Consider the following 57,671-nt stretch of genomic DNA (forward strand, 5'->3'; position numbering starts at 1 on the left):
GACCCGCAGGCATACATTAAGAACTGGTGCTGTTCTGCCAACTGATTATCTGGAAAAAACAGGCTTGTTTTTAGTGAAGATCTGGAACAAGTGGCTTGTGTTTCAGTGCACTGTAAACTGGTCACGCGCGCGACTCAGTTAGGCGCTTATTCTGGTGGAGGGCAGGGGGGAGTCAAGTCGAATCTTTTCAGTGGTTGAGTGTCTGATTTTGTGAGGCCGGCAGGAGAGGCAGGGGGATTAATCAAAGAAAGCTCCCGATCATCATAAAGATCATCGGGAGCTTACCAGGAGCAGCAGGAACAAAGCTCACTTTTTATTCAACACCAACGTAGAGGGCTGGAGTTTTCATGAATACGTTCATCGTCGATTTGCTGCTGAACAGATACAGGCGACCTTTGTACCAGGAGGCGAAGTCCAGGGTACCTTCTTTGTCATCCTGTTGATCAACCAGCGTGACGATATCACTTCCGCCGGCAGCCGGTGCGTATTTCGCTGGCTCGCGGTCAAATTTCAATTTGTTTTCCAGTGAGGCAAACTGATAGTTCATCGATTTGTAGGAAGAACTGAATTCCGGTCGGGCGTCGACCAGCAGTCGATTGTCTCGCAGAGCGACCGGGCAGAAGCCTTTCAGCCCTTTGATATTTCCCCGGCTGGCAATCAGAGCCAGTTTCTTCTCAATCGAACTTTCGTGCTCACTTGCGGCAACCTGTTTTTGCGGTGCAGGAGCCGGGGTGTCCAGTTTCTGTTCGGGTTGAGCCTGGAAGGGGTTGTCTTCCAGTGGTTTTTCGACTGTTTTTTCTACAATTTTCTCGCTGGGTTGTTCAGCCGGTTTTTCAGTCTCCGCGAGTTTCTCGGCAGGCATTTCTGTTTTCTCTGCCACTTTTTCGACGGGTACTGCAAACGGATTCTCTTCCGTTGCCACCTTTTTGACAGCTGGCTGCGGTTCGAATGGATTGAATTCTTTCGCCGGTTTTTCCTGAGCAACCTGGGGAGTTTTCTCCTGGGCTGGTGTTTCAGGTTCGGCTGGTTTTTCAGCGGTTTTCTTCAGACCATTTTCTTCCAGAGCCAGGCCACTGAAGGGAGTGCTGGCCGCTTTTTCATCCACTTTGGGTTTTTTCAAGCCGTCGGCTTCTTCTTCAGACATTTCCGGAAACAGGTCTTTGAATTCGTCTTCCGGATTGACGGCCACTTTTGCCGCTTCAGGTTCTGTCGATTTTTCGACGATCACGGGCATTTCCGCAGCCGCTTCTTTCGCCCGTTTTTCGGCAGCGATTCTCTGGTCTTCCAGTCGTTCTTCTGCTTCTTCCCGGAGTTCTTCGAGCTCATCTTCATCCAGTTCTCCCACAGCGGGCGTCATGGTTTTGACGACGGACTCGGGAGTGGCAGTTGGTTGTTCTGGCCCGGCTACCAACGGTTGGGTCTCTGGTGCAGGAGCAGGAGGAAACGCTGGTGTAACGGGTTGTTCTGCTGATTCCGTTACCGGAGTTTCGACGGGTGCTTTTTTGGCAATCTGATTTGACTTAGGCAGCCGTTTCGGAGTTTTCCTGGTTTTGGATGGCAGGAACATTTCGTACCATTTTTTCTTGTTTTCCGATTCTTGTGCCACGTTTTGCTGTGGTGCAACGATTACGTTTTGTGGTGCTGCCTGCTGAGGAACAGGAGTGGCCTTGGCTGTGGCTGCAGGAGTCTGCCGGGCAGCGGGATTGGTGTTAACAGTACCCCGTCCGCTACCGGCATTGCCAGCTGTTTTAGGGAGTGCCTGCATTGACATGGGAGGCATCTGCCGGCCATCGCGGCGGTATAATGCTTCCAACTGCCGTTGAATTTCACTCTGTCCCGGTTTTGCTTCGGACAGAGGAACCGCAGTTTTGTACTGAGGGTCTGTCGATTGAGCGCCACCTTTTACAATCACCTGGCGTTTCTGTTCCGGTTCGCTGCTCTTTTTCTGAAAGAGTGCTTTCGGATTCAGAGTGAAACCGGCCTGCTGTATCTGGGCTGGCTGTTGTTCTGTCTGAGGAAAACGGACACGTGGCAGAGTAGGATTGCGACGTGCTGAATGCATTTCACGTTGAATGGCATTCTTCAATGTACTTTGCGGGTTCCGCACTGTCTTGGTACTTGAACGTGGTTTTGAATTGAATTCAACGGAAGTGTCCTCCGCAGAAAGATAATTCAAATTCGTAAGCACTAAGCCAGAAATTGCGCTAAATAAGATAACGCGAGCGGAGAAGCGAGTTCCTGCTTTCATCTCCTGAAATCTCCTGGTTCCTGAGCCTTGAGTTCTGTGGAAAAGTGGTTTCACAACAGTACTCAAAAAAGTTGCCGAGTGAATGATTTCTCGAATCGACGAGACTTCATTAATCGGGATATTGCTTTCAATTGGTTGGTTCCACATAATCGACACAATCATGCAGACTAGCCCTGCTGGGAATTCTATCGTCGTTAATCTGCTCCGGTTTTGATGCCTATGTCGATTGTAGAACTAGAATCTGGCGGGATCTTTGTAGCGACCCGAATGACCGTTTTTATCGACAATCTCGCCGCAGGGTCGCCATCGGCTGCAAATTTGCTATCTTTACATTGATGGGCGAATGGTTCATCAGGCAGTTCGTTCAACAAGTTATTGAAGTGTGGTAGCGGTTTCTGGATTCGAAACGGCGGAATTAAAAGGAGTTACAACGATGCAAGAACAACAGGCAGTACCAGAGAAGTCCGGTGAAAAAGCGAGTGAAAACCGTCCTTCAGCACCACAGGCAAGACGCTGGTTTACTCGCGGTCTGGTGTTGTTGTTGGTGGTATCCGTGCTGTTGAATCTGGGGTTTTATGCCTGGTATCAGGAGTACTTCACAGTGGGAGGTGGTCCCACAGAGCAGTTTGAGACCGGCGATCAGTTTGCGTTAGACAAGATCGCGATCATTTCGATTTCGGGTACGATCATGCCTCCTTTTACCGAACGGATTCTGGAATCGATCAAAGCAGCGCATAAAGACGATCGGGTCAGAGGAATTCTGCTGGAAATCGACAGTCCCGGCGGCCTGGTTGCAGACAGTCATCAGATTTATCATCGCCTGGTCGAACTACGTAAAACGAAACCCATCGTGGTTTCGATGAAACGGATGGCTGCTTCCGGTGGCTATTATGTTGCCATGGCAGCCGGTGAAGAAGGAGTGATCTTTGCAGAGCCAACCACCTGGACCGGTTCACTGGGCGTAATTATTCCCCGCTTTGACATGAGTGGTCTGGCAGAGAAAGTGGGTGTGGTTTCTGATCCTTTGAAAACGGGGGAGTTTAAGGATGCTCTCAATCCTTTTCGAGAGATGTCCCAACGGGAACGGGATATCTGGGACCATATCCTGGATGAATCGTATCAGCGATTTTTGAACATCATCACGGACAACCGTAAAGATCTTGATTATGAACAGGTTAAGAAACTGGCCACAGGGCAGATTTATCCGGCAACCGACGCCAAAGAGAACGGTTTGATTGATGAAATCGGTTACCAGGAAGATGCGCTGGCCCGATTACAGGAAATCACAAAACTCAAAAAAGCGCGTGTGATAAGATACAGACATCCTGCTACACTGGCTGATATACTGCTAGGCTCAGCAGAAGCCAGTCAGGTGGAGAATCGAAAGCAGGCGCTGCTGGATTCCACGGTCCCCCGCGCCATGTATTTTTCTTCCTGGCTGGGGGATCTGCCCGGGTTACAGTAGTCTGTGTCTGAGTCCACAAAGATATTTCAGAAATCAAGCTTCTATGTTTGCACAACAAGAATCCATTCCTGTTAACCAGGATCCGCTCCTGAATGACCCGACTTTGTACCAGGGACCTTCACTACTCTGGTCATTGCTGGAGAGCGGAGTTACTTTTCTGTATCTGCTGTTCTGGATCTGGATGCTCGTCGATTGTCTCAGGAAGGATCCAGACCGATTTTTATGGTTCTGGGTGATCCTGGTCTTTCAGCCATTCGGGGCGCTGATCTATTTCTTCATCCGCTGGCTGCCTACGAACCAGTTTCAGCTGCCGGAATTTGCCAGACCTCTGCTGCGCCAGCGTCGATTAAACGAACTGGAAACCGCAGCGATGCAGATCGGCAATGCTTACCAGTTTGTGCGCTGGGGTGATGCATTGAAAGATGCCGGCGTTTTTCAGAAAAGTCTGGCCGCCTACCAGCAGGCATTGGCTAAAGAGCCCGATAACCTGCAGGCGCTGTGGGGCGCAGCGCAAATGAAGATGAAGTTCAAAGATTTTCAGGAAGCACAATTGTTTTGCCGGAAAGTACTCGCCATTGATCCGGAATATAAGTTTGGTGATGTTTCGCTGATGTATTGTAAAACACTCTGCGAACTGGATACGCCAGAAAAGGCACGAGAGCAATTAATGACTCATACGCAGCGGTGGCGGCAACCGGAGGCGTTGTATCTGCTGGCGTCTCTGGAAGCAGAAGCAGGAGACCACCCGACGGCCCGGAAGACACTGCAGTCGATGCTGCTGGACATCAATGGCAGTCCTCGTGGAATCGCACGCAAGTTCGTTCGCTGGAAAAGTAAAGCGAAACGGCTGCTGAAAAAACTCCCGAAAGCATAGCGCGAATCGAATGTTTCCTCTTTCTTCCATCACGGTTGACTGGATTTATGAAAATTCTTTGCATGGAACTGCATGATTTTCAAGCCATCTTTTTCGTAGATCTTCACTGCGCTGTGCGGGACACCGGGGACGATAAGTTTCTCGAATGGAATCTTCAGTGATTTCAGATAATCCATATACGCAAGATTGTTCTGATAATTGAAGCCTTTAGTGCCAACATGAATCAGGATCGGCAGCTCCGGTTCCGGTTGCCGGGCGTACTTCCGTGCCAGGTCGTAGGTGTTGTCACCTTTCGCAAATACCAGGCCCGGCCTTTCCTGGCCGTTCTCTTCCGAGATTCGTTTTTCGGTCGAATGACCGGCACCACCGGGGGCTGCAGAACAGAAGAGCTGCGGATGTTTGAACATGATTCTGGTTGTGCCTCGACCTCCCTGTGAAAATCCTTCAATGCCTCGGCCTTTACGATCCGCGATAGTGCGATAAGTGGCGTCAATGTGGGGAATCAACTCTTTCACAAAGATGTCTTCTCCCATCGCATTTTTTTGGTCGGCCATATTGTAGTGACTGACGGGGCCGCCGTTAACGAAAACATAGATCATCGGCGCCACTTCACCATTAGAAATATGCTCATGCATCTGCTGCGCCAGACGAACACTTTTGGTTTCGCTGCCAGGTCGACCGCCGTGCAGATAGTAGACTACCGGAAAACGTTTCTGCTCATTTCCTGCAGCGTTGTACTGGGGTGGCAGATAGATGCAGTAACCGACGTCAACATTCATGGAAGGGCTGTGAAATGTCGCATGTTGCACTCCCGGAATTTTCAGCTTGAGTTCATTCACCCATTGAAACGGTTTCTGCTTTTTCTTCGGCTTTTGTGCTGACGCAGAACTGTGAAGCAACAGAATTGTGATCGCGATCGTAACGGCGAGGATTGATTTAAGCTGAAAGCGCTGAAGTTGCATGATAGAGTCTCGTATTCTGAGGGACGCTTTATTTAACATAGCTCATGGCGGCACAGAAGGGAGCCGCAACGGTTTCCGTTTTGCGGCCGATATAATCGATGCTGACTACCTTCTTGTCCGGGTGGGGATTTTTCCAGGTCGTCATATAAAGACGCACGCGACAGTCATATCGCCCTGCGGACTTGTTATCATTTTCCCAGACGACCTTGCTGCCTGATGGTGCTTTTTCATCTTTGCGGAACCACCAGTCGCGTACATCTTCACCGTAGACAATGGGGATTTCTGTTTTGCTTTTGTCGTCGTAGTGGATTACATATTCTCCCACCCGGGTCCCATCTTGAACATGAGTCTTTGAGCCTGGCAGACTGGGGCCCCCTCCGAAAGCGGTACCCTGAATGATATACAACTCTGATAATTTGTGATTGACTTCAATTTTGAGGACCTTATCAGGGCATTCTTGTTTCTTGAGACTGCCAAGCTGAATAATTCCTGTGCCGAGCTCAAACTCGACATCGCCAAAATTATATGTGCCGGGGGGCAGGCTTGGATTGTCGTACTCGGCTAATTTCTTCTGCATTGTTTGTGTGAAATATCCGGAAAGATCTACCGGAGTAAATTCTTTCTTATCTGTCGTTTCATCCTCAGCGTACGCGGCAGAAAAAGAGAGCATACAACAGATCAGGCTTAGAAAGATTCGACGGTTCATGGACAGGTCTCCATTCGCTTACCAGGAAGTACGCTGGATTAAAGGGCAGCTGTGTGTGAAAGCAATGCTTTGTGAATTGTAGATTAGTTTAAAAATCTCGTCCTTGAGATTGAATCAAGGATAGAAATGATTGTATCCAGGGCGGCACAGTGTGTCTAAGAGAAACATGTTAATTCATAACAGCTTCTACTTGTCTGAAAATCAAGGGGAGTCTTTGCAGTCGGAATTCCGATCCGAATTTCTGGCTAAATGATTCCATGCAGCGGGCCGCCAGGGGCGCCCAGCTGATCGACACGGCGGGTGATCTCCGGGTTTTCAATTAATGGAGGGGCGTGCCAGGGTTTGATTCGGGCGTCGATGACCAGGGCACCACGACAGCCCCAATGCTTGTTTTCGGTAAAAGCGTCGATGCCATCAATGTCGCTGGCGGGATTGGAACGTGTGAAGACCGTCCATAAAAAATTGTTGAGGCTGGCAGCGGCAAATTCACTGTCATCGACGAGCACAATCAGCGGGAACTGATTCAGGGAGTGGCTGGAAGGTAGTTCTGCTGAGAATCGGCGCAGGTCCTGATTCTGGTCCTGGTAAGCGGGCGCTTTGACAGCTACGATTCCTGGTAGACAAAGTCGGGGATGTGAGAAACCATCGGGCAGAGAACAGTCTGCTGGAATCTCTGTCAGTAGTTTTCGTTTCACAGGACCGGCCGCCGCCATGACGACTTTTGAGCCGGAGTTGAATCCGGTTCCTGAATAATCCAGGGTGTCGATGGTCGTGCAGGTCTGAAAATGCAGATCGCGCTTCCAGTCAATCCGTTCGAGCAGATGAGACAGAAAATGCTCAATTTCTTCTGCATCCAGGTCGGGACGATCTTCCCGGGCCACGATCATCAGGTACTTCGCCAGGCTTAATTGCCCCTGTCCGAGAATCGCATTGGCGTTCGTCAGAATTTCCTGAGGCTTTCGCTCCTGATCGTAGGGTGTATAGCGTTCGCTGCCAATCGCCAGGAGCAGTGGATGCACGCCTGCCGCATCGACGGCATTGACCTGGTGTACGCCGGGAATGACCGCAGGAATTGCGGGACCGGTAATTTCATGAATAATGGCACCAAAGGCGGTGTCTTCCTGTGGAGGTCTGCCGACAACGGTGAAAGGCCAGATGGCATCGTTGCGATGATAGACGGCTTCCACATTCATCACCGGAAACGGATGTGCCAGGCTATAGTAACCCAGGTGATCACCGAAGGGGCCTTCCGGTAAGAGATTCTCAGGATCGATCCAGCCGGTAATACAGAAGTCGGCGTCTGCATAAATCGGCAGACCGTTTTTGTTCTTCACCATTCTGATGGCGCGTTTGCTTAATGCACCGGCGAAGGTCAGTTCGGAAAGCCCCTCCGGCAAAGGCATCACGGCTGAAAGCGTCATGGCAGGACTTCCGCCGACAAAAATGTTGACTTTGAGCGGCTCACCTTTTTCAATCGCTTCCGCATGATGCACGCCGATACTGCGATGAATCTGATAGTGCATGCCGAGCTGCTGGTCGGATTGATAATCGTTTCCCCCCAGTTGAATACGATACATTCCCAGGTTGGAATTCATCAGTCCGCCCCGTTTGGGGGATTCTGTATAAACCTGCGGCAGCGTGACAAAGGGGCCGCCGTCATCAGGCCAGCTTTTGAGTTGAGGCAGATCGCTGATACGAATCTGGTTCTCCATCACAGGCCCGGTCCGGCGTGCGCGGGGCAGCATGTGGAGCAGGGAAAAGGGGACACTTTTATATCGGAAGGGATGTTTCCAGAACTGGGAGGGATCGACTTTGAGTTCGACCAGATGGTTGACGGCCTGCAGGGCATCTCGAAAAATAAAACGCGTGCGTTCCATGGTGCCAAACAGATTGCTGACCATGGGAAAACGGCAGTCTTTCACATTGGCGAAGTAGACTGCCGGTCCACCCGCCTGGTAGACGCGACGCTGGATTTCTGCCGCTTCGAGATTCGCATCGATTTCCTGCTCGATTCGAATTAACTGGCCTGTTTGTTCCAGGTCGTTCACACATGCACGCAATCCACGGTATCCCATCGGGGCACGGTTCCATTAATCTAAAATTCATAGTTGATCAGTTGAGATTTGCCGGCTGAAGCGTAACGCTTGCGGGAGAATTATAGCACGTTACGATGAATCTGGTACCACTCCGATGTCTGGTTTCTATTTTCATTCCCGCTTTCATTCTCTATGATGCGCCGCATAACGCTCATTCACTTTTCTTCTCGTTCAGCAGCTCTTTTAGAAATCAGTTTCATGGAAGTTTGGATCAATGGCTTGATTTTGATCATGTTATCGATTGGTCATGCAGAGCTCTGGATCACATTTATTAACCGTACACATGCTCTCCCGGTTCACGAGCCTTTGCTCAAAAAAACAAGGCACGTGACTTACTTCATGATTCTGGCATTTCCGCTATTTCTGTTTGTGATGGTGGGCCTGAACTCTCCCGGTGTGTTGCGCGGTGGCGAGTGGAGTCAGCTTTCCTTCTGGTGGAAGCCAGTGTTTCTGATTTGTACTCTCGGTTTTATCGGATTACTTATTTCGGGTTTTAGACATCTGTTCTACCGTGCCCCCCGACAGCAAACAGAGAGCCATTCAGAAATCATAAACGTTCGTGAGCGGCTGGGGCAGACACTGATCGGAGACGGACCCTATCACTTTCTCGCTGGTCTGCCCTTGAATGAAATCTTCAGTGTCGAATTTACTCGTAAAACTTTTGTGATCGATCGACTGCCGGCAGCGTGGGACGGGCTGACGATCCTGCATTTGAGCGACCTGCATTTCTCGGGAACGCTGACGCGGGACTATTTTCGTGAACTGTGTCGGATTGCTCAGGAATCCCAGCCAGATCTGATCATTTTCTCAGGTGATCTCGTCGATGAGATGCATTGTCTGGACTGGCTGGACGAAACGCTGGGACAGCTGCAGGCTCCTCTGGGACGATATTTTATCCTGGGGAATCATGACTGGAATCAACTGAGTGAGCAGATACGAACGTCGCTGACTCGCCTGGGATGGATTGATATTTCTTCGCTCACATTGCGACTGGAACACGCCGGTCATTCGATGTTGCTGGCAGGAACGGAAGTCCCGTGGATGGGGCAGCATCCTGAGTTACCTGCCCAGGAGGGAGATGAATCAGCGGATTTCCTGCTGCTTGTCAGCCACACACCAGATAACTTCTTCTGGTCCTGTAAACAGGGATATGATCTGGTACTTGCCGGACATACACATGGCGGACAGATCAGACTGCCTTTGATCGGGCCGATCTTAGCTCCCAGTTTGCATGGGACCCGCTATACCAGCGGTACATTCTACCGGAAATCGACGTTGATGCATGTCAGCAGAGGGATATCAGCGATTCATCCTCTGAGATGGCGGTGTCGACCGGAATTCAGTCTGTTAACACTGCGGACGGGCAGATAATCCGAGTTCAGCGCTGTACAGGCTGTGCAGCGGATGCCTGCCGGACCGACCCGTTTTCGGAAATATGAAATTCTGCCCAGATCGGGAGATGATCAGAAACCGTGAGTGCTTCTTTCTCTGAAAGTTTGAAGCGGGTCCGAAAATCATAAACGCCCGTCCGGCCTGTAAATTCCTGAGAACGACGACGACTGAATAGAATGTTATCGTACTGTTTTGATTTTCTGGTGTTGGTAGGTGTTTTCGAAACGGTCCACATGATGTCCGAAACCTGCCCCAGTTCACCCAGGTGTTGATCGTCGACATTCAGGTCACCCAGCAGAATGACGTCATCTTCCTGGCTGCCATCATTGGCGACGACCCGGTAAACGTCGTCCAGAACATTCAGTTCCTGGTCCGTTTCATCCGGATCGGTATGGATATTGATCAGAGAAAATGTAAAAGGATTGCCGCTGGAGGGGCTGAGTGTCTGGAAATGAGCAACATAAGGCGGACGATGTAATTTGTCGTATTTATCAATGACCGTGTAAGTCCATTTTTCGTTGACGGTGATACGGGCTGTATTATAGAAGTAAGCGTACTGTTCCTTGCTGGCCGTGCGACCCTGGCGTGGCCCGACCAGACAGCCGTACTGCTGCTCTCCGGCATTGAGAATCTTCAGAAAGTCATCCAGAAACGATTGATCTAACGCACGGATTTCCTGGATTGCGACCACATCAAACTGCTGAATGATACGGGCCAGGATCTGGGGGACTTCCGGTTTCTGCATCTTGCTCTGACCGAAAACCTGAATGTTAAAAGTGGCGATACGAATGGTTTCATCCGAGCGGGGCAGATCAATCTCAGTTGCATCCCAGTCCGAGGGAGTCGACGGGGAGACCGTCGATGAGATGATATCGGTGACCCAGCGCGTGACCTGTTTCGGTTTGACGCCGAAATGGAACATACCTCCACCCATCAAGCCGATGAGCAGCAGCGTCAGTCCGCGCAATTTCCAAGATTTGACGAGAGACGTTTTCTTTTTGGGTTTTTCAGCCATAGTACCATCCGTGGTAATGCGTATGACGGGAGTATCGAGAGAATCAGGGAGGGGAGAAGTCAGGAAGGGTTGAGAGTTGAGAGGGGCATAATCTAGCAGATTTCAGAATCAGCGCGTAGAGCAATTTTCAATCGGATCAGCAGGAAGAATTGCCTCCGCTTGCTGTGGGTTCTCTGATGCGGTAGGCTTGTTTTTAGTTTGAGATGCCGTTTATGTGTTACGCTGTATCTCTTAGAATAACAATAGTTTACATAATAGGGTTGCAGACCTTGTCGCGTCGTTTGACCATTGTAGTTCCTTCTCTCAGCCTGGGCGGTGCCGAGGGAGTTGCAGCGATGATGGCGAATCATTGGGCAAAACAGACGCATGAAGTGACCCTGATCACTCTGGATTCCGCGGAAGCCGATACCTTTTCGCTGGAGGAAAGCGTACACCGAATCGCACTGGATCTCATGCAGGATTCGGAAAATCTGTTCCAGGCCATCTCCAATAACAGGTTGAGAATTAATTATCTGCAGGCAGCGATTGCCCGTTCAAATCCAGATATTGTGATCAGTCTGACGGACCGGATGAATGTATTGACGCTGTTGGCGACCGGAAAGATGCGCTGTCCTGTCATCATCTCAGAACGCTCAGACCCGCGCCATCATTCGATCGGCAGGCTCTGGTCGTTCCTGCGAAAACGAACTTATCCGCGTGCAAGTGCCCTGGTTGTTCAAACTCAGGGAGTGGCTGATTTCTGCAGACAGTGGTTGAAATCGACTCACATCGAAGTGATTCCGAATGCGGTGCCAATAGCCCGTTCTGGGGAAGTCCCTGCTGTTTCGCCCGAAATGCTTGCAGCACGAACTCCTTCAAAAATCATTCTTGGTTTGGGGCGTCTCTCCTACGAGAAAGGTTTTGATCGTCTCCTGGATGCATTCGCTACCATCGCAGCAGAGTTTCCGGAGTGGCAGTTGCGAATTCTGGGAGAAGGTTCTTTGCGTGAGTCACTTCAGGAGCAAATCCGCAAACTGGGATTGCAGGAACAGGTTGAGTTAGCGGGCTGGACGTCCGAACCGGAGTTGCAGCTGGACCAGGGAGCCATCTTCGTATTGCCTTCCCGGTATGAAGGTTTTCCTAATGCACTGCTGCAGGCGATGTCCCGTGGTCTGGCATGTGTGAGTTTTGATTGCGAGAGTGGGCCGGCTGAGATCATTCGACCAGAATTGGATGGTCTGTTGGTTCCTGCGGGTAACAATTCAGGACTTGCGCAGGAGTTAAAACGCCTGATGGGGGATGCAGCACTTCGACATCGCCTGGCTGTTGAGGCGCTGCAGGTAACAGAACGTTTTTCTGTTGAGGAATACTTTCTGCATTGGGAGCAACTGATCGATCAGGCCATTTCCGAAAGTAAAATATGATGCAACAGTATGTAATACTCCACCACGACCATCCCCAAGTGCACTGGGATTTAATGTTGGAAGAGGATGGGGTTCTCAAGACCTGGAGACTTCCGGTACCGCCCGAGATCGATCCTGCTTCCGATGAAACGTCACTGGATCTAACTGCCGAGTCGCTGCCCGACCATCGGCTGGTTTACCTGGAGTATGAAGGACCTGTGAGTGGAGAGCGGGGCACCGTGACGCGTTGGGACCGGGGATCGTTCACGCTCCTGGAAAAAAAAGAAGGTTTATACGTGGCGTTGCTGACTGGTGAAGAACTTGCCGGACGTGTTACGTTGAAGAAGACCGATCAGGAAAACCAGTGGGACCTGAACTACACGCCTTTTTTCTGATCACGAACGGTTACCACACAGGGCCTTACTGTGAGTCTGATTCGGATTTACCTGCGATCCGAAAGAGGCCGGTGTCCACGGATAAAGCTGTCAGCTCGGGCAGTTCCGGTTTGCGACGATCCAGATAGACGATCAAGGCGTCATTCCCATTCATCTGTCCCCACTCGATGAACCAGCCTTCTTTGCGTGCCATTCGGATTAGATCGGTCAGGGTTTCGTCTAGAGGAATAGGCAGCAGACCGGCACGCGCCTGTTCCAGTTCCAGTACCAGACGATTCTCTTTCATCAACCAGGGTTTGAATCTGAGACTGATGATACCCGACCATTTAGATAGAGTCAGATGAAAGCCCAGTTCGACCTGATTCTTTTCAAACCGGATGCGCGGGTCGGTCACACCATCGGGAACCCATTCGTTATATTTCTGATGGAGTTCTTCAGCCAGCCAGGCATTGACCTGCTGTTCGCTGAACTCCTGTGACCAGAGGGGCTCTTGATTGCGAACATCGTTCACAACCTGCATGGAACGCTGGACAAACTCCTTGGCTTCCTCCTGCCGCACTTCCGGTACTGCCTGTTCCTGCAGCGCTTCCTGATAAAAATCAGGGACCTGAGCAGAGGACCAATACAGCCCCCCGGTCATCCCCCCCAGGAGTAGCAGCACTAATAAAAAGAACAGCAGGAAACGTTTCATGCAGGAATGCTAGGTGGCGTCGTGGAAAGCGTCAAGACCGGTACCAGTGGCCGGAGAAAGCTCAGAAAACGTGAAAATGCACTAAGTTGTATCTCTAAATATACTTGTCGGATGGGTGGTGGTCTTTTATGATCAGTCGTCTGAATCGTATCTACCGTGAGACGCTTGGCTACCCGGAGTGTTTTCCACGACTTGCTTACACCCTGATCGCTTTCCCTGCGAATGATAAGAGTCTATTTATGAGTACTGTTCGAACGCGTTTTGCCCCCAGTCCCACAGGCTATATGCACATTGGAGGCATGCGGACCGCGCTCTTCAACTGGCTCTGGGCAAGGCACAATGGGGGGCAGTTTATTCTTCGGATTGATGATACTGACCAGGAACGTAACCTGTCTGAGGCACTGGGTCCCATTCTGCAGGCCTTCAAATGGCTGGGGCTCGACTGGGATGAAGGTCCTGAGGTCGGCGGCGAACATGGACCCTATTTTCAGTCCGAACGAAATGAACTGTATCGGGCCGCGGTAGACCAGTTGCTGGCATCCGGGAAAGCGTACCGGGATTATGATACCCCCGAGCAGATTCAAGCCGATCGCGAAGCAGCAAGTCAGGAAAAGAAAAACTACCTGAATATTCGTCGCTCCCTGGAACTGACTGAGAGCGAACAGGAACAATATGCAGCGGAAGGGCGTCCGTCGGTAGTTCGTTTGCTGGTCCCCCGAGATCAGAAAATTCAGATTGATGATGCCGTGCGGGGCCACGTGGAATTCGATGCCGGACTGATGCCTGATCCGGTGATCCTCCGCGGGAATGGAACGCCGCTGTACAACCTGGCGACAGTCATCGATGATGCCCAGATGCAGATTTCGCATGTCATTCGAGCAGAAGAGCATCTTTCCAATACTCCGGTACAGGTACTGATTTATCAGGCGCTGGGATATGAACTACCTCAATTCGCACACATTCCGTTTGTAGCAGCGCCAGGTGGAAAAGAAAAACTGAGCAAGCGAAAGCTGGATAAATATCGTAAAAGCCCGCAGTTCAAGAAAATGTTCGATAAGGCGGAAGCCGTCTTCCCGCGGATTGGCCTGGAGAACGCCGGCGGCCTCGATCCGGTCATGGTCGAATATTACGAAAAGATCGGCTACCTGCCCGAAGCTATCCTCAATTCTCTGGCCCGACTGGGCTGGTCATTGGATGATAAGACAGAATTTATGTCATTGGATACGATTGTCGAGAACTTTACTCTCGACCGGATTGTCAAAGCTGCTGCAGGCCTTGACCCTGATAAATTGCTCAACTTTCAGTCACATTGGATGAACCAGCTCTCTCTGGAGGAAAAGATGGCACTTTGCAGCCCGTTTCTGGAGAAAGCGGGTCTGGTGGCAGATGCCAGTCAGCCCGAAACCAAAGAGCGAATCAGTCGCGTGATTGTCGGCATGGAAGACCGGTTGAAAGTCGCCAGCGATATTCTGGAGTTCGACGAATTTTTTGTAGCCGACGATCAACTGGAATACGATGACAAAGCCTTTAAAAAGCGGATCCAGAAACCTGAAAATGCAGTCGCTCTGTTGGAAAAATTTAAGGATCAGCTGACTCAGGCGGATGATTTCTCTGCGACAGCCCTCGATCAGTTACTGCATGATTTTGTGGAAGCCGAAGGAATTGGTATGGGGCAGATCATTCATGCCCTCAGAGTTGCTGTCAGCGGCAAAGGAAACGGGATCGGGATGTTTGATTGCCTGTCGATTCTGGGAAAAGAGAGTTGTGTCAGGCGGATCGATCGGGCAATCAGTCAGGCTTAGAACGCCTGATCCAAACTGAAAATACCAAACAGGCGTGGCCTGACATTGAGAAATTCCATTAAGGAGTAAGGGATGTCAACTCCCGAAGAAAAAACGTCAACCGATTTCATTCGTACGATCATTCAGGAAGATAACCGCACGGGCAAACATGATGGCCGTGTGATGACACGTTTCCCCCCTGAGCCCAACGGATATCTGCACATCGGCCATGCCAAGTCGATCTGTCTGAACTTTGGGATCGCCAATGAAAATCCGGGAGGGCTTTGTAACTTGCGGTTCGACGATACGAATCCTGAGAAAGAAGATGTCGAATACGTTGACTCCATCAAAGAGGACGTACGCTGGCTCGGCTTCGACTGGGAAGATCGGGAATATTTTGCCTCCGATTATTTTGATCAACTATTTGAACACGCCGTGACACTGATCAAAAAGGGGAAAGCCTACGCCTGTGATCTGCCTGCAGACAAGATGCGCGAGTACCGGGGAACCGCGACCGAACCTGGTAAACCCAGTCCGGGAAGATCACGTTCTGTCGAAGAAAACCTGGATCTGTTCGAACGCATGAAGAATGGCGAATTCAAAGAAGGGGAATACGTTCTGAGAGCGAAGATTGATCTGGCCTCTCCGAATTTCCACATGCGTGATCCTGTTATCTATCGCGTCAGACATGTGCACCACCACCGGACGGGAGATAAATGGTGCATTTATCCCATGTACGATTACACGCATTGTATTTCCGATTCGATTGAAAAGGTGACCCATTCCATCTGTACGCTGGAGTTTGAAGATCATCGTCCGCTCTACGACTGGATTCTGGAAGAACTGGAAATCTTTCATCCTCAGCAGATCGAATTTGCGCGGCTCAACATGACTTATACCGTGATGAGCAAACGCAAACTACTGGAACTCGTAAAAGGTGATTTTGTTTCCGGCTGGGATGATCCTCGTATGCCCACGATTTGCGGGATGCGGCGGCGTGGAGTGACTCCCGAGTCACTGCGGGCATTCTGTAAAACCATCGGTGTTACTAAATTTAACTCGATGACAGATAAAGTAGTCCTGGAGAACTGCATCCGCGATCACTTAAATCAGACTGCCCCCCGTGTGATGGGAGTCCTGAATCCGCTTCGCGTGGTGATCGACAATTATCCTGAAGACACAGCAGAAGAACTTGATGCCGTCAATAATCCCAATGACGAATCAGCGGGAACTCGTAAGGTGCCATTCTCCAAGGTGATTTACATCGAAAAAGAAGACTTCATGGAAGATCCTCCGAAGAAGTTCTTCCGTTTGTCGCCCGGCAAGGAAGTTCGACTGCGGTATGCCTACTTCGTGACGTGTGTCGATGTAGTCAAAGACGAAAATGGAGAAGTCGTTGAACTGCATTGCACGTATGATCCGGAAACGAGGGGGGGAGATGCTCCCGATGGTCGCAAAGTCAAAGCAACTCTGCACTGGGTTTCAGCAGCGCACGCACTGGATGCAGAAGTCAGACTGTACGATCACCTGTTTAGCACACCTGATCCGGATGATGTTCCCGAGGACGTCGATTACAAAACCAATCTGAATCCCCATTCGCTGCAGGTCTTGAGTGGGTGCAAATTAGAACCCAGTCTGAAAGAAGCTGAGCCGGGAAGTCGGTTCCAGTTTGAAAGACTGGGCTACTTCTGCGTTGATACTCGCGAATCCACTCCCGGAAAGCCGGTTTTTAACCGTACGGTGACTTTGCGTGATACCTGGGCCCGACTGGAAAAACAGCAGCAAAACCAGCCGAAAGGCAAATAGGACGGCGCAAAAAAAACACTCGTCGAACTGAGGTTCGACGAGTGAGCCCATGCACTTCAAAGTGCTCATGTTTTAACTTTGAGTTATGGTGTTCTTTGTGCTACGGAAATCTCGCTGTTCATCGAGACCGGAGCTGACTGTTCAGAGCGGGGAACCCGACGGGTCCAGCCACTGGCACGAACGATTGATGGCAGTGGTCGTTCTGTTGTATCAGGTTCATAACCGGCACGACGTGTGGGAGGGAATGCCGGTGCCGTTGATTCCTGAGGAACATCATACGAGGAACGTCGGAAAGACGAATCATCATCCAGGCTCGACCGACGAGGATCGGTGGCAGGATCGCGTTTGTATGGTTCCCCGTTTGCATCAAACGAGTCATCGTATTTTTTCTTGTTCAGAGCTGATCGTTGACGGACGGGCTGTGGTGCTTCTGCTGAAATGTAAGGTTCAGGTGAAGGCAGCAGAGCGGTTGTCGTACCATTGAATCCACCATTGGAGGGATACACGTAAGCAGTCCGAGTCGTGGGAATCGATCGCATGACGGTAACCGGTTTCATTGCGGTCACAGTGGTTTTGACATAGCGTGTTGAATTCACGGCAACCTTACGTGTTGTGGTGTAAGGCACCATTTTCGCGACGTTGTATGTGACCTTTCGAGACTGCTGTACGGCAACCTGTCGTGTGACAGGTACGTTTTGCACAACAACGTTAGGCACATAATGTCGGGTGGTTTTGTACTGTGGTGTAAATGCCATTCGCATGGAGTACCCGGTACGATTCATCCAGCCCATTAAATTCGGGCGGTTATCGTAGTTACAGGGAGTGGTACGAGGGATGCACTGACGTTGGGTGACCCAGCGTCCCATGTCCTTCTGCACCTGGCGGCACTCGGTGACATTCTGGTAGGTGGTGCAGGGAACATCAACAGTTCTCGGCTCCATCACCTGACGATAGGCAGTCACCTGCTGATCGACGTATTTGGTTTCAACGACCGGTTTCATCACAGTCTGCTGAACAGGCCGATACTCTGTGACGGGAACCTGACGATAGGTTGTCTGGGTTACCGGAATCGGACACTGGACCACAGGTTGTGGACAACAGTTTTGCACGACCGGCGGTGGTGCACAGGAATTACAGTTGTTAAAGGGCAGCCACTGAGCCTGGGCAGTACCTGCAGCCAATGAAAAACATGTAATCCCCACTACGGGAATTGAACGAATGACGCTTTTTAACATGAGCATGTCCTACAAAGAGAGTCTTTGAGAGGGGGTATTTGATGGAGTTAATGTGAAGTGTGCAACATCTGGCAGCTAAGGCTTGCCGCCGAACCATTGCGATGGGGCAGGTTTTTTATGAAATATTGAAATTTGGGTCAAGTGGGATTCCACAAAATGCCGATACCCGTGTTTTTGAATGATGGGTTGTTAGGCCTAATCGTCTGCTTTCAATAGAGTTACGAGATTTTGTACTTTTTATGAGATTGGTCGATCCCCAAAAATTTAAAGCAGGATCAGCAGGATTAACTGAGAATGTTGATCTCTGCGATACCAGTTTGCCGATGAAATCCTTGTGATCGGGCAATTTACGTACGTCAACCGGGGAGATTCCTTCCTGATGACATCAAATATTTATATGATCAATGCTGTATTAAAGTTTTGGTTTTAATGGACTTACACCTTTAATACAGACAAGATTCATGTTGCCGGCAATACGGAGATTGCTGTAAACTCACAAGTTCGAAATACGCGAAATGCTCTCATAGACTCGATCCCTTCACTTCTGCCCGGTTGTTTAGATCGAAAGAGAGATCGACTTAAGTAACACACGGAAGTGTTCTGTGGATAATCTCTCCCCCGACAATCAGGAACGGTCTTTCCTCAGCGAGACTCTGGCTGCGATGACACAGTTTGTGATCACGCATTCCAGATTCAGTCTGGCCTTTGCGCTAATCGTCTCGATTGGCTGCGTGTTGCTGACCGTATTCCGACTCGAATTCAAAACAGATCGCGCTGATTTAATCGATCCGACGGCAGCCTTTCATAAGAAATGGATCAACTACACCGAAAGCTTTGGCAGTTCGTCTGATCTCGTGTGTGTGGTCGAAGCGGATTCACCTGAATCCATCAAGTATGTATTACGAACACTGGGACAGCGCATTGAAAAGCATCCTGAGCTGTTCGAAAATCCGTTGTATCAGATAAATCCTGGTGATTTACCCTCCAAAGGGCTTCAGTATTTAACGCCGCGCCAGTTACAGGCGGGACTGAATCGACTTGATGAATACGGGCCGATTTACCGCAATGGACGCTGGGATCTGACTCAGGTCGATTTGCTCTATGATCGTCTGCGATATCAGATTCAGTCACGCTCAGCCAGTTATCGTGGTGCTGATACAGACCAGTATCTGGAACCCCTGTTTCAACATGCCGCCACACTATCCAGTAGTATGGCGCGGTTTCTGGCAGATCAAAACGATTTTCGTTCTCCATGGCCTTCCATTGTTCCCGTGAACGAACGCATGCGCGAACGCTCTCGTGAAGTGATTTACCTGCTCAATGAAAACGGTACGATGGGCTTTCTGAAAGTCTTTCCCGTTCATCAGGAAGATGGTTTTGACGGTGCGACCAAAGCCATTGAAAAGATGCGTGGCATCATTGGTGAGGTGGTCGCTGAAAATCCGGAAGCCAAAATCAGTCTGACCGGCATCCCGGTTCTTGAAAATGATGAGATGCGTAAGTCGAAAGCGGATATGATTAACGCTTCGATCATTTCCTGCTTTGGGGTAGGACTGTTGCTGTTTGTTGGATTTCGCGGTTTTCGTCATCCCTTATTGGCATTGTTGATGCTGGCGGCGGGGATGGCCTGGGCCTTTGGTTATACCACACTCACGATTGGTCATCTGAATATTCTCTCGATCTCGTTTGCCGTCATATTAATCGGCCTCGGAATCGATTTTGGAATTCATTACCTGGCAAAATACATTGAACTGAGACAGGATGGGGAAGATCTCGAACCGGCACTGCTGCTGACCTCCCGGACGGTGGGTACCGGCATCGTGACTGCTGCGATCACAACGGCACTTGCTTTTTATTGTGCCGGTTTGACACCATTTCTGGGGATCGCCGAACTGGGCTTTATAGGCGGTGGTGGAATTCTGCTGTGTGCGGTCGCCACATTCATTGTTTTGCCCGCGCTGCTTTCACGGGCCGACAAAGGCGTGGAAGTCAAACAGATGCCGACCCCCTTTCAGGGTAAATGGCTGCAGAAATTAATCATCCGCTTCCCACGATCTGTCGCGATTACCTCTCTGGCGATCGTGGCTTTCTGTGCCAGTCAGATGGTTCACAAGACGGATAGTGGCTGGAGTTCCAAAGTCGTTTATGATTACAACCTGCTGAATCTGCAGGCTTCCGGACTGGAATCGGTAGAAATTCAGAAACGCATTTTTAATGATGCCCAGAATTCACTGTTATTCGCGGTTTCTGTAGCTGACAGTCCTGAAGAAGCGCGAGAGTTGCGTAAAAAATTCGAAGCCCTGCCTGCCGTTCACCATGTGGAAGAACTGGCCTCGCGCGTTCCCGCTCATCCTTCACAGGAAACCAATCTGCTCGTACAGTCCTACCGAGCGCAGTTGACACATTTACCTCGTGAAGTCCCACAGGTCAATCGTCTGAATCCCTCAACCATTGGACGCAAGCTGGAACAATTTTATATTCTGTTGTCGCGCTATAACCATCCGACAGCCCAGGCGACTGCCCGGATGCTCGATCAGTTTCTCAATCGTTTTGAATCGATGACTTTAACACAGCAGTCCCGGTTCCTGGACGAATTCCAGTATCGAACGACGGCTTCACTACTGGGGCAGTTCCAGGCTTTACGCGGCGCATCAGATTCGACTCCCGTGCGTTTTTCGGACCTTCCCCGTTCTTTGACTTCACGCTTTGTCAGTGCAGAGGGAAAATGGTTGATTCAGGTCTATCCCCGCAATCATATCTGGGAGATCGAACCTCTGGAAGAATTTGTGAAAGAGGTCCGTTCGGTTGATCCCGATGTGACCGGCACACCTTTACAGAATTACGAAGCAGCCCAGCAGATCAAGTTGAGTTACAAGACCGCTTCTATATATGCCTTAGCTGTGATCTGTATCGTCCTGTTAATCGATTATTTGAGCCGCAGTCATGCAGTGATGGCATTGGTCCCCGCGGTGATTCTGGCGGTTTGTACCTGGTTTATTCTGTTTAATCGAGGGACACCCATCAGTATTGAAGCAGCGATCGGCATGTTTCTTATTATGAGTTTTGGAGTATCCTTTGTTTTAGATCGAGGGAGTGTCTGTCACGCATTACTTACCATGCTGCCGCCTGTGGTAGGGGGGATTGTCATGTTTGGAATCCTGGCGATGACTTCAATCGATCTGAATCCTGCGAATCTGATTGTGTTGCCTTTGATCCTAGGAATTGGCGTCGATGACGGCGTACACGTGGTGCATGATTTCCGTATGAAAAAGGGTCCCTACAAGACTTCGCCCAGCACCATCAACGCGATTGTGATGACATCGCTGACCTCCATGATTGGTTTCGGCAGTATGATGGTTGCCACACATCGTGGACTCTACAGCGTGGGGCTGGTTCTGGTAATTGGTGTCGCCTGCTGCCTGTTTATCTCACTGGTGACTCTACCGGCGCTGCTGACCTGGATCTCCAATCGTCAGGAATCGGCTGATTCGGTCAGCATGGATGATGAAAACGGCTCTCAGCGGAATCGTAAGAAGAAGCGTCAAAATCAAGAGCGGATGGAAGCCGCTGCCTGATGCCGCTCACATGATCCAACCGCCGCCCAGTACGCGGTCTCCATCGTAAAGAACCACTGCCTGACCGGGGGCAACGCCGTATTCCGGATCGTCGAAGGTGACACGGAAGCGGTCTTCGTCCAGAATTTCGACTAGACAATCCGCTTCCTTATGCTGATATCGTATCTGGGCCTGGCATCGGATTTCTGAGCCAGGGTCATCAATCAACCAGTTACAGCGATTCGCTTCCAGAGAGTTGCGCGCCAGCTCGTCTCGGGTTCCAATCACCACGCGATTCGCTTCTGGCTCGATTTTGATCACGAAGCGGGGCGTACCAAAGGCAACTCCCAGACGCTTACGCTGACCGATCGTATAATTCTCATAGCCGGTATGTTGTCCCACGACGTTGCCGCTGGTATCAACCATTTCACCTGCTGTTTCCTGTGGGCCCCGGTAGCGATTCAGAAAACCAAAATAGTCGTTATCGGGAATGAAACAGATCTCCTGACTGTCTGGTTTGTTGGCCGTTCGCAGCCCGGCTTCACCGGCCATCTCCCGGATTTCGGGCTTCACGAATCCACCCACGGGGAAGATGATTTTGTCGAGCAAGCCACGATTGATTCCGAACAGCACGTATGACTGATCCTTCGATCGATCGAGACCACGAATCAAAGCTGGCTGGATTTCCCCTGGTACCGACGTCAATTGAGCATAGTGGCCTGTTGAAATATATGAGGCTCCCACCTGTTCTGCAAATTCCCAGAGCTTACCGAACTTCAGCCAGTTATTGCACATCACACAGGGGTTAGGAGTACGCCCTGCCAGGTATTCATCGGCGAAGTAGTCTTTGATTCGTCCAAAAGCGTCCTTAAAGTTCAAGGCATGGAAGGGGATATCCAGCATGTCGGCCACGCGGCGGGCATCTGCAGCATCACTGGCCGAGCAGCAGCCTTGCTTGTGAGCTTTGAGATTCAATACCGGCAGACTTTGTTTGTCTTCCGTTGCGCAAGCAGTCTCTTCAGTCGCGCCGGACCGCATAAACAGTCCGATGACTTCATAACCCTGTTCCAGTAATAAATGAGCGGCTGCGGAACTGTCCACACCACCACTCATTGCCAGGACAACACGCTGAGACATATCAAAATAACTCGATGTAAGATACAGGAAATCACGGGAAACTCAGTCCCCATTATAGGCGGCTTCCGTAATGATCACAGTTAAGCAGGCCGCGGAAACCTGCGAATTCGAATGAAATCGGGCTTTTTCGGCTCGTAGGAGAACCTTAGAACGTATCACATTTAACCATAGCGTCTGTCAAGCTAATCTACTCGGTCCAAATGGATCTGGAGACACTACGGTAAAACTGCATACAGTCTAGTGCTTTGTCAAGCTGGAAATTGAGGGTTAGGTGTGTTGTTTACGTGCTCCGTTGTCGCACTTTCTTGATATCTCTCAACCCAAAATTTAAAAATGACACTCCACTAATTTGCTTCCAGGTCGAGATGTTGTGCTTCCGGAATCTGACGCTGGATTTCCGCTTCGATTTTATCAATTTCGTCTGCCAGCATCGTCAATACATCTTCTGTATAAGTCAGACAAAACAATTCGAAATCCTGTTCGCTTTTGATTTCCGGATAAGCGGCCAGTGCTTTCTTCTTGAGACGTTTTGACAGTTCGCGGGAATTAAAGCTGAGGTCCGCTTTGATGCGATAATTATCAATGGACAGGATACGTGAACGAAGATCGATGACTTCATCCACGAGTGGGTTGTTATTCAATATGCGTACGACCTGTTCCCTGGTTCGAGGAGGAATGCTGGGCCCGACCAGCAATTCCTGATTGCGAATAATCAGCCAGACTGCGATTCCCCCCAGCAGCACACCAATCCCAATGGAACCAATGGCATCCCAGTAATGATGCCCTGTAATCTGGGTCAGTATGATCGCTATCAATGCGATGATGACACCCACACAGGCGGCACCGTCTTCCAAGATGACGGCTACAGCAGCCGGGTCTGCTTCTTTACGCAGATATTGATGGAACGGCCGACCTTCCCGGGCTGCGTTTTTCCATTCCCCTTTAAGTGCCAGGAAAAAGACGATGCCATCAATAACCAGGGCGAAGAGTAGGGCGGCGATGGCCCATTTCATTTCTCCCAATACCAACTCCGGTGGATGAAACAGGGACTGCACGCCATGATAAATGGTAACACCACAACCCAGAAAGAAAATACCGACTGCTGAAATGAGCGCCCAGACATACCGTTCGCCCGCATAGCCGTATTCAAACCGTTTGTCTGGCACCTGGTCCGCGCGCACCAGGCCAATCAGCAACAGTACCTGATTTAGAAAATCAGCGACTGAGTGAATTGTTTCGGACAGCATGGCACCGGAGCCTGTGATCAAAAATGTTGCTCCCTTGACAACCGTGATTACGGCATTACCGATCAAGGCGGCAATCACTGCGAACCGGGAATTGCTTTGCGCCATTCTTTGCTGCTCCACTTCAGGTGAGAAAACTCCATCGGGTAATATTCCTGATTAAAATAGCACAACAGAAATGAGAGTTCCATTCAAATATTCGCTCTTATAGGGATCGATATTACTTTTGTTATCTGAGATTCCAGATCGCAAATGGAAATATCGGACATTAAATTCTCAGTCTACTAACCAGGCGCAGGCAATCAGATCATTGATTCACTCTTTCTGAGAGTGATCGGTAAAAATACACAGGATCGAGATCGACAGGCAGTCCCGAGACACCTCCATCACCTGTTTCCACGATTTTGTATGTACCGTCCGTTAGTGCAGCAACATCAATCGTAATAAAGGAAGATTTAAACTGACGTGCGATATTTTCCCATTTCTTGAGTTCGCTTTGCGGTAAAGAGTAATTCTCCAGAGGAAAGACGATGATCTTTCCATTCCAGAAGAAGAGTCGTGTTTCTTCCACAAGAGGCATGCCACGCATGTCATTTCCATGGGTGATGAGAGGCATGAACTCTCGCAATACTATACCGCGGTTGAATAGATTCCCTCGTTCTTCCCGGAAGACCTTGTAAATTTCTTTAAATCGCTTTTCATCTGTACCGGCAGGAATAAAGCAGCCGTCATTCCAGCGATTTTTAGCTGACTTTACCCAGTCTTTGATCATGACATCGGAACCAGAGAAATCTGAATAGAGTCCCCATGCTGATTCAATATCATCGCCTGAAATCCAGGTGGTACGGGCAGTCTCGTGTCTGATGAGTGGATATGCCAGAGGGAGATAGTGCGCTTCTTCATAGGCTTCGGGAGATGTAACCAGTTCATATCCCCTTGTTCGTACAGCCTCGTAGAGCTTTGCATAGGTTTCTCCCGGCAGCATCCAGCCCCTCAAGATGAGCTTTTGTAAATACGTTGACACAGGTAAACCCTGTATTGCAATTGTAGATTCACCCTGTTCAATCGCATCATGATCATAAAAGACCGTTTTCCATCCGGCTGTCAGTGCCGCTTCATGTTCTTCTGAGAATGCCGAGTCAATTTCATTACGAGAGAACGCTTCATGGGGAAAGAGGATCAGATTGGACATGCTGCAATGGTCCTTATTCAACTTTGTAGTTGATCATGGGAGCATAGATATTCCTGGGGTTACAATGATATCGGAAATGAGACGGATTGATATCACTTCGGATTGTGACACGAAACAACTCAAACGTGTTCGATTTCTGTGTACAAAAAAAAGCCCTTTGAGCTGATACTCAAAGGGCTTTAAAAAAGTGTGATGCTATTTATTTGGCAGTACTGGCCTGAGCATTGTTGAACTGCTTGGCGAATTCAATTTCCGCCTGCCAGCGTTTGACTTCATTCTGAGCGGCGGCCAGTGCTGCTGCAGCCGCGTTGGCAGCATTTTGTGAAGCCGTTGCTTTATCAGTCGCTGGTTTCAGTGTCTTCTGAATTGCCACGATTTTGGCTTTGGCAGCATTCAATGCATCTGTTGTCTGCTTGATCTGGGGCGTGTATTGAGCAATCTTCTGCTGATTGTCTTTGACTGCCGCCTGATGGGCTGCCAGGGTTTTCTGTTCTGCAGCTTTAGCCGCTTCACGTTTATCTACAGCCGCTTTCAGTTTTGCAGCAGCTTCTGCCAGTTCTTTATCACCAGCGACCTGTTTGCTGATCGCTTCTGCTTTCGCATAAGCTTCTTTGATCGCGGGTAGTGGAGTATCAATTGCCTTGATCTGGTTTGTGGAATTCGTTACCCCTGACTGAGCTGTTGCTAATGCTTTTTGTGCGGTTGCCAGATTCGCATTCAGTCCATTCAAACCGTTTTGCAGATCAGTCTGCTGCTTCTGTGTGGCTGCGATGTCAGCGTTAATTTTAGCTACCGCTGCCTGATCTGCCTGAGCAGCGGCCAGTAATTTCTGATGATTAGCCTGACTGGTCTGTACGCCTGCAGTCGCAGTGGTCAGACGCGCTGACAGAGGTACCGGGTTGGCTGAGAGCTCACCTGCTTCTTTCCCGTCGGCTGCATTCCAGACTTTAATCTTGCCGGTCCAGTCACTCGCAATCACACGATTGGTTTCATCACAGATCGTGACACTGACTGCAATATCTCCAAAAGCGGGAGCAGCAATCAGCTGTTTTCCTGCCTGGTCCCAGACCTTCGTAACACGGTCACGACCACAGGTTACCAGACGACCATCGCGTGCAAATTCGACGCTCGATGTTCCGCCACCATGGGCATTCCAGGATTTGATATTCGAACCATTTTGAACCTCCCAGAGTTTAACAGACTGATCTTCACTACTGGTCGCGACCAGGTTAGAGTCAGCCCGCCAGGTGATTCCCGTGATGCCTCCCTTGTGACCTTTGAGAGTCAGATACTCATTGCCGGAAGCGGCTTCCCAGACAAAGGCACCGCCATTTCGATCGCCGGAACAGAGCAGAACGGAGTCGGGACTGAAGGCCAGAGAAGTCATCCAGTCGGTATGTTTACGAATTTCATAAGCGAGTTCGCCGTTACTGGTCGAGTAGACGCGAATTACTTTACTGGGACTACCCAGTGCAATGAATCGCTGGTCGGAACTGATATCAGCACACAAAACGGTATCCAGTTCATCACCCACTTCAAACAGTCGTTTGCCGGTTTTGACGTCCCAGACAACGACGCGTCCACTGGCAGCAGCATGACCACCACCAGCCAGCAGCAGACTGCCGTTACGACTGAATTTGAGAACATGGGGTACACCTTCAGGGAAGGGGAGCACGCCTAACAGTTCCAGAGTTTTTGTGTTATAGAGCAAAATCTGTTTCTGTCCGGCGACGGCAGCTAAAGGCGACCAGGGATTGGTAGCAAGTGCAGTTACAGTCGTGGAGAGGCTGGTGTGCACAACGGGTTCCAGGCTCAAGCGGGGAGGCATCGGAGGTGGTCCCGCCGGCTTTCCAGTGGAGGCTCCCTTCAGAGCAAAATCAAATTTAGGTTTATTGATGGTTACTTTGCTGCCGGCGTTTTCCGGAGCACCGGCACTGATCCATTCCTGGATGAGTGCAAGTTCATTGGCAGGCAATTTGTCTGCTTTCGGAGGCATGAAGGGTTCCGAATCATGGGTGACCAGCATATACAGATAGCTGCCTTCAGCGTCACCGGGTGAGATAGATTCCCCGGCTGCTCCCCCCTGCATCAGACCAGTATAATTAGTTAGATCCAGACCAGAGGCTTTTTTGTCTGTATTGTGGCAGGCAAAACATTTGGCCCGAAAGATCGGTTTGATATGCTCATCGAAGGTGATCTTCGGTTTCTTCTTATCATCCGCTTTTTTCTCTTCCGCCAGAACGGGCGTGGAAAACAGCGCGATCGAAACCAGGCCGGCAGCAATCAGCATGCTTCTGGTAAGTTGGTGCCACTCAGTAGTAAGTTGGTTTTTCATTATCGTAACCATATTTTGTCTGGAGGCTGCCGAAGCAGACCCCGATGTTAGTTCAATCGTTAAAAATTTAGTGATTGAAGATGAATTCTCGGGAGTTTAATAGAGACCAGAATACATCATTCAAAGTATTTGTTTCATCTTTCTTATTCTCATCGAGTACCTGGACGAGCGAGGAATATTCTTTATCCGTCGGTTTTCGGCTCAGGCAGGTGATATACATCTCATCAATGACTTCCAGGGGTTTCTTTCCTGCTTTCAAGCGGGATTCTACAAATTTACCCTGGACGATTTTCTGGTTGACGGTGTCCCCGTTCAACAGATGCAATGCTTGTGACAGGCTGGGTTCCATTCGCACTTCGCAGGAGCAGACCGTGTCGCGTTTTGCACGACCGAAGGTTGTCAGGAAGTAGTTTGTAGTGTTCCCGTCGGCGATCTGAACAGCACGCGCCCCCAGCGGTAACCCGCGGAATTTATTCGGGGCACTGGTGACCTGTGAGATACAGTCCAGCAGGATTTCCGCCCGCAGCCGACGAGGTTGTGCATGAGAGAAGTTAGTCAGGTCACGTTCGTTGGAAGGATTTGTCTGTGTCGACAGCTGGTAAGTCCGCGAAGTGCAGATATCACGTACCAGTTTTTTGAAGTCGTAATTGTAATCAGTAAATCGTTTTGCCAACTCATTGAGCAGTTCCGGGTTGACCGGCGGGTTACTGACGCGGACATCATCCACTTCGTTGATAATCCCTTTGCCAAAGAAATGTGCCCAGACAATATTACTCAGGTTAGTTGCAAAATAGGGGTTTTCATTCGAGGCCAGCCAGTTTGACAGCACGACGCGGCGGTCTTTACCACGTGTATCAGGTTGTGCGCCACCCAGGAACTTGGGCTGCATGACCCGGTTATCCACTGCATGCCGGACTTCTCCGCTGCCGCGGTTATAGATAATCGATTCACGAGGATCTTCACTTCCTTTACGGCCGACTTGAGAGAAGAAGGCAGCAAAGCTGTAGTAATCATCCATTGTCCAGCGGTCAAAGGGATGGTTATGACATTGAGCACATTGAATCCGCATGCCCATAAAGACCTGGGCCACGTTTTCGGATACTTTGAGTGTGTCCCGTTCGTTTTCATAATAGTTGGTCGCGGCATTCGCAAAGGTTCCACCAGTGGAACCAAGCAGTTCCTGAACCATCTTGTCGATGGGGACGTTAGTAGCGATGCGTTCCTGCAACCAGTTATAGTAGAGCAGGGCCGACTTGTAGCTGATGCGGTTGTTGACCGTTCGAATCTGAAGTAATTCAGACCATTTCATCACCCACATTTCCACAAACTCTTTTCGGTTCAACAACTGGTCAACCAGCTTGTCCCGTTTTTTGGGATCTTTGTCGGCAACGAATGAGTTGAATTCTTCAATCGAAGGCATGATGCCACAGATATCCAGGCTGGCACGACGCAGAAATTCCGCATCAGAACAGATTTCGGATGGTATGACACGTAACTTCTTAAGTTTGTTATGGATGAGCGTATCAACGTAGTTGTGCTCAGGGACATTGGGCCATTCAAAATCCAGACCTTTGGGAAGCACGACAAAATGCGATCCAACGGTATGTGTATCAAAGCGTGCCATGATAAAGGCTTCACCTCGATTGCTTGCAGTGATCAGACCGTCTTTGGTAATGGTCGCGGAGTTATCGTTATTGGATGAGAAGAACGCCAGCGATGTCACATCACGGGTCGTGCCATCCGAATAGTAGGCCAGAACTGAGACCTGCTGAGTGGTATCTTTACCGTCCAGTACGCCACCTTCAGGATAGATTTCTACTTTGGTGACTGTGGGGATTTCGCCGGCATCATAGGGAGCACCCGCCTGTAACCAGCGGAGCGTTGCGTTATAGTGTTCGGAATCTTTTTCATACAGTTTCCCGCCCGTATGGGGGACGGCGCCAATTGCTTTTTCGAGCAACAGACTTTCCTGAGGCAAACTGAGGTTAATGCGACGTCCACTCAGTTCACGCGTCAGGCGGTTGTAATCCCCTTTAGGATCGAAGCCAAACAGGGACAGACGGAATCCATCTTTCCCGCGGGCAGCGCCGTGACAACTGCCTGTATTACAGCCAGCTCGCATGAATGTAGGCATTACGTCCAGGTTGAAGCTGATCGGACGGTCGACTTTACCTTTTACGACTTTCGAGTGCACCTTGACATCAGTACCACCAAAGCTGGCGATGATATCAGTTTCGCCATCATTGTCCGGATACACCATGTTTTTCTCGACGCGTACGATACCGGGCTGGGCTGCTTTTAACTGGATCTGACTGGTTACATCCTGAGTCAGGCCGTTATCGAAGACCGCCTGGGCAATGATCGATTGCCGATCACGGCTGGTAGTGAGTTGAATATCTGTTGGATACACATTCAGCTTGACCATTTTGGGAGCTGGTTTTGCAGGAGCCGCCGGCTTTGGTTCAGCTGGCTTGGCAGGAGCGGGCTTCGTCGGTGGAGCCGGTTTCTTTTCAGCCGGTTTTGCAGGAGCTGGTTTGCTTTCCGCTGGTTTTGGATCAGCGGGTTTAGCAGGAGCCAGAGTAGTTGCCGCTGCTGGTTTCGTTTCGGCAGGTTTGGATTCAGCAGGTTTAGCGGGAGCCGGCTTGGCTGGTTCGGGTTTTGCCGGCGTTTTCTCATCTGCAGTCGCGAGAGAGAGTCCGCTGGCAAAAATAACCAGTGAGAGAACACTGCCAGTTAATAGTCGATGACGCCACATAATTGAGAACCTTTATTCGTCAACAAAATTCAGTTGATGAAGGTAATAATAAACAGACAAAATGTTTTAAAACTGCGCTATTTCAATTCGCTTTATTTTGTACCGGATTCGAGTCGTTTCTGTGCTTCGAGCCTGAGCTGTTCCAGTCTGGTTAACCGTTTAGGAGCTGCTTTTTTGGGCTCTTCTTTCTTGGCGACCGTTGCAGGTTTGGCTGGCTCATCTTTCTTGGGAGGAGCCGGTTTATCGATTCGCAATTCGGTACGACCGGTTGTATGCACAACGGTTTCCCCGTTGATCGGGATTTCTACCTGACAGAACAGGCTCTTATGCCGTCCCTGGGGAGAAGCCGGATCAGTTTTGACTTTAAAGACCAGTTCTTTGCTCTCTTTGTTGAAAGAGATATCTTCCGTCGTGACTTTGGGAGGCAGGCCAATCAGTTTAATCTTGGCATCACCTTCGAACGGGTTTTTCATATTGACTTTACAGATAATCTCCGTTTCCTGCCCCTGTTCGACTGCAGTTCGAGCCAGGTCAAGGTCTACAAATGAATCTGCCACTTCCAGAGGAGCCAGTTGAGATGAAACCCAGGAATTGCCCCCCACGTTGGCAGAACCGATGACAAAGACCTTCCATTTTTTCATTTCTGCTTTGCTATTGGCATTGATCGGGTAGAAGGCTTCATTCTTTCCCTTGGGAATGGTGACCCGGCTGGAAGCTCCCACTCCTGGTGGACGGAAGGGGAACTGCAGTGTAATGGGTTCATCAAATCCTTCTTTGCGAGTCACTACAACTTTCAGCTGCATGGAGCCATTTCGAGTCAGGGGCGCTTTGGGTTCAACGATATCCAGTTTAAAGGGAAGTTCCTCAACAACCACGACGGGGATTTGAGCAACATCTTTCAGCCACAGCAGTTGATTATTGCGGACCCGAACCAGGTCAGCCCGGTTTGTGAAAACACCTGAAATATTCTGCTTGGGATCAACGTGACGGCCAGTGAGTTCGATCAGTTCGCCTTCCACGGGAGCATCAGCGGCTGCTTCGAAAACAACAGGCATTGTTGTCAGGTTAGCCGCCATCGGCTCAGCATGGACCTTGATTCCTTTAGGGAAGTTTGAAGTATCGAGGGCAATTTCTCCACCGAAGTTGCTTCGCTTGGCACTGACGATAGCAGAAAAACGATTGCCACGTGCGACAACAATTCGCTGACGTTCCTGTGAATAGCGGGCATTGCGGGGAATCCCCAGTTCCAATTCAGGTGATACAGGCAGCATCTCAATTCGATAGACAAAATCAACACCGCCGCGTGCCAGATGGTCTGTGATGGAAATAGCGTATTCTCCATCAGCCGGGAATTTGTAGCGGAAGTAACTGTCAGGTCCACGGGAATCATCGTTTCCGCCGAGCCGCTGTGATTTCGCATTGTAGAGATTCACAACAGGATCCAGTGGAGAACGAATGCGGCGTGCGTAACATTCAATTTCGAGGGTCTGATCTTTTTTGGCCTGGAATTTGAAGAAGTCGATATCGCCTTCTTTTTCAATAATCCCATTGAATGCGTTGGGTAGAGCGGCTGCAGAAGCCGATTTGAGATCGTTATTGGGTTCCTGTTCCATAGAGTTACCATGGGGGAACAGGCGAAATACGTTTCCAGAAGGAGCACTGCCACCTGCGTCAGAGGCAAACAGTTCGAATTCCGCATCCGGTTTATCGGGAAGCTGGAACTCCTGTACCAGATTGTCGATTGTATTGCCTTTGAAAGTGACCTGCTGCTTTGTACCCAGCTGTCCCCCAGCCGGATAAACGGCTGTGGGACGCGGGTAAGTTCCCACGTGCAGTCGGTAGAAAGCAGCACCGTTTCCACCATAAGAGCTGTCACGCACGAGAATGGTATATTTACCGTCTTCAGGAGCAACCACAGAAATGGCGGCATCATTTCTCAGCAAAGGCAGGTCGTCTTCCGCTTTTAATTCAAAGCGTTTCTCATCCAGAATGGAGATATACGGATCAAACAAAGTGGTCGCCAGGCGAATGCCTTCGATTTCAGCCGAGATGCGCTGCCCTTTTTTTGCGGTGACAACATAGTGATCGACATCTTCGTTCTGAACAATACCTGTTACCGTATGATTCAGTTCGATTGGCTGGGGGGTATCGAATTCACTGTTGGGTTCTTTTTCTGCGACTTCGGGGAATTGGCCGACCCAAAAGGTTTTGTAGTCGGAAACACCACTTTTGGTCCGAACCTGAAAGGTATGTTCACCCAAGGCACAGTCGGGTGCAATCTTGACGATCGCAGTACAGACATTTGCGTTTTTAGGATCTGCTTTGATTTCTTTGAATTCAAAGCCTTTTTTGTAGGACAGAATTTCGACTGCGTCAGAAAGTCGGGCCCCAATGAAGGTAAGGCTGACTTCTGTTCCACGTTGACCGCCGCGCGGACGAACATAGTTGAGTGCCGGGTCCGCAGCCCATGCTGGAGCAACCAGCAGTAAGCCCAGTGCGATAGTCAAAATTCCGGTGCAAACAGACCTGTACTTCTGCAGCATCACGGTTCCCCCCTTGGAATGTTGATGTTCGAGAATCAGTTTTATTTCCGTCTGAATAAGAATGTCAGCATGGGAACGGTCGTTCCCATGCTAACAATTCTGATTCATTCAATTCGATTTACCTGATGGTTTTCTAAACCAGCAGGTCTTTCACGACTTTACCGCCATCGACAATTTCAATCGGACGATCGCCGGGAGCCATCAGTTCTTTATCAGCGACAATACCCATGCAGTGGTAAATGGTGGTTGCCCAGTCCATTACAGACAGTGGGTTGTCTTCGGGTTCACTGGCAATCGCATCAGATGAACCGTAGACGTTTCCACCTTTCACACCACCACCAGCCATGACGACACTGAAGACTTTTGGCCAGTGGTCACGTCCAGCTGTTCCGTTGATTTTTGGAGTACGTCCGAATTCACTACAGACACAGACCAAGGTGCTGTCCAGCAATCCGCGATCATAGAGATCGGTAATCAAAGTCGAAAATGCCTGGTCGAAGGAAGGCACATTACGCTCGATGCCGGTCTGAATTCGGTCGTGCATGTCCCAGCCACCATAAGTCATTGTGACGAAACGTGCCCCGGCTTCTACCAGACGACGAGACAGCAGCATGCGAGCACCGGCCTGATTACGTCCATAAGCGTCTCTGACTTTGGCATCTTCTTTGTCCAAGTCAAATGCTTCCTGTGATGCTTTGGAGGAGACCATGTCATAGGCCTGTTTGTAGAATGTATCCACGGCGTCCAGGGAATCTGCTTTTTCTTTAGAGACAAAGTGCTCGTTGACGGCACCCAGCAGAGAACGACGGCGGGTAAACCGGTTGTTGTCAACGCCACCAGGCAGGTTCAAATCGCGAACCTTGAATCCTTTGGAAGCAGGGTCTGCACCCACACTGAAGGGGGCGAAAGAAGAACTCAGATAACCGGTGCCTGCGAACTCATTGGGCTGATTGGGAATACAGACATATTGAGGCATGCTGTTTTTAGGACCAAATTCATGAGTCACAACACTTCCCATACTGGGGAACTGCAAGGCGGGGCTGGGACGATAGCCGGTGAACATATTATGTGTTCCCCGTTCGTGAGCTGCTTCGCCGTGGGACATGGATCGGCATACAGTCAGCTTATCCATAATTTTTGCTGTCTTAGCCAGCTTTTCATTAAAACGAACGCCTGCCACATTCGTGTCGATCGAACCCATGGGGCCACGATACTCGACGGGAGCATAAGGTTTGGGGTCCCAGGTTTCCTGATGGGCGGCACCACCCGGAAGGTAGATGAAGATAACTGATTTCGCGGTGCCCTCTTTGGACTCGTATTTTTTGATTTCTGCCTGGGCACTTTTCATACGGAGAAAGTCGGGCAGAGTCAGGCCGATTCCACCCGCAAAACCAACATGCAAAAAGTCGCGACGTGATTGTCTCAAGCTCATAGTGAAATCTCCATTTTCAATTGTGGGGATAATTTGTGTCTGGTTGGTGGCTCTCAAGGGCCAGAGGCTTAACACTTGCAGTCAGGATTGAGCACTAAAATCTTATCAGGTTGGAATATAGCCAGTTTTTACTGGCGGATGGCTCGGATCTATTTTTAAATGGGTCCCGAGTTTATTGTCAGGTGATTCTGGTAATGTTTCTAATACTAACACATTAATCCAGTGGGGAAGGAATCGTTTTCAAACCACCTGGGTGTATTATGCCAGATTCACTCGTTGGAATTCAAGGACAATTTTGAAATCCAGCAATCGAGACACAACTTGACACCATATATATCAAACAAAGTTGATGCGATTATGTCAAGGATTTACTGTCCAGTTTCTGCCAAGTCAAGGAAATAGCGAACTAAGGATATCGCCGGGATGATGCTATTTTTCAACAAGCCCGGATTGCTCTGAAATCCGATACAGCTGATCGGGTTTCAGATTTTCCAAAGAAGACACTTTTCCCGATGGCCATTTGATCGAGATCGATTGAATTTCTTCATCCTTTCCCAGTCCAAAAGTCACTGGTAGCTCGGTTTGCGCCAGATAACTTCTGGTTGGCATCACCGTCCGGTTTTGTATTCCGCTAGCCGTCCTGATCTGAATGTGTGCTCCCAACGCATCACGCGGTGAAGCAACGGAGCTTTCCTGGTCCGGTTTTCCTTCACTGAACAGATGAAAACGGACCCAGTGGTGTCCTGTCTGCTGATCATTTCTTAACAGGCGGGGTTTGTTGCCCGTGGTCATGATGACCAGATCCAGGTCGCCATCGCCGTCAATGTCGCCAAACGTAGCGCCGCGTCCTACGAGTGGCTCGACAAAATCCTTGCCGACCAGCGATTCATCCAGGGGAACAAACTCGGTGGCATACTGCGGACCACAATTCCAGAAGAGTTGAGGGGCCTGTTTGTAATGCTGACGTTCCTGAACAGTATTAATATCTTCTTCCAGATGTCCGTTAGCTGAGAACAGATCCAGACGCCCATCCAGGTCCGCATCAAAGAAGAAAATACCAAAGGTCAGTGACTGTCGTGTCTGGGGACCCAGGCCGTTTGAAATTGCTTCGTCGATGAACTGCATCTCTTTTCCGGGGGAGGTATACAGGGCCGTCATTTCATTGGCAAAGTTCCCAATCGCAATTCCCTGTGTGGCATCATTCCGAAATGTGGCGATGTCGATCCCCATGGCTCCCCGGGCATTTCCATCCATGTCATAAGCGACTCCCGAGAGCGCCGCGGTCTCGCTGAAGGTTCCGTCCTGCTGGTTCCGGAAGAGCAAATTCTGGACTGTGTCATTCGTAATGAAGATATCAAGATACCCATCTTCATCAAAATCGTAGAAGTTCAGCCCCAGGGATTTCGCCAGTGGTACACCGGTTCCCGGCGAGAAGAGATTGAGTCCCGCCTGCTCAGTCATGTCTTTGAATGTACCATTCCCCTGATTCTGATAGAGCAGGGGATTCACGCCGTTAAAGTTCTGGGGACGACCATAAGCACGGATGCCTCCCTTGAGAGTAAAATTCTGCGCGCGGTCGTAAGCAGGAGTCCAGTCAACATAATTGCAGACGAGCAGGTCCAGGTCGCCATCCCGGTCGTAATCGAACCAGCCACAACTGGTACTCCAGAGATGGTCCGGTCCGCCAACTCCCGCCTGTGCGGTTACATCTTTGAATCGGGTTCCTTCATTTTTCAACAGGAGATTACTGCCCAGTGACGAGATAAATAAGTCGATTCGACCATCATTGTCATAGTCACCACAGGCAACACCCATGCCATACAGTGACAGATTCAGGCCCATGTCTTCGGTGACGTCCTGGAAAATTCCCGAGCCATCATTCTGGTACAATGCCAGTGATGGGACCGATTCCTGTTGTTCTGCAGCCTTGCTCCACGGCCAGCTCTGTGAGCCTACCAACAGTAAATCCTGATCACCATCGTTATCGTAATCAAAAAACGCGGTGCCACCACCCATGGTCTCTGGCAACAGTTTTTCGCCAGCGGCACCATTATTGTGAACAAAGCGGATGCCTGCTTCTTCCGTGATATCCGTGAACGGAATCTGGGGAAGCGTGATTTCTTCCGTTTTTCGTTGAGCAGGTAGAGAGAGTGGAGTTTCCTTCACGATTTCCTCCGGCTGCTGCATTTGCTTCCAGGCATAAATGCTTCCGCCACAAATGGCAATCACCAGGATCACCGAGAAGGAATACCAGAATGCGCGACCGATGGATTCATCATTCTGCTCAGTTTCAATTTCCAGTTCGGGGCTCAGGTCATCAGGGTTTAAGTCTGACATGAGTATCGCTTTCGTTTATCTAAATTCGGCTCTCCACACTGTGTGGCAGCGTGGAGAGCCGATGCGTTATGGTTTGACCGTACGGTTTAAGGAATAAATCACGGGTTGTTCTGCTGCGTGGTTGGCCGCAGGATACTTTTCGCGTGCTTTTCGTTCCGCAAATCCCCGTGCGGTATCATCGACCTTATATTTCTGATGCAGCTTCCGATGCTTGTCAGACAGTTCCGGTTGCTCCAACTGATCATAAACCAGAGACAGGCCGTAATGGGCGGTGACATTCTCCGGGTCCAGGGTCAGTGTTTTCTGGAACTGTTCGACAGCCTGATTGAGCAGTTGATCGCGCTGTTCGCGGTTTTCTTCCGTGCGGAACCGCTTGGCCTGATCAAACAGGTTTTGTCCGAGATCATTGATGACCACGTAGTCTTTACTAAAGTCGAACCCGCGGCGGGTGCGTTCTTCTGTCTGGTCTTCCAAAACACTGCGGAAGTTTTTCTCTGCTTCTTCCAGGTGTCCCTGCTGCTGATTGACTTTGCCACTCAGCCAGGCGAGAGTCCAAGGTGGTGCGGGCGGATTGCTGAAGGAAGCGGTTCGCTTCAGTGCATTGACGGCATCTTCCAGGCGACCTTCTGTGAAGTACACCCGCGCCAGATTTAATGAACCATCGTAACGGTCGAGTTGATCGACCTGCTCAAATGCTTCGGCTGCCTGGCGCAACTCTGCTTTGCCTTTCAGAAACAGGCCAATGCCATAATCGTTCCAGCGTTGCCAGACCGGGATTTCGACTTCCTTATTTTTCACTTCCGCAGTCACCCCTTCGATCGGAAACGTAATGGAATCCGAGGCAATCGTCGTGATGGGCAGAGTATTCACATAAGGAACCCCTTTTTCCTTCCAGGACAATTTCTGGCCTTTTGCTTCCAGTGAAGACGCGACAAACTGCATATAGTGCGTATCAAATTTACGATACTGCAGTTTGGCTTCGACCGTCACCGGTGCTGTCAGATTGTCAGGCAAATTCAGTTCATAATGTATGGCCTGTCCCGCTCCCGGAGGCATCTGGTTGTTGTACAGCGCCATGAAAATATCTTGCGCGTTCCGGCGTGAGATACGATTTCCTTCGCGATCAATGACAAAGGCATTGACAAAATGCGACCAGGGGTCGACGGTGCCGTCTGCTTCGCGTGAGCCGCTGCGTCCAATGATTCGATCGCCGCTTTTGACCGTCACATCCAGCCAGATCTCATTGGAGTCGGCTGTTCCCTGGGTAAAGTGATGTCCGACTTTTAAAGTACGGAGTACTGTTTCGAGCAGATATTTGTTGCCTGCTTTCAGCGTGGGGACTTCCGGTCGCAGCGGTGCAATCAGTTTTCCTTCAATGTGACCTTCTTCTCGAATGCCGAAGAAATCAACACGAAGATTATCTTTGAGGAAGGCCTGATGAATGGCGACTGTTTCCGGATCATTGCGTAATGCGGCGATGCCGGTATTCGCGGCCGGGAACAGATGATTGTGAACACTGAGTTCTTTCGAATCATAGAAGTGCCCTGCGCCGAAGTCATCGGATGGCTTGGCTGGCATGTGACACTTGTTGCAGTTCTCCTGGGCTTTGGGGGGATAGTAAAAACTGCGTGCCCCATGGCCGGATACACCGCTTAACAAAAAGGAATCGTAATGGTTCTGCCCGCGGAGGAACTTATATTGGTTCAATTCTTCCGGCAGATGCACTTTATGGCAGCTGCCACAGAACTCCGTCGATTTGTGAAGGTCTTTCAGGAATGTTTTCTTATGAAACGCCGGCTTGGCTTTCACCAGCTGATTATTCACCCATTGCAGAAAAGAATTGTCACTGTAGGCAAACGGATAATGGATGGGTTCTTCAATGGTATAGTCGCTGTTGCCGCGCACGCTGTTGATGTTTGTAATGGCATGGCAGCTCGTGCAGGTAATTCCCGCTTGCGAAGTAATGTGATTGATATCATCAAAATTGGGATCATCAAAGGCACCACTGAAGAAGGGAACCGGATCGTGGCAACCGGCACAGAAGCGGGAGGCCTGCAGATTTCCGTCCCGCTCAAATGAGACTTTGCGGGTTTCTCTTACAGAAGCGAGGTAGGTGGGATTGTTAAACGAGCTGATGTGATGGACGCTGTTTTTCCAGTCGGCGTGTGTATCCGGATGACATTTCTGACAATAGTCATCCATCATCAAAGCTTTTGCGGGAATGAAGTCGCCTGTTGAAGTCCGGGAGAGTGAGGGGAAGAAATATTTCTCGCCTGATTTGGGGCCCACCACATTCCATTTGCGGGGATCGGAAGAATGGAACATCAGCATGCCAACCACCATTGCCGTTATCAACCCCATGTAGGAGAGACCGGCCTTCCACTTAATCTTGGGCCCGACCAGTCGATGCAGCCAATACATCCAGAGGGCAAACACCGGCGCGATCACATGACACCAGTATGTAATTGATCGCGCGGTCGGGTTTTTCATGTCGAAGGAACCAATGCGTAACAATAAGATTCCGGAAACCAGTACCAGGCAGGAAATAAAGAACAGTCCGTATCCCACGCGGACAGCACGGCGGTTGAGACGGTTCTTCGTGTTATAAATGTGTACGATGCCAAACAGGATAAAGGGAGCCAGTAACACCAGCCCCAGGATCAAATGTGCAAGAAACATGTACTGGTAGAACCAGTTTTCCAGAGTCTCTCCACTCAACCAGTCATAGACGGTAATGCTGACCAGGTAGATCGAATTGGCGCCCAGCAATGCCACCATGAAAAAGAGCAGATAGAGAACTTTACGTAATTTCGGTCCGATGGCTTTGCGGACGATACGACGGGGTTTCGCTTCCGCCGTGGAAGAATCGGTGGTTGACATATCGACAAGAGGTCCTGCACTAATTGGCTATGGGGAAAACTTGCAGTAAAACTGCACTTAATCAAAGCGCAGGCAAAACCGTTGAGTGGAACAGTTCGCGCAGGCAAGTTTCATGAAACAACAGAGACGATGTCCCTGTATCCGATGTTTCAGAGGCCAGAGAGTTGGGGAGGACGGTCGATGCGTGCACGGTTCGCTGACGAACACAGTAATGTGGGGCAGGATACGAGTCTGCTTTGCCGTTGTTCAAATTTCAGCATTTTGGAGCCGACAGGGCAGGCTGGTTTGAGAACCGTGATCACAAGTGTGGGCGCTTCCGGAGTAGAGTCGGGGCGCTGTTTTTGACAGCCGGGACCCGAGCAGGGCATCGCGGGTGGCATCTGTGCGGGCTCTGTGAGCAGATCAGTCACCGAAGTGTCATGCTGACCTGCATGGGACAGATAATCTCCACAGGTCGCCTGTGCGGATTCGAGCGACATCAGATTCACAGCGCAGACGGCTACTGCAATCAGCAGCAGACGCAACGCGGATGAAGATCGATAAACCATGGAAATTACAGGAAGAAACAAAAAGAAAACTGAACTGAATATATTTATCACTCTTTATAAATATACTCTGTCAGCCGTTCAATTCCGAGCAAAAAATAATTGATCCTGTTCTGTTTTAGTAAAAATCGATTGAATTTGATGTCAGGTAGACAGGGTTCAAGATGGGGCTTGACGAAAAACCCGATTCTGTAGACACTTTTACGACTTTGAGACTGATTCCAGGAACAGAACGGCCTCTCTTTGATTGTAGATCTGAAGAGTTAACGTGAGCCTGCCTCTGGGTTTCAGTTGAAATCGATCCCGTTTGATCTTCAGGAAGAAGCGGGTAATCACAGCAGGGAAGTCTGGGGGGAACGATCACATGATTAATTGGCGCATGGCAAGATACCGACTGGAATATCTGATTTTCCGCACACTGGTTTGTGTCGTCAGATCATTACCGCTGAGAGAATCGGTGAAACTGGCAAAAGGGATGGCATTTGTGGTCCATCGTTGTCTGCCCCGCAAGCTGACCCGTTATCATGTGGCAGCAGCCAATCTGCGGACCGCTTTAGGTGATGAACTCTCTGATCAGGAAGTTGACCAGACCATCTATCAGATGTGGACGCACCTGTTTCGCATGGTAGTGGAAATTATTCAACTGCCGCGCAAACTGCATCGGGGAAATATCTTCGATGTGCTGGACTTTGATTATCCGCCGGAGTTGATTACGGCACTTTGTTCCGGCAGACCAGTGATTCTGTTAAGCGGCCACTATGGAAACTGGGAGATTGCGGTTTCCGTGTTTGGGCTGTTTGGCTTTCCGATGGGAGTGGTCGCTCGAGAGCTGGACAATCCCTTCCTGAATGAATGGTTTGAGAAATTTCGTCAGCATACCGGGCATCGCGCAATGGCGAAAAAAGGGGGCTACGACGATATGATCGCGACGATCGAACGCCGCGGACATCTGGCATTGCTCGGCGATCAGGATGCAGGCAAACGTGGTTTATTCGTTGATTTTTTTGGCAAACCTGCTTCTACCTTCAAATCAATTGCTCTGCTGGCTTTGGAGTATCGAGCTTATATCTGTGTAGGCTATGCCCGTAGACTACCCGATGATTTTGAAAATAATCAGTGGGTCAAGTTCGAAATGGGCTGCGAGCAACTGATCGATTCCACCCAGTGTGTCTCTAAAGATCCGGTCGGAGAAATCACTCAGCAGTTTACAACAGCTTTGGAAAACGCAGTTCGCAAATCACCGGAACAGTATTTCTGGGTACACCGTCGCTGGAAAAGTGAGCCACGGGTCCGTGCGAAAAAGAATCGCCAGAGAGAAACGATTCCGGAAAAAAAGGCAGCCTGAATTGATTCACGCGCTGATCTGCACTACAACCGCTATCAGAGGTCACAATGCAGAAGGAGTTGCCATCTGTTCCTAATGAGACCTCGCATCCAGTGAACAGGTAGCCAAACCGGAGACAGTCATGGGCAAAAAAATACGGATCGCCGACCTGACCGCCATCCCTGAAGGGCAGGCAGGTGAGTATGTCGCTGAAGACCGGATTATTGCGGTGTTTCATGTGGATGGTGAATATTATGCAATGGATGGTGTCTGTCCGCATGCAGGCGGTCCCCTGGGAGAAGGGGCACTCACGGGTAATGTTGTAACCTGTCCCTGGCATGGCTGGCAGTTTGATGTCACCACCGGCAAACATTGTCTGAATGAACGCCTGTGTCACCCGACTTATCCCGTCTTTGTGGAAGAGGACGGAATTTATATCGAACTACCTGAGTCATAGAGAATCCAGCAGCGAGTTAACAGGCGACATGAAATACAAAGCGGTGATATTTGATTGTGATGGTGTTCTGGTCGACAGCGAAACCCTGGGGAATCGCGTTCTGGCCGAGATGATTTCGGATATCGGTTTTCCACTTTCTCCCGAACAGGCGGTTGAACAGTTCAAGGGGGGCAAGCTGGCCGATTGTCTGGCGGTTGTCGAAGATCAGATGGCTGCAAAGCTACCGGCAGATTTTGCTACTCAGGTCCGTGCCCGGATGGCGAAAGTCTTTAAGAGTGAACTACAGGCCATTCAAGGAGTCCGTGAAGCGCTGGAAGCAATTCCCATGACGAAATGTGTCGCTTCGAATGGACCGGAAGAGAAGATGGCACTCACATTGAGTATCACCGATCTGTCTCGTTATTTTGAGGGCCGCATTTATTCCGCCTATACGGTAGGTGTCTGGAAACCTGAACCCGATCTGTATCTTTTTGCCGCTGACCAGATGGGAGTGCAGCCGAGCGAGTGCGTGGTGATTGAAGACAGTAAACTCGGAGTGCAAGCCGCAGTCGCCGCCGGCATCCCCGTGCTCGGTTATGCCGACCACAGTTCACCGGTTGAACTGGAATCACACGGGGCAAAAACGTTTCGCTCAATGTATGAACTACCCGCCTTACTCGGGCTGCAGTCGTCACTTTCCTGATTCAACACGCAGCCTGGCTCCAATTCAGCCGGCAAAGATTGCTGTTTGATGATTCTCATTGCCAGCTCAATGCGCGAATTACGCCGGAGGACTGGTAATTCTTACATCGTCGATTTTAAAGTGGTGGGTCTGGGAAGACCTTACAGCCGATAAAATCAAAAAAAACTGAACTTTTCAGTCAAGAAGCTAAATTGATTAAGCCGATAATTAAGATGAGGCTGGAGTAAATTCCGGTTTCCTGTTTTGTTCAGCTCAATCAAAATGATACTGGTTTGCAGAGAATGGCCTCTGCCTGGCTGTGGATTCAGCCGGTCCGGAAATCATTGAGTTCGATATAGGAAGGATCCTTTCCATGCAACATCGGCTTCGAATTTTTACAGGTGAAGAAGAAACGCTCGAACAGAAAGACAGTCTGGTCAATGTTCGATTTGGGGAAATTGCAGATGCTTTGGCGGAAGCAGTTTACTATCGTCGTACCTGGATCTCTGATTTTTCAGAAGACGAAGTAAAGATTCCCTCGGATCTCTACGCCATTTTAGCAGCTTACAGCCATCTCCGCCCGGGCGCCTGATGGCCAACAGACCTCTCTCGCAGAAATTTCTGATTGGTGTACTCGTGGCAGCAGGTCTCTACCTGGTCGTCATGGGCGCACAACGATTCTACGAGCATTACCAGGTGAAGCAGATTGCGCTTGAGTTTGTGGACGCTCTGGAAACAGGGAATGAATCACGGATTCGCGCTCTGCTTACACCTGAAAAAGCGGATCTGGCGAAGAAGCTGAACCAGGACTCTCATAAAGATCCCCTGCCGCTTGAATGTCGCGTGCTGGACGTCAAATTAAACGGTTCTACTGCCCAGGTCCGTGTACAGATTCAGAAAAACGGTTATGCGATCAAGCCCGACATTCATCTGGTTAAAAGCCAGACGGGGGTCTGGAAAGTTTCTGAAATCACCCAGGCTAAAGTAGATCCCCTCTGGTATGATCAGGAAGATGAACTGGCCCGGAAAAAATTGACTGAGGAGGGAGTCCCCCCTGCAGAGGTCCAGGGACGTGTACTTGCAAAAGAACTGGCACGTTCGTTAAATACAACTGTGGAGGACTCGGGTTCGGATCAGGCAGCTCCCTGAAAAGTATGCTTTTGCTCAAGCAGATACCGGATCTCGATCAGTGTGCCTCCCGGTCATTTAACATTCCTGTTAAACCACGGAGATACGAAAAGTAATCTGGCAATCAGCCGTTCTGCTTTTCTCTTTTATGTGAGGTATTGATGTCGCAGGCATCTTCAACTGCTCAGCGTGCTTTTCAGATCTGGAAATCCGGAGTCAGAGCAGTCGACTCTGAAACGCTGGTCTCCCATGCCATCCAGGTGACAGACCAGGAACTGACAATCTGCGGGCACACCATTCCGTTGCAGGGGCATGAACGCCTGCTGGTGACAGGGGCTGGTAAAGCGGGTAGTGGGATGGCAGCAGGCGTGGAAGTTGCACTTCGGGGTTCATCGCTGGCTGAAAGAACAACCGGCTGGGTGAATGTTCCCGCGGATTGTGTTCGCCCGCTTTCAAAGATTCATCTATATCCAGCGCGACCTGCGAGCCTGAACGAACCGACTGCGGAAGGCGTGTATGGCGCCCGTCAGATCCTGAAGAAAATGTCGAATCTGCAACCGGATGATATCTGTATCGTCTTGATTTCCGGTGGCGGGAGTGCTTTGCTACCTGCACCGCTGCCGCCAGTGACACTGGAAGATAAACAGCTTGTAACGCGGTTGCTGATGTCCTCGGGGGCCACCATTCAGGAATTGAATTGTGTCCGCAAACAGATCTCAGCCGTGAAAGGGGGGCGGCTGGCTCAAGCAGCGGGCTGCCGTCATTTGTTTGCCTTGATTATTTCAGATATAGTCGGCGACCCTCTTGATCTGATTGCTTCCGGCCCGACAGTGGCCGATGCTTCAACGCCTCAGGATGCATTACAGGTTCTGCAGCGGTTTGTCTCTGATCCGGCGCAGATTCCCGATAGTGTCTGGAGTGTCTTACAGTCAGGGACGCCAACAGTACATCCTCAAAAGTCGGTCAATCAGGCGACTGTGTTCAATCAGATTATTGGCAATAACGCGACAGCCCTGGAGGCGGCTTCAGAACAGGCTCTGGCGTTGGGATATGAAGTCTATTCTCTTGGCTCGGAAAACGAAGGTGCTGCCGCAGAAACCGGGATGGAACTGGCTGAACTTTGTCTGCAGTTACAGGCCGGGACAGGACCGGTACATCGCCCTGCCTGTATTCTCAGTGGAGGGGAACCGGTTGTTGATTTATCGTCGTCTCCCCATCCAGGGAAGGGGGGCCGCAATCAGGAACTAGTACTGGCTGCGATGCAGCGTCTCTGGGATGAATCGCTCTCCGGATTCTGTATCCTGTCTGGAGGCACTGATGGTGAAGATGGCCCAACAGATGCAGCCGGTGGAATTCTGGATGAGCACAGCCTGAAACGTGCACAGGAACTGCGGCTGAATCCCGCGCTGTATTTACGAGACCATAATGCGTATCCCATTCTGGCAGAAACAGGGAGTCTCCTGAAAACGGGCGCTACTCAGACTAACGTGATGGATTTGCGGGTGGTGATTGTTGAATGAAAATTCCGCTAAACGATGTTCCGATTTCGCTCGCAACTCCAGAGCCATTTGGACCAAGTATTTTAGAATGCGCGACACTATGGTAAAATGTGTTCCGCTCCCGTCTACTGCCGTTCCGGTTACAGGCTGAGACTCTCAAGTTCAGCGTGGGGAATTGCTCGAATGACGTGCAGATCATCGTGTTCCTGCAGATTAAAAATCTGTGTCCTGCCATCCGGATGTAGTACGCTGACAATCGGGGCATCGTATTGCTGACGATTTGCCCGAAGTACCGTAGCCAGTTGCCCTTGATTCAGTTCGACAACGGATCCCACGGGATAGAGCGAGATGGACTGTAATAATGCGCGAACCGCGCCGCTGTCGAAAACTCCCCGAGAGGCGCCGTAGATCAACTGTTCTACCGCCAGGTAAGGCTGGACGTCTGCATTGGCGGCTGCCAGAGAGACCAGGGAAAGGAATTCATCTGCCACTGCCGCGATTTTCGCTAAAGGGTGGATTTGATTATTTTTCTGGCCGCGTGGATAGCCGGATCCGTCACAGCGTTCATGAACCTGATAAGCCACTATCCGGGAAATCATGGAGAACTCATTCGATTCACTAAGCAGGTTATAAGTGATGACCGGATGCTTTTTGAGTTCCAGGCTGTCAATGGGGCTGGCAGGCAGATGCCCTACCATGCCCCCGGTATTAATTTTGACCATACCCGTGTCATGGATCAGACAACCGATGCCGAGTTGAGATAAATGCTCTCTCTGCAGGCCAAGTTGTGTACCCATCGCCATTGCCAGACTTGACATTTGCAGGCCGTGTCTGCAGAAATTTCCCAGGGCGACAGGCGAAATTCCCTCCAGTACAAACAGGTCCATATCCTGCCTCATCTGTGAGAAGGAACTGTTTGTCACTGATTGAATTTGGGAATTACTGATACGCGAGCTAGCCAGGATCTGTCTGTAAATATCGTCTGTGACTTTTGTCAGTACCGCGAATTCTTTTCGATACTCTTTTTGTAATGACGGAGAATAGGTGGTCGCTGCAGGCGGAGTCACTTCATGTAAAAAGGACTGGGATTGAATCTGCCAGGGAGAATTCGTTCGCTCTGTCTCACCGGCTGGTCTGTGGGATGAGGGATTGCTGGCGTGGTTTCTTAACTTTTGACTGCGCAGTCGCTGAGAAGAAGTGGAACTGGAAGTCTGGCTTTCACCGGGAGCCAGTGTCAGGTTTAACAGATCCCGTTCATGAACCCGCACACTGCGAATTCCACGTTTTTTCAGGTTCTGGATGGTAGTTTTGGTAATACTTTTGCCGCTGGCCAGCAGCAGGATGTTATTTTCAGTCTCAGCATCATAAATGGGAGCCTGTAATTTGACCCCCATTCTCAAGCGGTCAATATTCAGCGCAGTGTAGGGGCTGGGTTTTTGTTTGATAATTCTGGCAACCATAAAGTGAGACGCCGCTGTGCCTGAGGATTTGCAATTTTGACCTTGTGAGATTAACTGAAAGAACTGACAGGAGTGGAGCGTGATCGGATTGCATAAACCGATACGCAAGCATCTGAGATTTCTTAAACTTAGGTCAGACAGACTCTGTCGCCAAACCAGAAGCTCTCGAGATGCGTATACCGGTGCATTCAGGCAGAACTTTTAACGAATCTGCCAATTACAGGGATTGTAGAGCTGCAAAAACGGACTGTTACGGGCAGTCAGTTACGTTCCTGTTGATAGAGAGTGGTCAGAAACTCTTCGATGCTTTTGAATTTCTTGCCTTCAGCGGCAATGGATTCTACCTTGGCACGTGCTTCAGTCGCGGAGTAACCCAGACTGAGCAGCGCTTCATAGGCTTCGCTGAATACATCCGTGCGGCCTTCGTCTGCGGGAAATTCTTTTGCGACGATCAATGCGAATTTTGTCATCTTGCGTCTGAGCTTGGCAACGATTCGCTCGGCAACAGCCGGACCAATTCCAGGCAGAGTGGTAAGCTGTTTTATATCTTTTTCCTCGATGGCAGTCGCTACTTCTTTTACGGGGCGCACCATTGCCCGTAAAGTTTTTTTGACTCCCACCCCATCTACCGAGCAGACCAGTTCGAAGAACTCCCGTTCAGCGTGACTCATAAATCCAATCATGCGTGGAGTGAGCCGGCCTTTTTGTGGATTCCCTTCGATGTACTGAATGGTTTTCAGGCTGACTTCACTGCCGATCAGAGGTTGCAACTGGCGGCGGACAAACTCGGGGATAAAAACTTCATAGTCGAATGCCCCGACTGAAATAATCGCTTCGGATAAGCTCAGCTCAATCAGTTCGCCGCGGATATTGGTAATCATGGGTGCCCAGTGGATAAGAGAAATTTGTTTTACAAACAGGTGACACGGATGGTGTGATAATGACATAAGGCTGCCGCGAAAGCATCCGCCACATCATTGGGTTCCAGAATGGCTTTTAAGCCCAGTTCTGTTTTGATGGCATGCTGCATCTGCTCTTTCGAGGCACGGCCACTGCCAGTGATTAATTTTTTAATCTGCGTCGGCGTATAATGCACGACAGGCACACCCGCATCGTGGGCGGCGAACAGGATTGCGCCACGGGCATGTGCCATAATAATCGAACTTTTGGGGAAGCGGGGAGTTGTAAATACCTGCTCGATGACCATCACGTCTGGACGATATTCGGCGATGACTTCCCGGATCCCGGAAGCAATTTCATGAACGCGCGCGGCTAGATTGGCATCCTGGTTCGAGCGGATGATGCCTCCTTCACAAAGAGCCGGCCCTTTCGCGGACTGCTGCAGTAAAGCATAGCCCGTTCGATTCAACCCCGGGTCAATCCCCAGAAAGCGGACCGCTGCAGTCAACTCTGTGTCATCCATCGTTGAGTTCAGATTCATGATTGGCTCAATCTGATTGCAGGAAACGTGATCAGCCACGTCGCCACAAACTGCCTTCCGGGCGATCTTCCACCGTGATCTGGCAAGCGGCCAGACCTTCTCGAATTTTATCTGCGATGTCCCAGTTTTTGTTGGTGCGGGCATCTTTACGGATATCCAGAACCAACTCCATCAGGTGGTTGACCAGGTCATCGTCCACGCCCGAATCTTTCGCAGGCGCTTTACGGAACACACCCAACAGGTTGGAGAGTTCTTTCAGCAGGCCGGCACCGGTCTTGAGTGCCTCTACCATCACCTGGTTCTGCTTGCCTTCTCCTTCCAGATTCTGCGAATGAATCAAGGCATTCAATGTCGACCGTAATTCAAACAGTACGCCAATGGCACCACCTGTATTAAAATCGTCATCCATCGCTTCCAGGAATCGTTGACGTAATTCCGATAACTGCTGGAAGTATTCCGCAGGTTCCCCTGTCAGGCCTGTCGTCTGTTCCCGCTTTTCTGCAGTAGGAAGCTGGTAGAAACTTTCGCCTGTGATGCGTTCGAATGTTTCGAAGAAGCGGTAGAAGCCTTCGATGCCTTTTCCGGTCTCACGGATATTTTCATCGCTGAATGCGATCGGACTGCGATAATGAGTGGAGAGTAGAAACAGCCGCACGATTTCCGGCGGGTGGACGGCAAACAGTTCTTTGACCGATGCGGCACCTTTGGAACCTGAGAGTTTATCTGCTTCCTGGGCCTGCTGATCAACGGCCACATCTCCGTGACGATCATGCTGGCCACCAACTTTACCAGCGGCGTCACTGGCCTGCATCAAACCGTTATGAACCCAGTAACGTACATAAGTTTTTCCCGTGCAGCATTCTGACTGTGCCCGTTCGTTTTCATGATGAGGGAACATCAGGTCGAGACCACCGCCGTGAATGTCAAATGAATCACCGAGCAGTTTACGGCTCATGGCGGAACATTCAATATGCCAGCCAGGTCGACCCGGTCCCCAGGGACTATCCCAGGCGGGTTCACCCGGACGCGATTTCTTCCAGAGCGCGAAGTCAGCCGGATTCTTCTTTTTGTCATTGGCTTCGACACGCGTACCCGCGATCATTTCTTCAATTTTACGACCGCTGAGACAGCCGTATTTACTGTCCGCTTCAGCAGAAAAGTAGACATCACCATCCAGCGGATAAGCGAAGCCTTTATCAATCAGCGATTGAATGATCTCCTGCATCGGCTCGATGTAATCGGTGGCTTTGGGGAAATCGGTAATCGTATCGACGCCCATGGTTTCCAGGTTATCGAAATAATCCTGCGTCATTTCAGCCGCCAGTTTCTCTACCGAGATATTCAGTTCGGCGGCTTTGTTAATCAGTTTGTCATCAATGTCGGTGATGTTATTGACGAATTTGACATCGTAGTTGTTGTAGGTCAGGTAGCGGGCGATTGTATCAATAATGACCGGGCCGACCATGTGGCCGATATGGGCGTGCTTGTAAACGGTAGGACCACACAGGTAGATGCCAACCTTACCTGGTTTGATTGTCTGGAAATCTTCTTTTTTGCGACTGAGTGTGTTGTAAATTCTGAGTGTCATTGTGTTAGATACCTGAATTTCTTCCTGTAATCAAAATTATGTGGAACCTGTATGAAAACAAGTTCAGTCAGATAATGAATTTCAATGCGAACGCGTTAATAAGACGACCGCATCTGCTGTCATCGCTTCCTGTCTGCCGACAGGGCCAACGCGTTCTCCCGTTTTTGCTTTGATATTGACTTGTTGTTCGTCCAGATCCAGTAACACGGCAACCGATTTCCTGATCTGGGGCTTGTAGCTGGCTAGTTTAGGACGTTCTGCCGAAATAGTGCAATCCAGGTTTACAATTTGCCAGCCAGCTTGCTCTACTTTCGAGAATGCTGCTTTGAGCAGGTCACCGGAATCAGCGCCTTTCCAGCGGTCGTCGGTATTGGGAAACATTTCTCCGATATCACCCAGGCCGGCTGCTCCCAGCAGGGCATCCGTAATCGCATGCAACAATACATCAGCATCGCTGTGACCCACCAGTCCGAGTTCGAATTCAATCGAGATGCCTCCCAGAATCAGCGGGTAACCTGTTTCCAGCCGATGGCAGTCCTGGCCTGCGCCGATTCGCAATTCTGGATTTTTCCGAGGTTCAGAGGCAGATGTCATGAATTCGAGTCAATGATTACAGTCGAAATCGCTCAGAGAAGACGATTGCTGTTCTTATGAATATGGATTGAGTTGGGTTTAACTGAAGCAGGCTGATCATAGCTGGAGCAGTCAAACAAGGCAATATGAGCCGGGGATTCCCAAGTTGTTCTCAGACCGAGAGTAGTGTAATTTCAGAGCGAATCGGGCGAGTTTAACAGGATGTGGCCGGTCTGCAGATTCAAATTGACATAAAATCCGATTCGCGTTAGACTCCCGGCCCCTTCAAGTCAACTGGCGATATCCTGTCGCATGCTGATCTCTCAAACTGATACCTCTCTCAACCTGAACCTTTCATGAAGTTACTCCCTCTCAGATCCTGTTTGGTGGTGGTGGCACTGGTTTTACTGGTCATCAAAATATCCGGCTGCGCGCTGATGGAAGAAAGCGCGGTATTCGGTTTGAAGAAGTATGCAGAGAAACAGACAGTCAATAAACTGCCTGCGATTCCTGTATCACAGGACGCCATGCAGGTCGAAATTGTCTTCATCGAACGACCTGTCACAGACCCGCTGCTCGGTTCGACACTCTGGAACGAAGTGGATGAAATCGGAGCCATCGAATTGATGGACCAGGAAAACCTGAATCAGAATGGTCTGCGAGTCGGACATGTGAGTTCGGTTCCCCCCAGGGCCTTGCAGACGTTACTCGGTTTGAAATCCCATCTGGGGGGACTTTCCCGGGAAGATGAATCATTACTGCTTTCAGGACGGCGGCTGATGCTGCGGTCGGGGGTGCCTACGGATATCCAGACGAGCGACTCTTACCAGAAATGTAAACTGGATCTGCTCACCGGCGATGATGAAGAGCCTGTGGAGTCGAAAGAGTTTGAAGAAGCCCAATGTGTCATGCGAGTCAAAGCACATAAGGTCCAGGATGGCTGGGCGAAGCTCGAATTTATTCCCGAAGTACAGTACGGCGCTCAGCAAATGCGACGTACACCCACTAATATTGGCTGGCAGCTGGAAAGTCGCCGGAATACCAACCCGCTGTATAATCAGAAATTTGAAGTCACTCTGAACGTAGGTGAAATGGCAATCATCACCGCCACCGATGGGGTCAAACCCCATTCCGCAGGTCATCTGTTTTTCCGCGGAGATGGTTCCAAGTCGGACATTCAGAAAATCCTGGTCGTGAGGCTGTCCAATATGTCCAAAATGGACGTGGTTCGCAGCAAATAGAATGTATCCCGTTTTACTATAGCGTCTCCAGGTCCATTTGGACCGAGTATCTTAGATTGACAGACGCTATGGTTAAATGTGATGCACTCCAGCACACAGCCAGTAAAACTGAGTAATAAAAAAGTGAGCTGCTCCCGAAGGAAACAGCTCACTTAATATCAGTATTTCAGCTGAAAAGCGGACGTGTTTCAGACTTTGCCAAAAATAGTTTTTCCGCTGGAGAACAGGTCGTCGCAGGCTTCGCTCATTCGCTGGACGACTCCCATTTCGCCGGCTTTCAGGTAACTGCGTGGGTCGTAAACTTTCTTGACCCCGACTTCACCATCGATTTTTAATACGCCGTCGTAGTTCTTCATCATGTGGTCGACAACAGGACGGGTAAATGCGTACTGAGTATCGGTATCGATATTCATCTTCACAACGCCGTATTCCAGGGTTTCCCGCAACTGATCTTCGGGAGTTCCCGAACCGCCATGGAAAACCAGGTCGAATTCTGCTTCTTTACCGTATTTGGCAATCACAGCTTCCTGACCCTCTTTCAGAATTTCCGGACGCAGCTTGACGGCACCGGGTTTGTAGCTGCCGTGCACGTTCCCGAAGGTCGCAGCGAACATGTAACGTCCCAGACCGTTGAGTGCTTCGTAAACGGCAACCATGTCTTCTGGTGAAGTATATAACTTGTCGGCTGGCTGATCGGAGTTATCCACGCCATCTTCTTCACCACCAACCACACCGGCTTCGACTTCCAGAATGATTTCGTTGGCTGCACATAGTTTGAGAAGATCAACCGATAATTCCAGGTTTTCCTTCAAGGGCAGTTCAGAAGCATCCAGCATGTGAGACTGGAACAGGTTCGGCAGACCCGCTTCGCGTCGACGAGCTGTTTCAGCGATCAGCGGCTTCAGGAAGGAATCAACCTTACCGGGCTGACAGTGGTCTGTGTGCAATGCAATCAAAACGTCGTAACGTTCTGCCAGTCGGTGAGTGGCTTCTGCCAAAATGATCGCGCCCAGAACGGCGTCTTTCTGATCCAGACCGGAAGCAAATTGACCACCACCGGTTGATACCTGAATGATTCCGTCTGACTTCTTGTCTGCAAATGCTTTCAGGGCTCCGTTGATCGTTGTCAGAGAGGTGACGTTCATCGCGGGATAGGCATAGTTACCTTCTTGAGCGGCATCCAGCATCGCTGCGTATTGAGCTGGGGTTGCAATCGGCATTGGTTTTTCCTGTTCAGTTTAAAAGTGTAAAGTTACTTCTGTATGATGCTAAAATCTATCTGACAAACGCTGTCTGACCTGTTCCTGCGTCGTTTCCGGATGAATTATTAAGTTGATTTTCATCACGGACTGGCAACAGCAGAGAACCGGAAAAGATAATCGAGAGAATGGGCTCAGAGTTTCCGCGGATTCAATTCGTATTCCTGACATTCATCATTGCTCTTTGAATGTAATTCCTGTTGAACAACGCTGAGGCGATTGCCGTAATATTTGAATGCGGTCTGAAAACTGTTTGACAGAGCACTAAACCCCGAGCCAGATTTTCACTCTGCTTATATACTGTTTCTTATCAAGTTCTGCCCGGTCATTCAAGTGTCGGGGGAATCTGTGATACGCAGCTTGACAGAGGTTTTTGTCAGCCCTGTCATAAAATACCCGTTTTGAACGGGGATTGGCGAAAAAACTGAGAGAGCGGGGGACGCTTTTACAGGACAGTATGACAGGCTTTTTTTCCTGAGCTTCCGGACTCTATTTCGGAACCTTGTTCAGTAATTCGACTGCTGAAGAGTCGGTTGACGTTGTGGGCAGGGATTCCAGTCCCTGGGTCTGCTGATAAAGCCGAGGCTCAGGCGTATAAGTCATTACCCGTAGATCATCAAATAAGATCGCGCCCAGTCCATTCAGGGACATTGTCAGAATGAAGTTTTCACTTTGGGGCACTTCCCTGATCAGTTCAATTTTCTGCCACTGACTCTTCTCATTCCAATGAAGGGCGCCCCCAGGCCCCATGATGCTGTCCTGCAGCGTCGCACCCAGTGGATTGCCTGTAATAGCAGTCGATACCTTGACCCAGCCAGTGACATGCACGATCTGTCCGCTACGGACCGCCAGGGGAGGCGTTGAGAGCTGTACCAGCGGAACCTCAATATGATGGGGAATTTCACTGCGGTTCAGGGGAGCCGCCAGCAATCTCAGACTGAAATCTCCGGATTGTTTATCACGAGGATACAGTTCAGCAATCGCCTGAGTCCCTTCAATCGCATTTTGCCCGTGCGTCCACCCTTCCACGACCATGGTGTCGATGTCTTCGCAATCACCCGAACGTAGCATATTGGGCTCAATGTGTTTTGCACTGCGGCCAATCTGTTGGATCATTCTCCAGTGATCGGGCAGGGTGCTGTAGGAAACCGCATAAGGGCTCGTCATCGATGAGGCAAGCGTCCGCGTTGCTTCCCGCCATTGGATGCGCTGTAAGATTCGCAGCATCTGTCTGCAATCACGGGCCGCATGGCGAGCACGGTGATAGTCCTGAGCCGAAAGAGCCGACTCAGCCTGGCTCAACTGCTCTCTGGCTCGCTCCAGAATGGCCGGTCCATCCATGCGTGCGACCTGGCTCACGCCCAGTTCCAGCAGTTCTGCATGTGTTTTCTGACAGCGTTCCAGTTTGGCGCGGCTCAGTTTCACGCTGGTTTCTGCTGCCTGCGGGCTGATTAAGGCTACTTTTTTTCGCAGCGTCTCGATTAGTCCCTGATCGGAAGTCATGATGATGATTGAGGTCATATCGAATTTGGGTAGCGATATTTCAACACCTCCATTCACGCGCTTTCGATCTAAATTTTTGATTCTGGTCGTGCTCAGTTCCCAGACAGAGGCGGATACATTACCACCAGGAATCACAATCGTGGCGTCGTTTCCCGCCATCTGATCGGGAACAAACTGGGCCCCATCACGATACCAGACCGGCAGAATCAAAGTGCCATACTCAGAATGAATCACAGCCGCCTGCATTTCTGCAGCCGCTTCTTTTTCCCGTCGTAACTGCATTTCCCGTTCGGACAGTTGTTCGTTTACCAGCAGTCGATCGGAACCGGATCGCTTGAAATCAACTCCTAACTGGGTAATCTGGGGTGTTTCCTTTTGTTTGAGCCGGAACGGGACATGAGAAATGACAGAACCTGTAGCCAGCCACGGCTCAATGAGATCTATCTCACGATTTAACTGCTCGATCACCAGTTTTCGTTCCAGGGCGCCTGGAGCACTCGTATTATCCAGGCGATTTGTGGTCCAGTATCCGACGGCCCGGCAACCAGCTGACAGCGTCGCGTAGACCTGCAGCCGGATCTGCTCAGGCTCAATCACAATCGGAATTCGATTGGAAGAATCACGCCAGCGGGCATTGGCAAACGTTGGTTCTGTCTGGATCCAGGTCCAGAGAAAACGCCCCGGGGCAAATCGTGTCTTATCAATCAGGGTATCACGGTATTCCAGCAGGCTGATATCACTGTTCAGAATACGCGGGCTGGAACCAATCATTGAAACTTCACGGGCAATCTGTCGCTCTTTCCCGAGAACGTCTGCCATAATAGGTCGTTTGAACTGTTGATCGGCACTTTGAATCTGACCAACGCGACTACGGATTTCAGTCCATTTGCTACCGGGAATTTGTGTGCCGAGATACCAGAAAATGATGGGCGCCGTCTGCTCATCGAAGGGGATCAGCGTGGCATCGCGGGAGGGCAGAAACGAACCATCCTGCGCCTGCGGGCGCGGAGGAGTCGCCATGGCCCATAATCCCTGACTGCGCAGATTAGAGAGAAACTGATAATCATCAAACCGGGGTGCCTCGATGACATTTAATCCAGCCTGTTTGAGCGCTTCCAGATTTTCGCCATGATATCGTGACATGCGCGGAAACAGCGGTCTACCTTCCAGTTGAACTCGATCCAGCAGAAATTCAACGATGGGTTTCGCATTCTGCTTGCTCAGAGCAGCAGCCGTCTGCATGATTGAATCGTTGGGACGCACTATCGGGGTCAGTTTCAGGTCATCCATCAGGAATTCCACCTGATCAGAGGATGAACGTGTTACCACCAGAACCCGCTCCACATACATCTCACGCGTATCCAGCTGACGAAGCTTGCTGCGTCCGCGTAGCAGTCCCAGTGACTGATTTACCAGAGTCTCGGTTGTCGTGCACTTCAACTGCTGCCACTTACCTTCATCCGAATACGTATCCCCGATTAAATAAATGCGGGCCACTTCTCCGGTTTCTGGATCAATCTGATGGGGCAGGACCGCTTCCAGACCTACGCGCGTTCCGCGTCGATTGGATTTCAGCCACATGGAAACGGTCAGCTCATTAATAATTCGACTGGAAGGGAGCGGGTGAGACAGTTCGATCAGCGAACCCAGGTTTCCAGTCGCTATTTGTAGATGCTCACAGGCAGCACCGGCATGCATCACGGTCGTATTACGGACATGCCACTTTTTCTGAGCCTGATTCGGATCAATGCGAACCTGCCAGCTGACGCGGGACGTATCATCAAAATGCTCATGGAATGTTTCTGCGCGCAGCACAGACTCGCTGAACAGTCCCGTCAACAGAAAGACCAGCAGGCAGATATGACTCTGATACAGCTTATTCAATATACGTGGCATCGATGCCTGAACTCAAACCCATCCGTGGGATAAAAATGATCGTGACTCTACAGTTTCTATACTGATTTACACATTCTGGTAACTCAGGTAAGTGATATTCAATCCAGACAGCCTGTGGAAAAGATTCCCCATTTTCCGCAAACCAATCACCGTTCAGCATTCTTTACGAATTGTTGTACGCTGTCCGGTTTTCGTTGCAGTCAGACAACGACCGCGTTGCCAGAATGCAACTTGCCATAACAAAGCCAAAAATGACTACGTTCCCCGGGGATTTTAGAAGATTTTGCAATCTAAGCCAATACGAAGCCACTCATTTTTGTGAATCTGTCTACAGAGAGCCTGTTTCTGAATGTCATTCTAAATAGCCTGTGGTAAGTAACTTAGAGTGAATCCTTTATTAAATATTCATATTCGGCATGAAATCTGTTCTATTAGCTTTCAGTTCATCCCTTGATGAAATCATTGATTGTGAAAGTACAGGCACAAACTGAGAATTGAAACTTATGAATATCCGACTGACCGACGAAACAGATAGTGCAAGTCTGCCCCGCGAAGTAATTGACCTGGGCAAGAAAATCGCCGAGCTGCCACGGGAACAGCAGCAACTGCTGGAAGTTTCCTATTCACGGGTAGTGGAGTCGGTAAAACGCCGCAGACGAATCCTGGGTCTGATCCAGGAAGCGCTGGCACAATTACGCCTGGATGTGAAATATCTGATGTTCGATCTGGATGTCACCAAAAAAGAACGTGACGAACTCAAAGCCCGCCTCGAAGAAACTTAATCTTCAGCAGCCGGACTCACCCGGATCGTCTCTTGTTCAGGCTGCCGCTCAGATCGAATTGACCAGATCTGAGCCAGGATCGTACCGGTCAGCATGCAGCCAAACATATACAGCGCAGGCGGTAACGCAATCAGCTCCTGTCCCGGAAACAGTTGGCCCGCCAGAACTGCTCCCAGACCCGCGTTCTGCATTCCGACTTCTAAAGTCAATGCCCGCCGCATCGATTCATTCAGTTGAATCGCCGCACCTGCCAGGTATCCAAACAGATAGCCCAGCAGATTAATCACCAGCAGCGCCACAGCCAGCGAAAAGAAGACTTTCTTCAACTGCGCTTCCTGCAGGCTGATCACCGTCGCGATGATCCACAGGATCGAAAAATTCGCGAAAGCAGGGCCAAATACCTGCATCAAGCGACTGAACCCATTGTGGTACAGGGCAAGCATATGACCGCCAATTACAGGCAAGACTACCTGGGTTAATAGCTGAAAGAACGAATTTTTCGCCAGTTCCGCAGCGTTGATATCAGTTCCGCTGACAGCCAGGTAAAGCACGATCGGCACAAACAGCGGCGAGAGCAGGGTAGCCGACGCCGTCAGGCAGACCGAATAACTGACGTTGCCCCGCGCGGCCAGTGTTAACACATTCGAAGCCATCGCCCCCGGAACACAGCCCACCAGGATAATGCCGATTCGTAATTCGGGTTGATCAATAAAAAACAGGCTCATCAGGAAAGCCAGGCTCGGCATCACCGTGTATTGCACAAATGTGCCGCCCAGCACCTGATGCCAGCGACGAAATACCGCCCGCACTTCATCGGGCGGAAGCAATGAGCCGATCACGAACATCGTGACGGTAAA

General features: G+C 50.1%; 41 protein-coding genes (1 of these 41 running past the window's edge). 16 read left to right on the forward strand and 25 right to left on the reverse strand.

Features of this window, described 5'->3' with window-relative positions; translation table 11 throughout:
• Positions 1-313: 313 nt before the first annotated feature.
• Positions 314-2,107 (reverse strand): hypothetical protein, encoded by a 1,794-nt coding sequence (locus ACN0YH_RS26320; protein WP_417382583.1) that lies wholly within the window; start codon positions 2,105-2,107, stop codon positions 314-316.
• 574 nt (positions 2,108-2,681) lie between these two features.
• Between ACN0YH_RS26320 and sppA the strand changes: the two genes are divergently transcribed.
• Together sppA and ACN0YH_RS26330 are read left to right on the forward strand one after the other, a co-directional pair.
• Entirely contained in the window at positions 2,682-3,713 is a 1,032-nt protein-coding gene (gene sppA, locus ACN0YH_RS26325; RefSeq protein WP_417382584.1) for a signal peptide peptidase SppA, read from the forward strand.
• Positions 3,714-3,756: 43 nt separating this feature from the next.
• Positions 3,757-4,587: a tetratricopeptide repeat protein gene (locus tag ACN0YH_RS26330; protein ID WP_417382585.1), complete on the forward strand. Its 831-nt coding sequence runs from the start codon at positions 3,757-3,759 to the stop codon at positions 4,585-4,587.
• 29 nt (positions 4,588-4,616) lie between these two features.
• On the opposite strand, the gene ACN0YH_RS26335 is transcribed toward ACN0YH_RS26330, so the two are convergent.
• From ACN0YH_RS26335 to ACN0YH_RS26345, 3 genes are all read right to left on the reverse strand, one after another.
• Positions 4,617-5,549, reverse strand: coding sequence for an alpha/beta hydrolase (locus tag ACN0YH_RS26335; protein ID WP_417382586.1), 933 nt, complete (start codon positions 5,547-5,549; stop codon positions 4,617-4,619).
• A 28-nt stretch (positions 5,550-5,577) separates the two neighbouring features.
• Positions 5,578-6,255 carry a hypothetical protein gene (locus ACN0YH_RS26340; protein WP_417382587.1) on the reverse strand — a complete coding sequence of 226 codons (678 nt, stop codon included), beginning with the start codon at positions 6,253-6,255 and terminating at the stop codon, positions 5,578-5,580.
• A 245-nt stretch (positions 6,256-6,500) separates the two neighbouring features.
• Positions 6,501-8,330: a UbiD family decarboxylase gene (locus ACN0YH_RS26345; protein ID WP_417382588.1), complete on the reverse strand. Its 1,830-nt coding sequence runs from the start codon at positions 8,328-8,330 to the stop codon at positions 6,501-6,503.
• Positions 8,331-8,549: 219 nt separating this feature from the next.
• Here ACN0YH_RS26345 and ACN0YH_RS26350 point away from each other — a divergent pair, with 219 nt between their 5' ends.
• Positions 8,550-9,722: a metallophosphoesterase gene (locus tag ACN0YH_RS26350; RefSeq protein ID WP_417382589.1), complete on the forward strand. Its 1,173-nt coding sequence runs from the start codon at positions 8,550-8,552 to the stop codon at positions 9,720-9,722.
• Between the two features lie 7 nt (positions 9,723-9,729).
• Here the strand turns inward: ACN0YH_RS26350 and ACN0YH_RS26355 are convergent, their stop codons facing one another.
• Positions 9,730-10,758 carry an exonuclease/endonuclease/phosphatase family protein gene (locus ACN0YH_RS26355; protein ID WP_417382590.1) on the reverse strand — a complete coding sequence of 343 codons (1,029 nt, stop codon included), beginning with the start codon at positions 10,756-10,758 and terminating at the stop codon, positions 9,730-9,732.
• A gap of 269 nt (positions 10,759-11,027) precedes the next feature.
• On the opposite strand from ACN0YH_RS26355, the gene ACN0YH_RS26360 reads away from it, so the two are divergent.
• Both ACN0YH_RS26360 and ACN0YH_RS26365 read left to right on the forward strand, forming a co-directional pair.
• Positions 11,028-12,161, forward strand: coding sequence for a glycosyltransferase family 4 protein (locus ACN0YH_RS26360; protein WP_417382591.1), 1,134 nt, complete (start codon positions 11,028-11,030; stop codon positions 12,159-12,161).
• Positions 12,158-12,535, forward strand: coding sequence for a DNA polymerase ligase N-terminal domain-containing protein (locus ACN0YH_RS26365; RefSeq protein ID WP_417382592.1), 378 nt, complete (start codon positions 12,158-12,160; stop codon positions 12,533-12,535). The genes ACN0YH_RS26360 and ACN0YH_RS26365 overlap by 4 nt, the downstream gene beginning before the upstream one ends.
• Before the next feature lie 25 nt (positions 12,536-12,560).
• On the opposite strand, the gene ACN0YH_RS26370 is transcribed toward ACN0YH_RS26365, so the two are convergent.
• A complete protein-coding gene (locus tag ACN0YH_RS26370; protein WP_417382593.1) occupies positions 12,561-13,226 on the reverse strand; it encodes a hypothetical protein in 666 nt (221 codons plus the stop codon).
• 128 nt (positions 13,227-13,354) lie between these two features.
• Between ACN0YH_RS26370 and gltX the strand changes: the two genes are divergently transcribed.
• Complete coding sequence (gene gltX, locus ACN0YH_RS26375; protein WP_417382594.1) at positions 13,355-15,028, forward strand: glutamate--tRNA ligase; 1,674 nt, start codon at positions 13,355-13,357, stop codon at positions 15,026-15,028.
• A 72-nt stretch (positions 15,029-15,100) separates the two neighbouring features.
• On the forward strand, positions 15,101-16,813 hold the full coding sequence (locus ACN0YH_RS26380; protein WP_417382595.1) for a glutamine--tRNA ligase/YqeY domain fusion protein: 1,713 nt from the start codon (positions 15,101-15,103) through the stop codon (positions 16,811-16,813).
• 83 nt (positions 16,814-16,896) lie between these two features.
• Here the strand turns inward: ACN0YH_RS26380 and ACN0YH_RS26385 are convergent, their stop codons facing one another.
• Positions 16,897-18,048 (reverse strand): hypothetical protein, encoded by a 1,152-nt coding sequence (locus tag ACN0YH_RS26385; protein ID WP_417382596.1) that lies wholly within the window; start codon positions 18,046-18,048, stop codon positions 16,897-16,899.
• A 602-nt stretch (positions 18,049-18,650) separates the two neighbouring features.
• Here ACN0YH_RS26385 and ACN0YH_RS26390 point away from each other — a divergent pair.
• Positions 18,651-21,623: an MMPL family transporter gene (locus ACN0YH_RS26390; RefSeq protein WP_417382597.1), complete on the forward strand. Its 2,973-nt coding sequence runs from the start codon at positions 18,651-18,653 to the stop codon at positions 21,621-21,623.
• A 6-nt stretch (positions 21,624-21,629) separates the two neighbouring features.
• Here the strand turns inward: ACN0YH_RS26390 and mnmA are convergent, their stop codons facing one another.
• The 10 genes from mnmA to ACN0YH_RS26440 all read right to left on the reverse strand — a co-directional run bounded on the left by mnmA (position 21,630) and on the right by ACN0YH_RS26440 (position 40,005).
• Complete coding sequence (gene mnmA / locus ACN0YH_RS26395; protein ID WP_417382598.1) at positions 21,630-22,739, reverse strand: tRNA 2-thiouridine(34) synthase MnmA; 1,110 nt, start codon at positions 22,737-22,739, stop codon at positions 21,630-21,632.
• 344 nt (positions 22,740-23,083) lie between these two features.
• Positions 23,084-24,091, reverse strand: a complete 1,008-nt coding sequence (locus ACN0YH_RS26400) for a cation diffusion facilitator family transporter (RefSeq protein WP_417382599.1) — start codon at positions 24,089-24,091, stop codon at positions 23,084-23,086.
• A gap of 199 nt (positions 24,092-24,290) precedes the next feature.
• A complete protein-coding gene (locus ACN0YH_RS26405) occupies positions 24,291-25,175 on the reverse strand; it encodes an ATP-grasp domain-containing protein (RefSeq protein ID WP_417382600.1) in 885 nt (294 codons plus the stop codon).
• Positions 25,176-25,374: 199 nt separating this feature from the next.
• A complete protein-coding gene (locus ACN0YH_RS26410) occupies positions 25,375-27,510 on the reverse strand; it encodes a c-type cytochrome domain-containing protein (protein ID WP_417382601.1) in 2,136 nt (711 codons plus the stop codon).
• A gap of 67 nt (positions 27,511-27,577) precedes the next feature.
• Positions 27,578-30,265: a DUF1549 and DUF1553 domain-containing protein gene (locus ACN0YH_RS26415; protein ID WP_417382602.1), complete on the reverse strand. Its 2,688-nt coding sequence runs from the start codon at positions 30,263-30,265 to the stop codon at positions 27,578-27,580.
• Positions 30,266-30,357: 92 nt separating this feature from the next.
• Positions 30,358-32,808 carry a PPC domain-containing protein gene (locus ACN0YH_RS26420; RefSeq protein ID WP_417382603.1) on the reverse strand — a complete coding sequence of 817 codons (2,451 nt, stop codon included), beginning with the start codon at positions 32,806-32,808 and terminating at the stop codon, positions 30,358-30,360.
• Positions 32,809-32,941: 133 nt separating this feature from the next.
• Positions 32,942-34,240, reverse strand: a complete 1,299-nt coding sequence (locus ACN0YH_RS26425) for a DUF1501 domain-containing protein (RefSeq protein ID WP_417382604.1) — start codon at positions 34,238-34,240, stop codon at positions 32,942-32,944.
• Between the two features lie 429 nt (positions 34,241-34,669).
• Positions 34,670-36,577 (reverse strand): CRTAC1 family protein, encoded by a 1,908-nt coding sequence (locus tag ACN0YH_RS26430; protein WP_417382605.1) that lies wholly within the window; start codon positions 36,575-36,577, stop codon positions 34,670-34,672.
• Between the two features lie 66 nt (positions 36,578-36,643).
• Positions 36,644-39,457, reverse strand: coding sequence for a multiheme c-type cytochrome (locus ACN0YH_RS26435; RefSeq protein WP_417382606.1), 2,814 nt, complete (start codon positions 39,455-39,457; stop codon positions 36,644-36,646).
• 149 nt (positions 39,458-39,606) lie between these two features.
• A complete protein-coding gene (locus tag ACN0YH_RS26440) occupies positions 39,607-40,005 on the reverse strand; it encodes a hypothetical protein (RefSeq protein WP_417382607.1) in 399 nt (132 codons plus the stop codon).
• Between the two features lie 361 nt (positions 40,006-40,366).
• Here ACN0YH_RS26440 and ACN0YH_RS26445 point away from each other — a divergent pair, with 361 nt between their 5' ends.
• The 6 genes from ACN0YH_RS26445 to ACN0YH_RS26470 all read left to right on the forward strand — a co-directional run bounded on the left by ACN0YH_RS26445 (position 40,367) and on the right by ACN0YH_RS26470 (position 45,092).
• Positions 40,367-41,347 (forward strand): lysophospholipid acyltransferase family protein, encoded by a 981-nt coding sequence (locus ACN0YH_RS26445; protein WP_417382608.1) that lies wholly within the window; start codon positions 40,367-40,369, stop codon positions 41,345-41,347.
• 121 nt (positions 41,348-41,468) lie between these two features.
• Complete coding sequence (locus ACN0YH_RS26450; protein ID WP_417382609.1) at positions 41,469-41,783, forward strand: Rieske (2Fe-2S) protein; 315 nt, start codon at positions 41,469-41,471, stop codon at positions 41,781-41,783.
• Between the two features lie 28 nt (positions 41,784-41,811).
• On the forward strand, positions 41,812-42,465 hold the full coding sequence (locus ACN0YH_RS26455; protein WP_417382610.1) for an HAD family hydrolase: 654 nt from the start codon (positions 41,812-41,814) through the stop codon (positions 42,463-42,465).
• 352 nt (positions 42,466-42,817) lie between these two features.
• Entirely contained in the window at positions 42,818-43,036 is a 219-nt protein-coding gene (locus tag ACN0YH_RS26460) for a hypothetical protein (protein ID WP_145227090.1), read from the forward strand.
• The gene (locus ACN0YH_RS26465; RefSeq protein WP_417382611.1) at positions 43,036-43,593 is read left to right on the forward strand and encodes a hypothetical protein; all 558 of its coding nucleotides are present in this window, start codon (positions 43,036-43,038) and stop codon (positions 43,591-43,593) included. Before ACN0YH_RS26460 ends, ACN0YH_RS26465 begins: the two co-directional genes overlap by 1 nt.
• Positions 43,594-43,733: 140 nt before the next feature.
• Positions 43,734-45,092 carry a glycerate kinase type-2 family protein gene (locus tag ACN0YH_RS26470; protein ID WP_417382612.1) on the forward strand — a complete coding sequence of 453 codons (1,359 nt, stop codon included), beginning with the start codon at positions 43,734-43,736 and terminating at the stop codon, positions 45,090-45,092.
• A gap of 119 nt (positions 45,093-45,211) precedes the next feature.
• On the opposite strand, the gene ACN0YH_RS26475 is transcribed toward ACN0YH_RS26470, so the two are convergent.
• From ACN0YH_RS26475 to ispF, 5 genes are all read right to left on the reverse strand, one after another.
• On the reverse strand, positions 45,212-46,531 hold the full coding sequence (locus ACN0YH_RS26475) for an HD-GYP domain-containing protein (RefSeq protein WP_417382613.1): 1,320 nt from the start codon (positions 46,529-46,531) through the stop codon (positions 45,212-45,214).
• A gap of 260 nt (positions 46,532-46,791) precedes the next feature.
• On the reverse strand, positions 46,792-47,412 hold the full coding sequence (gene ruvA / locus ACN0YH_RS26480) for a Holliday junction branch migration protein RuvA (protein ID WP_417382614.1): 621 nt from the start codon (positions 47,410-47,412) through the stop codon (positions 46,792-46,794).
• A gap of 29 nt (positions 47,413-47,441) precedes the next feature.
• Positions 47,442-47,972, reverse strand: coding sequence for a crossover junction endodeoxyribonuclease RuvC (gene ruvC, locus ACN0YH_RS26485; RefSeq protein ID WP_417382615.1), 531 nt, complete (start codon positions 47,970-47,972; stop codon positions 47,442-47,444).
• A 31-nt stretch (positions 47,973-48,003) separates the two neighbouring features.
• Positions 48,004-49,560 carry a cysteine--tRNA ligase gene (gene cysS / locus ACN0YH_RS26490; RefSeq protein WP_417382616.1) on the reverse strand — a complete coding sequence of 519 codons (1,557 nt, stop codon included), beginning with the start codon at positions 49,558-49,560 and terminating at the stop codon, positions 48,004-48,006.
• An 81-nt stretch (positions 49,561-49,641) separates the two neighbouring features.
• On the reverse strand, positions 49,642-50,154 hold the full coding sequence (gene ispF, locus ACN0YH_RS26495) for a 2-C-methyl-D-erythritol 2,4-cyclodiphosphate synthase (protein ID WP_417382617.1): 513 nt from the start codon (positions 50,152-50,154) through the stop codon (positions 49,642-49,644).
• 335 nt (positions 50,155-50,489) lie between these two features.
• Between ispF and ACN0YH_RS26500 the strand changes: the two genes are divergently transcribed.
• Positions 50,490-51,374 carry a hypothetical protein gene (locus tag ACN0YH_RS26500; protein WP_417382618.1) on the forward strand — a complete coding sequence of 295 codons (885 nt, stop codon included), beginning with the start codon at positions 50,490-50,492 and terminating at the stop codon, positions 51,372-51,374.
• Between the two features lie 188 nt (positions 51,375-51,562).
• Here the strand turns inward: ACN0YH_RS26500 and fbaA are convergent, their stop codons facing one another.
• Complete coding sequence (gene fbaA / locus ACN0YH_RS26505) at positions 51,563-52,594, reverse strand: class II fructose-bisphosphate aldolase (RefSeq protein WP_417382619.1); 1,032 nt, start codon at positions 52,592-52,594, stop codon at positions 51,563-51,565.
• Between the two features lie 528 nt (positions 52,595-53,122).
• Positions 53,123-56,032, reverse strand: coding sequence for a DUF4398 domain-containing protein (locus tag ACN0YH_RS26510; protein WP_417382620.1), 2,910 nt, complete (start codon positions 56,030-56,032; stop codon positions 53,123-53,125).
• Positions 56,033-56,535: 503 nt separating this feature from the next.
• Here ACN0YH_RS26510 and ACN0YH_RS26515 point away from each other — a divergent pair.
• Positions 56,536-56,814 carry a transcriptional regulator gene (locus tag ACN0YH_RS26515; RefSeq protein WP_417382621.1) on the forward strand — a complete coding sequence of 93 codons (279 nt, stop codon included), beginning with the start codon at positions 56,536-56,538 and terminating at the stop codon, positions 56,812-56,814.
• On the opposite strand, the gene ACN0YH_RS26520 is transcribed toward ACN0YH_RS26515, so the two are convergent.
• Positions 56,811-57,671, reverse strand: the 3' portion of a protein-coding gene (locus tag ACN0YH_RS26520; RefSeq protein WP_417382622.1) for a bile acid:sodium symporter family protein. It continues 123 nt past the right edge of the window; only the last 861 of its 984 coding nucleotides appear in the window; its start codon lies beyond the right edge, outside the window; the stop codon is at positions 56,811-56,813. The two genes, ACN0YH_RS26515 and ACN0YH_RS26520, sit on opposite strands and share 4 nt — an antisense overlap.

The organism is Gimesia sp., assembly GCF_048262075.1.
In the GTDB taxonomy this organism is placed as follows: domain Bacteria; phylum Planctomycetota; class Planctomycetia; order Planctomycetales; family Planctomycetaceae; genus Gimesia.

What these genes read in the sequence shown, in the direction of transcription:
- ACN0YH_RS26410 (WP_417382601.1), bottom strand. Translation starts at nt 27,510, where the DNA reads ATGAAAAACCAACTTACTACTGAGTGGCACCAACTTACCAGAAGCATG.
- sppA (WP_417382584.1), top strand. Translation starts at nt 2,682, where the DNA reads ATGCAAGAACAACAGGCAGTACCAGAGAAGTCCGGTGAAAAAGCGAGT.
- ACN0YH_RS26470 (WP_417382612.1), top strand. Translation starts at nt 43,734, where the DNA reads ATGTCGCAGGCATCTTCAACTGCTCAGCGTGCTTTTCAGATCTGGAAA.
- ispF (WP_417382617.1), bottom strand. Translation starts at nt 50,154, where the DNA reads ATGACATCTGCCTCTGAACCTCGGAAAAATCCAGAATTGCGAATCGGC.
- ACN0YH_RS26425 (WP_417382604.1), bottom strand. Translation starts at nt 34,240, where the DNA reads ATGAGCTTGAGACAATCACGTCGCGACTTTTTGCATGTTGGTTTTGCG.
- ACN0YH_RS26355 (WP_417382590.1), bottom strand. Translation starts at nt 10,758, where the DNA reads ATGGCTGAAAAACCCAAAAAGAAAACGTCTCTCGTCAAATCTTGGAAA.
- ACN0YH_RS26380 (WP_417382595.1), top strand. Translation starts at nt 15,101, where the DNA reads ATGTCAACTCCCGAAGAAAAAACGTCAACCGATTTCATTCGTACGATC.
- gltX (WP_417382594.1), top strand. Translation starts at nt 13,355, where the DNA reads ATGATCAGTCGTCTGAATCGTATCTACCGTGAGACGCTTGGCTACCCG.
- ACN0YH_RS26385 (WP_417382596.1), bottom strand. Translation starts at nt 18,048, where the DNA reads ATGTTAAAAAGCGTCATTCGTTCAATTCCCGTAGTGGGGATTACATGT.
- ACN0YH_RS26450 (WP_417382609.1), top strand. Translation starts at nt 41,469, where the DNA reads ATGGGCAAAAAAATACGGATCGCCGACCTGACCGCCATCCCTGAAGGG.
- ruvC (WP_417382615.1), bottom strand. Translation starts at nt 47,972, where the DNA reads ATGAATCTGAACTCAACGATGGATGACACAGAGTTGACTGCAGCGGTC.
- ACN0YH_RS26430 (WP_417382605.1), bottom strand. Translation starts at nt 36,577, where the DNA reads ATGTCAGACTTAAACCCTGATGACCTGAGCCCCGAACTGGAAATTGAA.
- ACN0YH_RS26330 (WP_417382585.1), top strand. Translation starts at nt 3,757, where the DNA reads ATGTTTGCACAACAAGAATCCATTCCTGTTAACCAGGATCCGCTCCTG.
- ACN0YH_RS26365 (WP_417382592.1), top strand. Translation starts at nt 12,158, where the DNA reads ATGATGCAACAGTATGTAATACTCCACCACGACCATCCCCAAGTGCAC.
- ACN0YH_RS26350 (WP_417382589.1), top strand. Translation starts at nt 8,550, where the DNA reads ATGGAAGTTTGGATCAATGGCTTGATTTTGATCATGTTATCGATTGGT.
- ACN0YH_RS26345 (WP_417382588.1), bottom strand. Translation starts at nt 8,330, where the DNA reads ATGGGATACCGTGGATTGCGTGCATGTGTGAACGACCTGGAACAAACA.
- fbaA (WP_417382619.1), bottom strand. Translation starts at nt 52,594, where the DNA reads ATGCCGATTGCAACCCCAGCTCAATACGCAGCGATGCTGGATGCCGCT.
- ACN0YH_RS26465 (WP_417382611.1), top strand. Translation starts at nt 43,036, where the DNA reads ATGGCCAACAGACCTCTCTCGCAGAAATTTCTGATTGGTGTACTCGTG.
- ACN0YH_RS26415 (WP_417382602.1), bottom strand. Translation starts at nt 30,265, where the DNA reads ATGTGGCGTCATCGACTATTAACTGGCAGTGTTCTCTCACTGGTTATT.
- ACN0YH_RS26455 (WP_417382610.1), top strand. Translation starts at nt 41,812, where the DNA reads ATGAAATACAAAGCGGTGATATTTGATTGTGATGGTGTTCTGGTCGAC.
- ACN0YH_RS26335 (WP_417382586.1), bottom strand. Translation starts at nt 5,549, where the DNA reads ATGCAACTTCAGCGCTTTCAGCTTAAATCAATCCTCGCCGTTACGATC.
- ACN0YH_RS26440 (WP_417382607.1), bottom strand. Translation starts at nt 40,005, where the DNA reads ATGGTTTATCGATCTTCATCCGCGTTGCGTCTGCTGCTGATTGCAGTA.
- ACN0YH_RS26405 (WP_417382600.1), bottom strand. Translation starts at nt 25,175, where the DNA reads ATGTCCAATCTGATCCTCTTTCCCCATGAAGCGTTCTCTCGTAATGAA.
- ACN0YH_RS26445 (WP_417382608.1), top strand. Translation starts at nt 40,367, where the DNA reads ATGATTAATTGGCGCATGGCAAGATACCGACTGGAATATCTGATTTTC.
- ACN0YH_RS26460 (WP_145227090.1), top strand. Translation starts at nt 42,818, where the DNA reads ATGCAACATCGGCTTCGAATTTTTACAGGTGAAGAAGAAACGCTCGAA.
- ACN0YH_RS26400 (WP_417382599.1), bottom strand. Translation starts at nt 24,091, where the DNA reads ATGGCGCAAAGCAATTCCCGGTTCGCAGTGATTGCCGCCTTGATCGGT.
- cysS (WP_417382616.1), bottom strand. Translation starts at nt 49,560, where the DNA reads ATGACACTCAGAATTTACAACACACTCAGTCGCAAAAAAGAAGATTTC.
- ACN0YH_RS26475 (WP_417382613.1), bottom strand. Translation starts at nt 46,531, where the DNA reads ATGGTTGCCAGAATTATCAAACAAAAACCCAGCCCCTACACTGCGCTG.
- ACN0YH_RS26370 (WP_417382593.1), bottom strand. Translation starts at nt 13,226, where the DNA reads ATGAAACGTTTCCTGCTGTTCTTTTTATTAGTGCTGCTACTCCTGGGG.
- mnmA (WP_417382598.1), bottom strand. Translation starts at nt 22,739, where the DNA reads ATGTCTCAGCGTGTTGTCCTGGCAATGAGTGGTGGTGTGGACAGTTCC.
- ACN0YH_RS26435 (WP_417382606.1), bottom strand. Translation starts at nt 39,457, where the DNA reads ATGTCAACCACCGATTCTTCCACGGCGGAAGCGAAACCCCGTCGTATC.
- ruvA (WP_417382614.1), bottom strand. Translation starts at nt 47,412, where the DNA reads ATGATTACCAATATCCGCGGCGAACTGATTGAGCTGAGCTTATCCGAA.
- ACN0YH_RS26340 (WP_417382587.1), bottom strand. Translation starts at nt 6,255, where the DNA reads ATGAACCGTCGAATCTTTCTAAGCCTGATCTGTTGTATGCTCTCTTTT.
- ACN0YH_RS26510 (WP_417382620.1), bottom strand. Translation starts at nt 56,032, where the DNA reads ATGCCACGTATATTGAATAAGCTGTATCAGAGTCATATCTGCCTGCTG.
- ACN0YH_RS26500 (WP_417382618.1), top strand. Translation starts at nt 50,490, where the DNA reads ATGAAGTTACTCCCTCTCAGATCCTGTTTGGTGGTGGTGGCACTGGTT.
- ACN0YH_RS26515 (WP_417382621.1), top strand. Translation starts at nt 56,536, where the DNA reads ATGAATATCCGACTGACCGACGAAACAGATAGTGCAAGTCTGCCCCGC.
- ACN0YH_RS26420 (WP_417382603.1), bottom strand. Translation starts at nt 32,808, where the DNA reads ATGCTGCAGAAGTACAGGTCTGTTTGCACCGGAATTTTGACTATCGCA.